The sequence below is a fragment of the Paenibacillus rhizosphaerae genome, assembly GCF_014192015.1.
Classification (GTDB): Bacteria; Bacillota; Bacilli; order Paenibacillales; family Paenibacillaceae; genus Paenibacillus_AQ; species Paenibacillus_AQ rhizosphaerae.
In genome coordinates this window covers 230,685-288,355 of sequence record NZ_JACHXJ010000007.1, presented here as the reverse complement: position 1 = coordinate 288,355, position 57,671 = coordinate 230,685, and the positions used below count along the sequence as shown (strand labels likewise).

Genomic DNA, 57,671 nt, shown 5'->3' with positions numbered 1-57,671 from the left:
TCCTCCACAAAAATCGTGATTGCCGAGCACCGCAAATTTGCCTAGAGGAGCTTCGATTGAAGCGAGCAGAGGAATATACTCGTTCATCGCTTCCGCACTCGAATCAATGATATCTCCGGTAAAGCAGATCAGCTCAGGAGCCTCCCTGCGAATGGCCGCGACCAGATGCTCGATGTGCTTCTTCCGGGTGTGAAACCCGAGATGCGCATCGCTGAAATGGACGACTTTCATGTTGTGAAAAGCCGCCGGCAGCCGCGGACATACGAGGGTCCGGTACACGGTATCCAGCTGCTGCGGCTCCCACAACCACGCGTAGGCCCCTGTCAGCAATCCCGCTCCGGCCGCTAGGGTGACGCCGCGCTTCAAAAATTGCCTGCGGGTGAGCCGGCTGCCGGGCAGCTCCGGCTGGGCTGCATCCTGCCGATTTCCCGTTTCCGGATGCGGCGTATTTTTCATGCAGGCGGCCTCCTGTATTGGAATAGAATAGGACTTTCCCCTATTATATCCTTCAAGCCGCTGGTCTTCCAGCCATACGGATCAGCCCGCCGGAGACGGCGCACCGGCCCGGGACAACGCTGCTGTTCAAAGGATATGCCGAACTGGCATCTGTGTAAGTCCGGGCATGGTTGCCGGAAAGGTTACACTTCCTCCTGACCTGCGCCCTCCGGGCCTTCCTTGAAAATTTTCCGGAACACGCTCAGCATCGACAGCGCATAGGCCACCGTAATAAAACTGAAGGCGATCTCCATCACGACGGCAACTCTGGAGGTGTTATCGATTGGCGTGATATCCCCGTAACCGACGGTCGCAAACGTTGCGACGCTAAAATACAGGAAGGAGATTAGCTGACTCAGCAGATCGTAGCCGATATTTTTGCCGTCGAAGCTGTTATGGCCAAAAAGCTTGTATATCGACGTGTAGATGACGGTAAAAAATAGGATGCAGGTCAAAGTGGCCATGCTAATCCGCGTAATGACGGTTTTGAGCTGCACTTCCTTTTTCAGCGCCGACTCCGCAATCCGGTTGAAAATATACAGCACGTAGAAGATAACCGAGCTCAGACAGAAGATCAGAATCAAGGCCCGCATCCCGCCTGGTCCCGGAACGACCCGGGAAAGGTCGATCCAGCCGACCAGATCCTCCAGGGAGACCAGAACGTAAATGAGGATTGGGCCGAGCAGAATCGCCTTGCTCGTCCATTTTTTCTCCAATCCGTAAAACACTGCAATCAGGACAATCAACCCGGCAATATTGAGCACCCACATCCACCAAGACATGAGTCATCCTCCTCCATTCTCCCTGCACGACTTCTGCCTGTAAAGTTTTAGAAGTAGTTATTGTTAGATTACCCCCGCCACAAGGCTTGGACGCATCCTCCCGCATACCAAAAATCCCCTTGCCGGCGAAAAGCTGTCCGCTGACAAGGGGATGATGGATTACTTTAATTTATACACCCAGCCACTGCTTGAACATGTGCTTGGTGGTTTGCTTGTTCATTTCCGCGATCGATGTGGTCAACGGAATGCCTTTCGGGCAGGAGCGCACGCAGTTCTGCGAGTTGCCGCAGCCTTCGATGCCGCCGTCCTGCATCAGCGCTTCCAGGCGTTCTTCCTTGTTCATTTCACCCGTTGGATGGGAGTTAAACAGGCGAACCTGGGAAATCGCCGCCGGCCCGATGAAGTCGGTTTTGTCGTTCACGTTCGGGCAGGACTCCAGGCAGACGCCGCAGGTCATGCACTTGGACAGCTCATAAGCCCACTGACGCTTCTTCTCCGCCATCCGCGGCCCTGGGCCGAGATCGTACGTACCGTCGATCGGAACCCAGGCTTTCACCCGCTTGAGCGCGGTAAACATCCGGCTGCGGTCGATGACGAGGTCGCGCACGACCGGGAATGTCTTCATCGGCTGAATCCGGATCGGCTGTTCCAGCTTATCGATCAGCGCCGCACACGCTTGGCGCGGCTTGCCGTTGATCACCATCGAGCACGCGCCGCACACCTCTTCCAGACAGTTGGATTCCCAACATACCGGGGCGATCTTTTCACCTTTGGCGTTGACCGGATTGCGCTGAATTTCCATCAGCGCGCTGATCACGTTCATTCCCGGGCGGTACGGAAGCTCGAACTCCTCGGTATAGGCAGCAGCGTCCGGGCCGTCCTGACGGGTAATCATAAACTTCACTTTTTTGGAAGATGCAGTTGCTTCCGCCATGTCAAATCCCCCTTCTTTACTTGTCTTTGGAGTAGTCACGGATCCGTGGAGGGATCAGCGATACATCCACTGCTTCATAAGAAATTTGCGGACCATCCGGTGTCCACGTCGCTTTGGTCGTCTTCAGGAACTCCTCGTCGTTGCGGTCCGGGAATTCCGGCTTGTAGTGGGCCCCGCGGCTCTCGTTGCGGAGCAGCGCCCCAAGCGTCATCGCCTCGGCCAGCTCCAGCATGTTCCACAGCTGGCGGGTAAACGAGGCGCCCGGATTGTTCCAGCGCGATGTGTCGTTAACGTTGATGTTCTTGTAACGCTGTTTCAGTTCCTTGATTTTGCCGATCGTTTCTTCCAGCTTCTTATTGTAACGGACCACCGTCATATTGGCTGTCATGATATCGCCGAGCTCTTTATGAAGCCCGTACGCATTCTCCGTGCCGTTCATTTTCAGGATGCCTTCGTATTTGTCCGTCTGCTGCTTCTTGTAGCGTTCGTATACGCTCGAAGGCACATCGGCTGCGGATTTCTTCATTCCCTTGATGTATTCCACGGCTTTCGGTCCGGCCACCATGCCGCCGAAGATCGCCGATACGAGCGAGTTGGCTCCGAGACGGTTGGCCCCATGGTATTGGTAATCGCATTCGCCGGCTGCAAACAGGCCCGGAATGTTGGTCATTTGGTTGTAATCGACCCACATACCGCCCATGGAATAGTGAACCGCCGGGAAGATCTTCATCGGAAGCTTGCGCGGATCGTCGCCGACGAATTTTTCATAGATTTCGATAATGCCGCCAAGCTTGACGTCCAGCTCCTTCGGATCTTTATGGGACAGGTCAAGGTAAACCATGTTCTCCCCGTTGACGCCGAGCCCCTGATTGACGCACACGTCGAAAATTTCGCGGGTCGCAATGTCACGCGGCACCAGGTTACCGTAGGCCGGATACTTCTCTTCAAGGAAGTACCAAGGCTTGCCGTCTTTGTACGTCCAGATCCGTCCGCCTTCACCGCGGGCCGATTCGGACATCAGGCGCAGCTTGTCGTCGCCCGGAATCGCTGTCGGGTGAATCTGGATGAATTCGCCGTTGGCGTAATGAACGCCCTGCTGGTACACGGCGCTGGCCGCGGTGCCGGTATTGATGACCGAGTTGGTCGTTTTGCCGAAAATGATCCCCGGTCCGCCGCTGGCGAGAATAACCGCGTCCGCCTGGAACGTATGAATCTCCATCGTGCGCAGATCCTGCGCGCAGATGCCGCGGCAGATGCCTTCGTCATCGATGACCGCCTGCAGGAATTCCCAGTGCTCATGCTTCGAGACGAGGCCTTCCGTTTCGTGGCGGCGCACCTGCTCGTCGAGTGCGTACAGCAGCTGCTGTCCGGTCGTTGCGCCGGCAAACGCCGTACGGTGATGCTTCGTTCCCCCGAAACGGCGGAAATCGAGCAGTCCTTCCGGCGTACGGTTGAACATCACGCCCATCCGGTCCATCAGGTGGATGATGCCAGGCGCTGCCTCGCACATCGCCTTGACCGGCGGCTGGTTGGCGAGGAAGTCCCCGCCGTACACGGTATCGTCAAAGTGAACCCATGGCGAGTCGCCCTCGCCCTTCGTATTGACGGCACCATTGATACCGCCCTGCGCGCACACGGAGTGCGATCTTTTGACCGGGACCAAAGAAAACAAGTGAACATGGACGCCTGCTTCCGCTGCCTTGATGGTGGCCATCAGACCTGCCAGACCGCCGCCCACGATAATAATATTAGATGTTGCCATGCCTGCTCACTCTCCTTAACTTAAAACTGACTTCACGGTATCAATCCATACCGATGCTTCCTGGAATTCCGCTCTGCGGAATGCGACCAGGGACAAAATAAACAGCAAAGCTACCACGACGAACAGCGTCATGCATACATACGAGGATACCCGCTGTGCGCGCGGCCCGACAGTGATTCCCCATGCGACCAGGAACGACCAGAGTCCGTTCGCAAAGTGGAAGGACGCGGATACGACGCCGATCAGATAGAGGATGAAGAATACCGGCTGTGTCACGATATCATGCATAAGAGAGCCAAGCTCCTCGTGCGTCACGTTGCCGAGAGTGATTTGAAACCGGGTTTCAAATACGTGCCAGATGATGTATACGAACGTAATGACGCCGGTAATCCGCTGCAATAGATAACGCCAGTTGCGTTCATAATTGAAGCGTCCGGTGTTCGGTTTCGCCTGATACGCGATATACAGCCCGTATACGCCGTGATAAATCAGCGGAAGATAAATCAGCACCCACTCCAGGACGAAAATAAGCGGAAGGTCATTCAGCAATTTAACGCCGGCGTTAAACCGCTCAGGCCCTCCCTCAAATGCGCCAAAATTCGTCAGGGCATGCTCGATGAAAAACAAGGCGAGCGGAATGACCCCAAGAAGCGAATGAAGCTTTCTGGCATAGTAACCTTTCATAAATTGACGTGCCCCTTTCTTCATAGTACAACGTTTTCATAATTCATTATTCGACATCATTTGCCACCCTTTTTCTAACCTGTGAACAACTTGTGGCACTTTTCATGTTACTCTTTTTTTTCTTATAATGGAATTGCAATATAATTATTAAACGTTATAATGTAAATGCATAACAAAAACATGTATCGACGTACATTCCAGGAAGCCAGACCGCGTTTAGCGGTAGTTTTTCTTGCGATATAAGGAAGCTCAGTCTCTGAAGCATATTCTTTCTTATATCTAAAGAAAACATTTATCGATGTACATCCATAGAAGACAGACCGCATCTATAACCATCTTACCCCAAGCAGCCGCAGTTCAAAAGTTTCATGGAGATGAATGACATGTTTGAAGATTTGGATGTATTCGCCACGGTGGTGGAGCAGTCGAGTCTGAACAAGGCCTCGAAGCTGCTGAATTTGTCCCAGCCCGCCCTCTCGCGCAAAATTACCAAGCTGGAGGACGAGCTCGGCGTGCAGCTGTTCAACCGCCGCGGCAAGCGCCTTGAACTGACGGCCTTCGGCCAGTCAGCCTATACCTTTGCCCTGGAGCAGCGGCAGCAGCAGCAGAAATTCATGCAGATGATCGCCAAGTACAAAGGGGACGATCAAATTTCAGTTACCCTCGGAGCCAGCCTGACCACGCTTCAGACGACGCTGCCGCCTTTGGTGAACGCGTTTATGGAGAAGCATCCTTCCGCTGAGCTGAAGCTGGTCACCGGGAAAACGCACGAAATCGTTTCGGCCGTCCGCGACAAGAAGCTGGATGCAGGCATCGTCGCCTCTTCGATCGAAGAGCCCGGCCTGCGCTGCACGCCGCTGTTCGACGACCATCTGGAGCTGGTGCTTCCCCGGAATCACAGGCTGTGCGGCCAGGACAACGTGAACATGGACATGCTTCACGGTCTGCCGATGATTATTTTCTCGACCGGAACGTGGTACCGGAAATTGACCGACGAATTGTTCCACCGGGCCGGCGTTGTGCCGGACATCCGGATGGAAATGGATTCGTTTGAAGCGATCGTCCGGCTCCTGCCCGCTTGCAGAGCGGCGGCGCTGCTGCCCAAGTCGTATTTGCGGAGCCAGCTGTTGGACGACAACGACCTGGCTATACTTCATATTCCCGATCTGCAGGAAACGCGGCGCACCACTTCGCTCGTTTACTCCGAAAACGGAGGACTGAGCGCCGGGGCACGCCGCTGGATCGAAGAAACGAAAAAGATTTTCGGCCGCACCCGGGATGAATGACGCGGTGCCGGTAAATGACGAGCCGTCAAGACGGGATTCCCCGCTCCTGACGGCTCGTATCATGTTCCAGGCGATTTCTGCCCCAGGGGCCTGGAAGCCGCCGGCTCCGCCTTCACCTCAAGGCCCAGCTTGCGGGCGACAAGCCCCGTGGTGCTGGCCTGCAGCAGAATCGTGAGCATGATCGCCATGAACGTCACGGCCGAGATGACATCGGCGTGGGCCACGCCCATCCCGGCGATCATGCCCGAGAGGGCGGCCGGAATGACGCCGGTCTCCCGGACCCACATCATGAACATCAGCTCGCGCCAGGACCATTTGACCTTGCGGTCGGGCAGGGCGCAGAGCAGAATCGTGATGGGCCGGGCGATGACCATCAGCACGAGGACGGCCGCCAGGCTTGGCCAGAAGTAATCGCCAAGCACCCGGAAGTTGACCTGGCTGCCGAGCAGGATGAAAATCAGCATCCGCATCATGACGCTCGTATTGTCCGCAAATGATGCGGTTTCCTCCAGCTTGTCGTCCATCGACAGACCGAATGTATCCGCGTTCCCCCAGATCAGCCCGGCCACGAAAGTCGCCATAAATCCGCTGACATGAATCAGGTCCCCTATTAAATAAGAAGAAAGTGCGACGACGATCATCGTAATCGTCGTGTAGTCCTTCAGGACGCCAAGCCGGAAATGGGCAACGAGATACGTAAGAATCACGGCTACGACGGCTCCGACGAGAATGCCGCCGATGGCGGTTTTCACAAAATCCCAGGCCATCGTCCCGATATGTAAGGAACCCCCGCCCGTCACCGCGGCCAGCAGCGCAAAGGTCAGAATCGAGCCGGTGGCGTCGTTAAAGGCCGACTCGCTTTCCACCGTCTCCCGGACCCTTTCCTTGATCTTCACCTGTTTGAACACAGGTATGATCGAAGCGGGGTCGGTCGAGGCGATGACGGCGGCGGCCAGGAAGGCTACGAGCCAGTCCAGGCCGAACAGGAAATGCACGGCAGCTCCGACGATCAAGGTCGTGACGATGACGCCGGGAACGCTCAGCATGGAGAGCGTGATCCATACCTTCCGCAGCCCGCTCAGCTTCAGGTTCCGTCCGCCGTCAAACAGGATGAGCGCCGAGCCGACGGTGAGAATCAGCTGGTTGATAAGGGAGCTGCTTGTTTCGTTGATCAGATGCAGCCCCTGCCCCAGCAGCATGCCGGCTACGATAAACACGGCAACGTCCGGAAGCCTGAGCCATGAGGCCAGTCTTCCGGACAGCATGCCGACGGTAATGATAAACAGCAGCAATATTAAGATGTGATGAATGATTTCGGTCGTCGGGGATTCCATTTCTGTCTCACTTCCGGATTTACGACTTGACGTTCACCGCTTCGCTCTCGAAGCGGTCGATATTGCTGTTGGAGCCGATGATGACCATGATGTCGCCCGCATGCAGTTGGTCCATCGCCGTCGGCGCGACGATGACTCCCTCGGAACGATGAAGCGCGACGATGCTGCATCCGTAACGTGCTCTCGTATTGACTTCGCTCAGCGTCTTTCCATTCAGGCATTGCGGTACCGTCATCTCCACGATGCTGTAATCTTTGGACAGCTCGATGTAATCCAGCAAATTCGGCGTCACGAGCTGGTGAGCCACCCGGATGCCCATATCCCGCTCCGGATAAATCACACGATCCACGCCCAGCTTGGACAAGGCTTTGCCGTGCAGCATGGAAATCGCCTTGGCCACCACGGTCTGAACGCCAAGCTCCTTCAGCAGGATCGCGGCCAGGATGCTCATCTGGATGTCATCTCCGATCGCCACGACACCGCAGTCAAAGTTGCGGATTCCGAGTGATTTGAGAACCTCCTCGTCGGTTGCATCCGCCACCACGGCGTAGGTCAAATGCTCGCTCATGTCATTGACCACTTCTTCATTAATATCCACCCCAAGCACCTCGTAACCCAAATCCATAAGCTCCATGGCCAGGCTTGAACCGAACCGCCCCAAACCGATGACGACAAACTGCTGTGTTTTCATTTCTCTCCAGATGCTCCTTATCCCTTAATGTTGATTTTATATATGATGACTTTGACAAGATGGAAACTTTGAATCATCCATGCCCGGTTACCCGATAATGATTTTGCCTTCGGGATGGCGGTACAGCTCCTTGCCCTTCTTCGGACCGAGCGCATAAGCGAAGGTCAATGGTCCAAGACGCCCGGCAAACATCGTCAGACAAATCAGGATCTTCCCGATCAAGGACAAATGAGGCGTCAGCCCGAGGCTTAATCCGACCGTGCCAAAAGCCGACGTCGTTTCGTACAGAATCATCAGGAAGCTGCTGTCTTCCGTCGTAGAGAGAACCATGGATACGCCGACAACCAGGAACAAGGCCAGGAAGGTAATGGTCAGCGCTTTGAAAATCCGCTCCTGTGCCAACCGGTAACGGTACAGGACGATATCGTCGCGGCCGCGGATCATCGCAATCACCGCACCGACGAGAATGGTGAACGTCGTGGTCTTGATCCCGCCCCCTGTGGAGCCCGGCGAAGCGCCGATAAACATCAGAATGATCGTAAAAAATTGCGACGCCTGGCGCATGCCTGCCAGGTCCAGCGTATTCGCTCCCGCCGTCCGCGGAGTAACCGACTGGAACAGCGAGGCGAGAATTTTGCCGCCCCAATTCAGTGAACCGAGCGTCTTGGGGTTCGTGAATTCAAAGATAAAGATGACGACCGCTCCGGTCACGATCAGGGCGCCGGTCATGGACAGCACCACTTTGGTGTGGAGCGACAGCTTCCGGTTAACCCGGTAATCTACCAGGTCGGACATGACGATAAAGCCGATGCCGCCGGAAACGATCAGAAACATCACGACAAAATTGACGAGCGGGTCGTATACAAATCCCGTCAGGCTGTTAAAATGGCCGAACAGGTCAAATCCTGCATTATTGAACATGGACACGCCATGAAATATTCCATAAAAAACCGCTTTTCCAAGAGGCATATCGAACGACCACCGGATGGCGAGGAGCAGCGCTCCGCAGCCTTCGATCGTTAACGAAAAAAATATCACTTTCCGAATCAGACGGACGATGCCTTCCATCGTGTTCTGATTCATGGCTTCCTGCAGCAGGAGCCGATCCCGGAGCGAAATCCGGCGCTTGAACGCCAGGGCGACCAGGGTGGCCATCGTCATAAAACCCAGTCCGCCGATTTGAATCAGCAGCATGATGACGACTTGGCCGAACGTGCTGAAGTACAGCCCCGTATCTTTGACAACCAAACCGGTCACGCAGGTCGCCGAGGTTGCCGTAAACAAAGCATCCATAAAATTCAGCGGCTTTCCCGTCGTGTTCGAAATCGGCAAGGTGAGCAGTATGGCTCCGATCAGAATTATGGCGGCAAAACCCAGGGCTAATATTTGCGGGGGCGCCAACCGGAACCACTTCCATTTACCAATCAATACATTCACCTCTTTAAAAAAGTCAAAAGAAAAAAAGCATCGGAAATCCAATGCCTTTCGGTTTGGCTCCTGCATGCACGACGCCTACGAGGTTAGCTGACGGATTCGGGCATGCACAGGTTGCCCTATTCGCGGGACGAAGCCTCCCAACGAAATTCACCCCAAAAAATTGGTTCCCCCGTTTTCACTTAGAAATTCGGCGTTCTTATTCATTTGCATCAAAATTATAATCTTTATTGTGGGACATCACAAAGGTCTTTTTCTGATGAATTGGATGGAAAACAGCCTGATTCGCAATGCAGATGGACACGGCCTGCCGTTATCTTCTCTTTTCGATAGCTTTCCTTCATTTTCATCGTTTTTTCACCACTATTTTCAGGGTATACTGGTTTTGGGCGAATCTTCTATGTTATGTTTACCGTACTGTATTGGGGGGAATGGTATCTTTATTACATTCAAGGGGGGGATTTCATGGACCGGTTAAACCAGCCGCTGGAAATCAGGGCCAATTATAAATGGCTGGTCATTTTGGGGGTTATCGGCCTTATTTTATTCTTTATTGTCCAAGTATTTCCGCAGACGAGCTCGGAGACGCTTGAGGGGCAAACGACCAAGGTGATCAGCAAATCGGAGGCGGAAGCTGCCGCCAAAGCGTTTGCCTCGGACCGGCTGAATATTCAAACAGGCATTGCGGCCGAACCGCTTGTCACGTACCAGTCGGAATCGGATCTTTACGGATATTTATCCAGAGAGAAGCTTCTCAACGAATATAACAAGAAATACGAGCCGAAGTATCCTTATGACGTGTTCCGGGTTCGGCTGCCGGAGGCAAGCGATCAGGGATACATCAATGTAGATGTACATATGAACTCGGGCAAGGTAGTCGGATTCTCCATCACGCCTCCGTATTCCAAGTATGCGGCCGCGATGGCTGAAACGAACGAAACCATGCGCAAGCAGAAGCTGAGAATTGTGGAAGGGAACATGACGCTGGAGGATAAAGAGGAAATCGCCTCGTCCTGGCTGCAGAAGCTGGGCTATAACACCAGCTCCTTGAAAGTATCGAGCGGTAAGGATGAGCCCGGCCTGATCTATACCGACTCCTCCTCGCAAATCGGGGAATCGCTGCTGGAATTCAAGTTTGCCTTTGAGGATGGGGAGCTTCACTCCTTCCTGCCTGGATTTTCGGTTCCATCCGCACATACCGCTTATGTAGAGAAGCAGACCAAAAGCGCTACGATGCTGACCATGGTGGGATACGGACTGTTTACGATCGTGCTTGGCATTCTCGCCATCATTTACAGTGCACTGACGCGGCGGTACACTTCCTTTGCCCGCGGGCTGTTTTTGTCCTTGTTTTATTTTGTGGTCTCTTTGCTGACGACTTATAACATGCTGCCGGTGCTGGAAGCGGAAGGCTTCTCCCAGTTCGGGCTGATCGCGGCCATGGTCGTTCAAGTCATTCTGAGCATCGCAATGACGGTGCTCCTGTACTTCTCCCTGGTCGGCGGAGACGGACTGTGGCGCAAAGCCGGTTACAATGCCTGGGCCCGCGCCAAAGAGCCTGGATACGGGCGTTACGTGCTCCACAGTATGATCACCGGATATTTGTGGGCGTTCATCCTGATGGGGGCGCAGTCGGTGATCTATCTTGTCCTAGACCGGACGATCCACAGCTGGTCCACGACGGACGCCTCGCAGTCCCCGTATAACATGCTGTACCCGTGGATGCTGCCGATCATGGCCTGGATGGCCGGCATCTCCGAGGAAGCCGTGTACCGCCTGTTCGGTATTCCGATGCTGAAGAAAATCGTAAGGAACACATTTGTCGCCTGCGTCATTCCGACGCTGATTTGGGCCTTCGGCCATACGCTGTACCCGATCTACCCGATATACACCCGACCGATCGAGCTTCTGTTCATCGGTCTCCTGTTCAGCTTGATCTTCCTGCGTCACGGCTACATCGCGGTCATGTTCGCCCACGTCGTGTTCGACAGCATCCTGATGAGCTTCAGCTTGTTCAGTATGGGGGATCTGACGAACATTCTGGCGGGCGTGGTCACCTGCATCATGCCGTTTATCGTGGCCTGGGTTATTTACCTGTTCTACGGCAAAAAGAAGGAGAAGCCGTATGCTACGACTCCTCCTCCTGAAGGGCTGCTATAATTTGGCCGGCGAGCTTGTCGCCGATCGAGAGAGGCCGGAAGTCTTCAATCCGGGCCTCTTTTATTTTTTTGAGCGAGCCAAAATGCTTCAGCAGCAGCTTGCGCCGCTTCTCACCGATGCCCGGGATGGCATCAAGCTTGGACGCCACCATCGACTTGCCGCGCTGCTCGCGGTGGAAGGTGATGGCGAACCGGTGCACCTCATCCTGGATGCGCTGGAGCAGGTAAAACTCCTGGCTGTCGCGCGGCAGCGAAATCGGCTCGGGCGGATCGCCCACCATCAGCTGCGCGGTCCGGTGCTTGACGTCCTTGACCAGACCGCATACCGGGATGAACAAGCCCAGCTCGTTCTGCAGCACGTCGATCGCGGCGGAGATCTGGCCTTTACCGCCGTCCACGACAATCAGGTCGGGCAGCTCCAGATTTTCCTTGAGCACGCGCTCGTACCGTCTGCGGACGACCTCCCGCATCGTATCGTAATCGTCCGGTCCCTGAACCGAACGGATTTTGTATTTCCGGTACTCCTTTTTGTCGGGCTTGCCGTCGATAAAAACGACCATCGCCGATACCGGATTCGTGCCCTGGATGTTGGAGTTGTCGAACGCTTCGATCCGGTGCAGCGACTCGATGCCGATATACTGGCCGAGGTTCGCGGCGGCCTTGGACGTCCGCTCCTCATCCCGTTCGATCAGGCGGAACTTCTCGTCCAGTGAGACCTTGGCATTCTCTTCGGCCATGGCCACGAGCTGGCGCTTCGTTCCCCGCTGGGGCACCAGCACCTTGATGCCAAGCCATTCCTGCAGGGAAGCGGCACCGCCCCCGGCATCGATCGATTCCGAGGCATCCTCTGGCCGGCTGCTGTCCTCCGCCTCTTCCCTTTTCGGCATGTCAGGCAGCAAAATCTCTTTTGGCAGCGCCGGATTGTCGCTGTAATACTGCGTCACGAAGGACATAAAATCGCTGTACGCCTCGCCATAGAACGGAAACACGGAGGCGTGGCGCTGAATCATTTTCCCCTGGCGCATATACAGAATCTGCACGCACATCCAGCCTTTATCCACGGCAAAGCCCAATACGTCACGGTCCTTCGTGTCCGTCGTCGTAATCTTCTGCTTCTCCATGATCGCTTCTATGTTCAGGATCTGATCGCGCAGTTCCTTCGCCCGTTCAAAATACAGGTCCTCCGCCGCCTCCTGCATCTTGCGCTGGAGCTCCTTCTTAATCTCCTCGTGCCCGCCGCTCAGAAAAGAAGTAATTTCCTGGGTAATACGGTCATACTCCTCCTGAGGGACTTCCTTCTCGCAGGGTGCCAGGCATTGGCCCATATGGTAGTACAGGCATACCTCCTTCGGCATGACCCCGCACTTGCGCAACGGATACATCCGGTCCAGCAGCTTTTTCGTCTGCTGGGCGGCATAAGCATTCGGATACGGGCCGAAATACTTGGCCTTGTCCTTGAGCACGCGTCTTGTCACCTCAAGGCGGGGATGCGGCTCGTTGGTAATTTTAATATAAGGAAACGTCTTATCGTCCTTCAGCAGGACGTTATATCGCGGCTGATGCGTTTTGATCAAATTACATTCAAGAATGAGTGCTTCAATGTTGCTTCCGGTCACGATATATTCAAAATCCCGGATATCCGCCACCAGACGCTGCGTCTTGCCGTCATGGCTGCCGCTAAAATAGGAGCGGACCCGGTTCTTCAGCACCTTGGCTTTACCCACATATATAATCTTGCCATCGGCATTCTTCATTAAATAACAACCGGGCAGATCGGGCAGCAAAGCCAGCTTGTTGCGGATCTTCTCCAGTGCTTTTTCCTGTTCCTGTAATTGCTTTGCAAAATCGTCCATGCCGTATCGGCTCACCTCCCGGTACTTCTATTATAGGAGAAAACGGCTGAATACAGCAATACAACCCGGCAAAAGTCGGGCTGCTACGGTGCCTGTATTGGTTGTTTGCGGTGACCCGGCTCGGTATACAGCATTTCAAAAAAACACCGTGGCGGGAATTCCTGCCCTGATCACGAATAAAGCGCCCCCGGAATCATCCGGAGGCGCCCGTCATCAGCCACGCACCAATTATTGGTGTTTAGCGATGATGTTTTTCAGGTTTTCTTTGGAGTTCAGGCCGACCACTTTATCAACCGGCTGACCGTCCTTGAAGAAAATCAGGGTCGGGATGCTCATCACGCCGAAACGGGATGCCGTTTCCGGATTGTCATCCACGTTCAGTTTGGCAATTTTCACGGAGTCTCCGAGCTCGTTAGCCAGGTCTTCCAGAATCGGAGCGATCATTTTGCAAGGGCCGCACCATGGTGCCCAAAAATCTACCAGAACCGTTCCTTGGCCTTCGATTTCAGCGTTAAAGGATTGGTCGGATACATTCACAATTGCCATAATAGGTTTCCTCCTTATAAGAAAAAATTCGGTGTATTCTGCTTCACAGAAGACAGACCATGTTTAGCGGCTGACTGTACGCAGGAGATGAAAAAACGGCTATGCCGCCTGGTATCCCCCGTTGATCGCAAGAGCGCAAATGGATGTCTAAACTGATATGTCTTTGTGGACAGTTTAAGTATAACACATTCCGTCAAGAAATGTGAAACCCTTAATTACAGATTAAACGAAATTCGGGCCCCCTAACCGCTCCGCTCCCGTTTCCCACCCCTATAAGTATTCACCATATATTCTTTACAAATTCTTTGAAGTTTGGGTATACTAATGTTAACTCGGGTTTCTCTGTTCATGAGAAGGCTCATTGACATCAGGCTGAAACCATGATGAGGAGGCATTTGTTCAAATGGATGCAAACGTGCACGCTAACGATCCGCGGAAACACGTGAACGAAGAGCCGCGCAATGATTTAATGGATCTAATGAATGGCTTTGGCGGAATGGCGCTGTTTATGACCGTTCTGTTTGCAGTCATGGTGATCATTAAATTTGTTATTTCCGGCTAATTAGCCTCAAGGGGCTTACAAGAAAACCTGGCTCTTCCTGTCTTTTGGACAGGTTGGCCAGGTTTTTTTGGCTTTTTTGGAATGATGAATTTTCGAATGATTGCAAAATGCCGCTTACCACAGGACCTTTGATACGGACTCTCTATCCCTGTCTGTGGCGCTGATTCTCCCCGTGCAAATGCACGACATCGACGAACGGCGCGATGCGGTCCATCAGCCGCTGCCCCTTATGCCCCTCTTCGCCGTCTTTGTTCGTGAAGCTCAGATGCTTTTCGAGGCCGTCCAGGGCATAGTTCGACGTATAGAAGGTCGGCTTGCGGTTCATCCGGTAATTCAGGATGGAGCCCAGCACGTGGTCGCGTACCCAGGGACTCAAATTTTCCGCTCCGATATCGTCAAAAATGAGCAGATCGCACGCCTTCATCAGCTCCACGGTCTCCTTCAGCTTCACGTTATCGCTAAGCATCCCCTTCAAATCCTCCACAAAATCAGGCATGTACACGATAACCCCGGTATGACCGGTAATCGCCAGCTCATGAAGGAGATAGCTCATCAGAAACGTTTTGCCGGTCCCGAACGATCCGTACAGATACAGTCCCTTGTTCGGCAGACCATTCTCGCGTACGTCCCGAATGTACCGGAATACCTGGTTCACCGCAGGAGCCCGGTTCCGGTCCTTGCCCATAATCTCGACCTCGTTATATCCTTCGCTTAATGCACGCTCGTCCACGTAAAAGCTGCGGATCCGCTTCTTGATCTGGTCCTCTTGCTGCTTCGCCGTCTGCAGGGCGCAGGGAACCTTGCGTTCCACCAGCTCTGTAATCCCGTTGACGACCTCCACTTCCAGTTTGCTGTAATGGCCCTGAAAGTCGTTCGGGCACCGCTCGAGCCCTGGGCAGCGCTCACAGTGCCGCCGGTCGGCGGCAAACTGGTACAGCCGGGTCACGTTCATCCGCAGCAACGATTCTTCCAGCTCGGGATGCTCCTGCCGCAGTCCCCGTACCGCCGGATCCCTCAGCAGTTCGTCCGCGATCTCCTGCGATCGCTGTATAAAGGAAGGCCCTCTCATCTGCTTCAGCAGCTGCCCCAATGAATCCATGACGGTTGTCCTCCTCTCTCTTCAGACGGTTCTATATACCGCCCTTTTTCTTGCTTGCCTGCATTTCAGCTGCCATACGCAGCATTTCCTCAAACTCTTCCTCGCTGACATCACCGCCCTGCCCGTCTTCCTGGGCTAACGGGATATCCGGCTTGATCTTCACTGTTTTGCCGCCGTATGTACGGGGTCTTGCGCTGCCGGCTGCTGCGGCCTGCTTTCCCTTGACCTTGGACTGGTCGCGGATGTACTCCACGGCTTTCTCGTAGGAATTGACCTGCTTCAGCAGCATGTTGGAGGCGATGGCCTCGACAAAATTGCGGTTGATCCGCTGGTCATTTCCGCCTTCGGTCAACAGGGACATCAAGTAGTGGATCAGCACATTGATGACTTCACCCGGCAGCTTGTAGCTGAGGTCGATCTTCTCGAATATATCGATAAAATTGTCCGGCACCGAGCCCGGAAAATAAGTCCTGAGCAGCTTCGTATACGGCTCATTCCGAAGCATCATATTATACTGGTGAATGTCGCATTTGGATTGAAATTGAACCGGAACGTCGACGTAATATTCCATCTGCACGGCATGCTCCAATGGAGCCTGCTCTTCTTCCGTTTCCGCCTGGCGGAAGGAAATGACCTTTCCCGCATACACATCCCGCTGCTCCTGGCGCCGCTTGTCCTGGCGGAATTGCAGGCTGGCCTTGTGCTGAAATTCGTCGAGCAGAATGTCGCCGTCGGGCCCGAAGATGCCGTCTTCGTCGAGCAGGCGGCAAATGTCCTGGACGCTGAGATCGTATTTGCGTCCGACAAAATTGATCACGCCCATCTGCTCGTGATTAAAGCGCAGCCCCTCCACGTGCCGGCGGTTGGCGGAATCCCGCGGGAAACGCAGGATGATATCGGAATAATTCAGCGCCCCCTCCTCATCGAGAACCCGAAGGCCGGGCTGCCTTGACGTGGATACCTCGGACAGCGCCTGTTCCAACTCGTAATCGATCACATGGGTGTTCAGTTCAAAAATATCGTAAAAGGCCAGCGAAATGTTTTCTTTATGGACGGAGGAGGATCCGGCATACTCTTCCGGTTCCTTCGACCACAGCTCCTCGCGCAGGGACAGGACGGCGAATTTGCCGATCTTATCGCGCAGGAGCAGCGTAAGGTGCTGTGTATTAAAGAACTCCGACGGCGAAAGCGGGGCCTGGAGCTCGTATTCGTACATGTAATCTTCCTGCTCGGGCACGTAGATCCGGCAGGATTGCAGCAGCCCCACCGCTTCCAGACGGGAAGCGTGCTCAATCAAATATTTGCGTCCCTTCTCGCTGGGCTCAAGCCCAAGCGACAGGAAAATGCGCCGTTGCTGTTCAACCCGGGAGTAGCCCAGCTTCTCTGCAGGGATGTGCTGAAACAGCAAATGATATAAGCTGATGGCAAATGCCCCGACCATGGGCTGATATACGGAGCTGAGCATTCGGTTGTCGAGGCTGCTTAAACCAAAATCGCGGAACACGCAGTACCGGTGGTTCTCGGTAAAATGCAGCAGGCTCTTCATATGCATAATCTATGCTCCCTCCCATCGATTCGTAGACTTTCTCTATTCTATCACAAAAGGGTCCGCTTCTTCTCCGTTTTTCGACAAGTCTTTCGTCCCCAAATGAATCCAGTTTGCGACATCGGTGATGACCTCCTCAGGCACATTGCCGGGCAGCTTGTACTCATCTCCGGTCGAGTTCTTACTATAATATATATACATATGATTGAGTCCCGGATATGACTTAAAGGTTACGTCTTTTCGTTGGCTAAGCGCACTTCTCCACACCTTTAGGCTCGTCGGAGGGACCTGCACGTCATTGTCCCCCTGGAGTATGTACATCGGAATGTTCTGATTTCTGGCGAGCAGCGGTCCGCTGTAATTTCTGAAATCGAACCACCAATACGCGTTCGGCAGCGGAAAATGGTCCGGCAAATGCTCCGTCGAATAACTCGGGTCCTTCAGCAGCGCAACGGCCTTTTCCCATGTGTCCACCTGATTTTGCAGACGGGCCAGCTTTTCAGCCGAAGCCCCCTCTTCTTCCGCCCGCCCTAATATTCCCCGATACTGCATCAGCATCAGGTCTTCCAACGGTCCGGACGGGGCGGACATCACGACCGCGCCGGCGATATGCTTGCCCGCATCCGATGCGATCATGCGCGGGACGAGCATCCCGCCTTGGCTGTGGCCTAGCACATAAATCTGCTGTGCATCAATCCTTGGATCGGCGGCCAGCAGGTTGACGGCGCTGACGGCATCGTCAACCGTCTCCTGCTGGACGGTAAAGAACGGGGTAGCGGAACGAAGCGGATACTCCCGCGTCCGCTTTTCATAACGGAGCACCGCAATCCCTTCGCTGGCCAGCCCCACCGCCAAGTCCCTGAACAGCTTCCCCCCGCCGGAAGACTCGTCCCGGTCATTGGGACCGGAGCCGTGAACGAGCACAAGCGCCGGAACCTTCTCCTGAACGTTCCGGGGGAGCGTCAGCGTTCCCGGTAAGAGCAGAGGGTTCTGGCCGACCTGCACTTCTTCCTCCGTGTAATTTTCCGGGTGGTCATAGGCGGGTGTCCGATAGCTGCTGGTCACATTTTCAATCCAGGCGACATCGTCTACCAGACCCTCCGGGCTGAACCGAAGCTCCATGCCGAACGTCTCTCCTTTGGGTGTCTGGTAGACCACACGGGCGTTGCTGCGTACGGAATCCGTATAGGCTTCGGCATGCAACAGGCTCCAGTCGAGGCCGTACAGCCTTTCCAGCCGTTCTTCGTACTTTGGAAGCGACGAAGGCGGATACGCTGCCGATAGAGACGCATCCATCATCTGCCCCGCCTCTTCCCATTTCCCGTGGCGAAGCAGGGTCATCCAGTAGACCGCCCGCCCCTTCCAGTCGTCCGGATCGAGGGACCAGCGATTGTCCGCCCAAGTTCCCCGGATGCCCAGAGCCCCGGTAAACGATTGGAGCGGAACGAGCAGCGTCCCTCCGCCGTCCGTCACCGCGGTACGCGCAAGCTCATACGGCGCTTGGTCCAATAAGGACTGCTTGCTGCCAGGTGTGATTTTCCAGCGGGTTTTGCCGAGCGAGACCTGAACCCGCTTGTCCGTCCCGTCCCACAGCACCTTGGCGCCCAGCGCCTCGGCCGCCGTCCGGAGCGGGACCATGCTGATCTGCTCTCCCGCGGACGCCGCCATCCCGTTTGGTAACGAACCGCCCGCCATCAGCCCGGCGGCTAGCACCAAACCCAATGCTTTTCTCCACATCCATCCGTCCCCCCCATCATTCAGCCCTGAAGCGCCGGGATAGCGCAAAACAGCCCCCCGGGTGGAGAGCTGTTTCGAAATGGCCGATTACCGGCCTAGAACATTTTAAATCCGCTTTTGCGAAGCTTCTGGATGGACCAGCCGCTGATGACCGCGCCTGCCAGTCCGGCTACTCCCGTTAAATAGTCGACTACGCGAAACGACTCCAAGTGACTGAGCAGCGACATTTGGCTGCGGTCCCATAAAGAGTATACGACCACCGGTAAAATAACGATGACAAACAAATAGCAGGGAAACCAGGTCGTTTTCATTAACATATTCAAAATAAAGCCGATGCCGAACATCATGACAAAAAATAACACCATCAGCACGAGAACGGGTATAAATTGCATCTCAGCCAAGTCACCTCTTCTTTTCTTTCGCCCCGCTAAACGGATACAAACAGGCCGTTCACAGTCTTGCCACGTTTTATGGACTAGTAGTTAGTTTACTAAAAAAACGGTCACGAATCAACGAACAATCGGTGAATAGATTGTGACTTCATTTGCTCTTGCACTTGCGGTTGAGCTACAATGAAGAAAAATGTCAACGACCCTGATACTCGGGTCCAGCAAGTAACCTTGGGATCCGCTTACAGGCAACTATTTATAGGAGTGATTCATTCATGAATGAAGCAGCATCAACTCTGGAGGGCTGGTATGCTCTCCACGATTTCCGTTCTATGAACTGGGCGGCATGGAAGTCCGCCGACGACGAAGACCGCGCCATGGCGCTGGACGAGCTCCAGGCCTTCCTGAACGAATGGTCCGAGGTGGAGTCCAGCAAGCAGGGCAGCACGGCGGTGTACAGCATCATCGGGCAGAAGGCCGATTTTGTCTTCATGCACCTGCGCGAAACGCTCGAAGATTTGAACGCTATCGAGACTGCGTTTAACAAAACGCTGTTTGCGCAATATACGACGAAGTCCTATTCCTACGTCAGCGTCGTCGAGCTCAGCAACTATCTTGCCGGTTCCGGCGAAGGCGACCCGATGGAAAATCCGCATGTCGTCGCCCGTCTGAAGCCGATACTGCCGAAGACGAAGTACATCTGCTTCTACCCGATGAACAAAAAGCGCGATCAGGCCGACAACTGGTACATGCTCGACATGGACGACCGCCGCAACATGATGCGCAGCCACGGGCTGATCGGCCGCAGCTATGCAGGCAAAGTGAAACAGATCATTACCGGCTCCATCGGATTCGACGATTGGGAATGGGGAGTGACCTTGTTCGCCGAGGACGCGCTTCAATTCAAGAAGCTGGTCTATGAAATGCGCTTTGATGAAGTCAGCGCCCGCTTTGCCGAATTCGGCGGCTTCTTCGTAGGAGCGATTCTGACGCCGGAATCTTTCGAGGACATGCTGAAAATTTAACAGACGCACCGCGCTGCGCGGAAGTCTATGCTGCGATATGAGGCAGCCGATCTCCGAATCTTCGCAATGAATGCTTTTTAACTATAAAAAAGGTTTGCCCCGATAAATTCAGGGCAAACCTTTTTGCTGTTTCCTTAATCCTCTTCCTGCTGCGATTTCATCGATTCCAAAAATTCGGCGGTCGCCCGGTCGCGGTCCCTGCCCTTTTCCTTCAGCCTTTCAATAGCCGGCAGGATGAGGATGTCCACTTCCTTTTGGACCGTGTACGACAGATCGTACCGGTTCTGATCCTCGAGGAAGGATCCCACTTCCATCAAGGCGTTATAACGGTCCAGTTCTTCCCGTGTCAACAACGCGCGGACTTGAACACTGCAGTGCCTCATTACAGGAACTTTCCTTTCTTCAATACCAGCGGAATGCCGCCGATAATAAATAGGTAGCGCATATCCACGATCTTCTTCAATTGGGCTGCCCGCCAGCCCTTCATATGCTTGTCGCCTACTACAGCGATACCTTCGCCTTTGCCCAGGGAAGCGACGGTTCCCTTGTTGCTGAACTCGAACTTCTTCGGCTGCTGGCCGCGGATCGCCGTGACGATGTTATGGGCGCAGCATACACCCTGCTGCATCGCGATCTGCGCCGTCGGCGGATAGGGACGCCCTTCCGGATTCATGATCAGAGCGTTATCCCCGATGACGTAGATGTGGTCGCTTCCAGGCGCCCGCAAGTACTCGTCAACCTTCACACGGCCTCTTGCCGTTTCAAAGCCGGCCGCTTCAATCATATGGTTGCCGCGGATTCCTCCGGTCCATACCACAGTAGCCGACTTGATCTCTTCACCGGTCGCAAGCACTACGCCGTCCGGCTTGCATTCTTTGATGGCTACGCCGATTTTGAAGGTTACGCCTTTCTTGCGGAGGACCTCCATGGCATATTCCACGAGCTCCGGAGCAAACCCCGGCAGCGCCGTCGGCGCCGCTTCCACATTGTAGACATTCACAAGATTCGGATCGACATCGTATTCCTTGCACAGCGCCGGAATGCGGTCAGCCAGCTCGGCAACAAACTCAATGCCGCTGAAGCCCGCTCCCCCGACGACGAAATTGATTCTTTCCTGCGGACTGCGTTCATTTTTATACAATGCGAATTGGTATTCGATATGCTTGCGGATCAGCCGCACCGAGTTGATGCTGCGAATCGTCATCGCATATTCGGCCATTCCCGGAATACCGAAAGTTTCGGATTCCCCGCCGAGGGCAATGACCAGAAAATCGTAGGAGAGCGTCCCATCCTCCAGGATGACCTTTTTCTCATGCGGGCGGATTTCCTGAACGGAGGATTTGACCAGATCGATCTTGAATTCGTCAATCAGCTTCGAAATCGGTACCCGTGTATTCTCAACGCTGTCCGTGCCGGCAGCGGGCATATGCAAATGGGTCGTAATATAGTGGTAATCGTGTCGATTAACAAGCGTGACGTCCGCTTCGTTATAATTCAATTCCTTTTGAAGGCGCTGTGCAGTCAGGATGCCGCCGTAACCCGCACCAAGGATTACTATCTTGGGAATGTTGCTCATCATCTTGCTCCTTCCAAAATGTCGGTCTCTATATATATTTGTGAACCATTACAAATGTTATTGTGAAATATTACACATTAGTTTGAACTTCAATGAATCCTTTTATCACAGGCAGCCTGTGTAAGAAAAAAAACAGCGGGAATTCTCACAAAACCTGCCCGCACATAACTAAAATGATAGCCACTTTCCCATAAAAGATCAAGTATTATTTGGCCTTCCAAGAGGGCCTCCAAGCCGTTTTCATATTCCTTTTCATTCCAATTTTCAATTATATTTATCCTCTTATTCCGGATGGTGATTTTGAAAATCGGATGTCAACTTTTCAGCCGAAGCCCGGATGTATTATAATGAGATGGAATTTGAGAATATACAGCGTGCTTAATTTCGCTAGCGTTCTTATTTATATTTGTTGGAGGTGCTTACACTAATGACATCGCAGCCGGCTGACATTACCGACCTGCTCATTATCGGAGGAGGTCCTGCAGGCATGTTCGCTTCATTCTATTGCGGGATGCGCCAGGCATCGGTCACACTCATTGAAAGTATGCCCCAGCTTGGCGGGCAGCTTGCGGCCTTATATCCCGAGAAATACATTTATGACGTGGCCGGATTCCCTAAAGTAACGGCACAGGAGCTGGTCGACAATCTGCAAAAGCAAATGGACCTGTTCCAGCAGAACGTCCGTCTGGAGGAAAAGGTCGTTTCCCTCATTAAGCAGGACGAGCGCCATTTTGTGGTGACGACGGATAAAGGCGAATACCACTCCAAAGCCGTCATCATTACGGCTGGGGTCGGAGCCTTTGAACCACGCAGACTGGAGCTTGAAGACGCCAGGAAATTTGAGAAAACCAATCTGCACTACTTTGTGAATGACCTGAGCCGCTTTAAGGGGAAAAAGGTGCTGATCAGCGGCGGCGGAGACTCCGCCGTGGACTGGGCGCTCATGCTGGAGCCGATCGCTGAGCAGGTGACGCTGATCCACCGCCGCGACAAGTTCCGTGCGCATGAGCACAGCGTCGAGAATTTGATGGCTTCCAAGGTTCAAGTCGTGACGCCGACGGAAATCACCGCCCTGCACGGGGAGGACACGATTACCAAGGTGACCCTGTCCCATGTGAAGACCAAAGAAACACAGGAAATCGAAGTCGACGACGTCATTGTGAACTTTGGCTTCGTATCTTCTCTGGGCCCGATCTCCGATTGGGGCATTCAGATCGAGAGCAACTCCATCGTAGTGGATTCCCGCATGGAAACGAACATTCCCGGGGTATTCGCCGCCGGAGACATCACTACGTATCCGGGCAAGCTGAAGCTCATCGCCGTGGGATTCGGCGAGGCCCCGACCGCAGTCAACAACGCGAAGGTTTACATTGATCCGGAAGCCAAACTGTCTCCTGGCCACAGCAGCAATATGAAACTCTAGCCCGAATAAACGCAATTGGGTCACAAAAAAAGGGTATCCTGATCTGATGGTCATGAAATCATGATTCAGACAGGATACCCTCATTTTGTTGCGATGCTGCCAATCTGGAAAATAGATGTTACACCTCCACACCTTCCATAACTTCCACGTCATATGCGGCTCTTAATACAACAGCATTTGTGGATGTGTACCGGGATGTGTCCTAATGAACTAAACTCTCTGATGAAGTCTCTAGATTCCTCTTGTGGATCTCGGCCAGGAGTAAAGCGATGAAATCATGATCAAGCATGAGTTCCACGGCCATATGATAAGAATCAAGCAGCAATTCATCCGACAACATAGCCATTATCTTCACATCCTTTCCTTAATTTTCCTCAAAACTATCATATCAGACATCGCATAAGAGAACAAGCGTTCGCTTTATCCACAACCCGTTGTGGAAATCCTGTGTATAATTTGTTAGCAAGTGTCGGAATACCAATAAAATTGCAGTGGATTTTGGGGATAAACGTTATACACAGGTGCTGTGCATACGATGGATGCAAAAAATATTTTTTCCATTTTTCATAGTCTTATATATTGATATTACCCTGCCTATAATCTCCTAAACGTTCCCAGTTTTATTTTATTGAGGGCGCGTATTGACTTCAAAAATCCAAATCCTTCCGCTGTTGTCCAAGCCATAATCGAAACCGAGCTCGCCGATGCCGGGAAAACGCCGTTCCAGAATTGCCGTACAGCGCCGGGTAAGGGAGCGCATCTCTTTAAGCTTGGCTTTAGAAGAGATCTGCGGCAGGGAACGGCTCAGGCCAACGCGGCCTCTCAGCAAATAGCCGCCTTTGCACAGATTGGTCACGAACAGCCCGCTTCGTGCAACCCGTCCCACCATTGCGGTAATGACCCACCGATTGTCCACTTTGACGTATTTGACGCGGTAATCGATGGGACGCCCTTCGACCTGGGCCAATTTAATCCCCTGCTGAATTAAATAGGTCCTTTTCACTTTTAGCTTCCGAAAACCGCTGTACATGCCGGAGAAGCTGTCAAAATAATAGGTTTGAGAGAAGCGGGTTATACTATAACCGCTGCCGGTACGGGATATTTTCATGACACCGTATCCGCCTCCGCCGACGACCGGTTTAACGACGACAAAGTCATACATCCCCAGCATTTGCTGGAGATTCTCCCGGCTCATGGACCGGGTCTGTGGAATATATGGGGCAACATCCGGATCCGTCAGCAGCGCTTCAGTCTTCAGCCATTTGCTTGCCAGCTGTCTTCCCCCCATGTTGTCGCCTCCTTTCTATGCTCCTATGTTATTAACATACTCGTATCTACGGGTTCTCTCCTGTATGTTTGTGCATAGAAAAGGATAAACGCGCAAAAAACGGGGGATAGCGGAGCCTTGGCGTGCCTGTCTAAATCGGATATAATAAAATGAAGTGTGTAAAATTGGAATATCCTGCGAAGGAGGATAACAGCTGTGGCTCAATTTTTCGGGGTATTATACTGGGTCGGCATGATCGGTATGTCACTCGCTCTGGTCGTGACAACCGTTTTAATCTTTGCTTTGGGCTTTAAATTTCTGAAAGACAGACGCAAAGGGCTAGGCACCTGCTGCATTGCCTTTTCTATCGTGGCGGCGGCCATGCTCATCATGATGCTAAACAAGACGTTTATCGTTCCCGGGCTCTCCTAACGCACAAAGGCTCACACCCTGCTTCTAGAAGAAGAGGTGTGAGCCTTTGTCATGTTCATCCAGCGGCGTACCGGTTAGCACTCCTCAGGAGCCGGTTTGCCTGCGTCCAGCGCTGTACGGAACGAAGCGCCGCATCCGCAAGTCGCTGTAGCGTTCGGGTTATTCATGGTGAATCCGCCGCTCATGCCGGACTCCTCAAAGTCGATTTCCAGCCCGTCAATCAGGCGGAGGCTGTCTTTATCCACGACAACCTTCAGGTCGTTGACGTCCATATATACATCATCTTCGGTTTCGGCATCGTCGAAGCCCATGGCGTAAGAAAATCCGCTGCATCCGCCGGCCTGTACCCCAAGACGCAGGAACATCCCCGGAATTTCCTGTTCGGCAAGCATTTCTTTCAGCTTATCGGAAGCGGAATCGCTAATGTTGATCATAGGTCACCCTCCTTGGTTAACTGATGTGAATTTATTCATTGCAGGTCTTTAAGCAGCACACCTTACCAGGCGGCAGAGCAAAGTCCCGCTCTGTGAGTGAATTGCACTTACCTTTAGTATACTCCACAACGTTGTTACCCTCAAGAGAGGTTCTGCCCGCATCAGCTCCCTTCGCCCCAGCTCCCATAATGTACCAGAAAGGCTGACGGAACGGCGTATTCGTGCCTCCAAAAGGGATAATCCGGGGTGATCCGGAGGATTTATGCCTTCATTTGTCTCTCAGCGGATCGTTTAAAAGGGTATGATTACCGCCCCTTCGCATGCTGATTCTGTATAACTGTATTGCGGACCCCGGATAGGCGGTTTATAATAGGTGGGTAATGAGGGAGCAAGTGTCGGTATTTTGTCATGGAAAAGACAACGGTCTGTCACTCAGGGTTGTAACTTTTTTCACATAAGAAAAACGCCTGTCGATGTAATTTCACAGAAGACAGACCGTGCTTAGCGAAGGTTTTTCTTGCGATTATAGAATCATTCAGCTTCGCTGAAAAAATATTATTTCTATAATCTAATAAAGGCAGACCCCTTCTTTTTCTTTACCGGCCAAAAGCCTCTCCGGAGTGCTTACCAAAGCGTCTGGCCCTGCGGCCTGGATGATCCGCTGTATACATATCCTATGCGGTACATGGAAGACGCTGACCGATAAAATTGGCAAATCGACTGGACGGGTTGAACGCCGGACTCCTTCCAGGCGCTGCGGGTTGACTCTTGCGTCCTGCAAAGGGCGTGTCTTCCGCACGACCAAAATGCGAACAGGAGGAATGGAAATGTCCACTATTGTAACATCGAACACCGAAAAACGCATGCAGGAAATCATCGAGAAGGTCCGCCACGGTGAGCGGCTGAACCTTGAAGATGGAGTATTTCTGTATGAAACCGATGATCTGCTGACGCTGGGGCAGCTGGCGAACGAAGCCAACCTGCGCAAGAATGGCAAAAAAGTATATTTCATCGAAAACATGAGCCTGTATTTTACCAATGTCTGCGAGGCGCACTGCGCGTTCTGTAACTTCCGTAAAGACCTTGGCGATGAAGGTTCCTATACGTATTCCGGTCCCGAAATGATCGAATACATCGAGCAGCACATTCACCCGGGCGTCCGGGAATTCCATATCGTTGGCGGACATAACCCGCACGTGCCTTTCCAATACTATGTGGATTCCCTGCAGGCGCTGACCGATCGCTTCCCGGACGTAACGCTAAAAGCCTATACGGCGGCCGAAATCGACTTCTTCACGCGCATCAGCGGCCTCAGCATTAAGGAAGTGCTGCAGGAGCTGCAAAAAGCGGGACTGAAATCGCTGACCGGCGGCGGTGCGGAAATTTTGTCCGACCAGTACCGCAAAAAAATGCGTGTGGAAAAGGCCAACGTCGAGCAGTACCTAGAGGTGCACCGGACGGCGCATAACCTCGGCATGAAGACGCATACTACCATGCTGTACGGATCGATCGAGTCCCATGAAGACCGGATTCGCCACATGATGCAGATTCGCGATCTTCAGGACGAAACGAACGGATTTATGGTATTTATTCCTCTTTCCATGCAGCCAAGAAACAAGAATGCCGGCATTATGCGCCGCAACTCGGCCTACGAGGATCTGAAGACCATTGCTATCAGCCGTCTGATGCTGGATAACATCGACCACGTGAAGGCTTACTTCATTAATATCGGGCCGCAGCTGACTCAGGTTGCCCTGAGCTTCGGCGCATCCGACGTGCATGGTACCATCCTCAAGGAACGCATCAGCCACGCCGCAGGCGCACTTACTCCGGAAGGCCTCACCCGCGATGAGCTGATCTGGCTTGTGAAAGGCGCCGGCCGCATTCCGGTGGAACGCGATACGTTTTATAATGAGATAAAAGTTTATGAATAAATAAGAGGAATTTTATACCTTCCTCAAAAGCCGACGTATGAGAAAGGAAAGACGGACATATGAGAAAATTCGTCATCCTGGGTGGAGGTTACGGAGGCCTGGCGCTCATCCAAGGTCTCCTGAACAACCACTTCCCCCAAGATATGGAGCTGATTTTGATTGACCGCATGCCTTTCCAAGGCATTAAAACCGAGTATTACGCTCTTGCGGCAGGGACGGCTAGCGACTATGACCTGCGTATACAGTTTCCGAACCATCCCCAGCTCACGAAAAAATACGGCGAGATCACGTCCATCGATCTGGACGGCAAGCGGGTTCACATTGAAGGCGACGACCCGATCGAATACGATTACCTGACGATCGCCCTGGGCTGTACCGACCGTTATCACGGCATACCGGGCGCGGATCAATTCACGAACAGCATCCAGACGTTCTCAAGCACACGCCAAACCTATCAGCGCCTGAACGATGTCAAGCCGTACGGAAACGTGCATATTATCGGCGGCGGCCTCAGCGGCGTTGAAACGGCCGCGGAACTGCGGGAGAGCCGTCCGGACCTCAACATCACGATTCTGGACCGCGGCAGCCGGGTGCTCTCCTCTTTCCCGCAGACGGTATCCTTGTACGTGGAGCAGTGGTTCATGGATCATGAAGTGAATACGCGCTCCCACATATCCGTATGCCGGGTGGAAGACGGTATCGTCTATAACGGAGATGAAGCGATCTATACCGACGCCGCAGTTTGGACGGGCGGCATTCAGCCGGTGAAGGTCGTTCAAGATTTGAACGTGCCGAAGGATCCGGGCGGCCGGGTCGTGGTCAACACGTATTCCCAAATTCCGGATTACCCGGAAGTGTATGTGGTGGGGGACTGCGCCAGCATTCCGTTCGCTCCCAGCGCCCAAGCGGCAGGAGCTCAGGCCAAACAAGTGGCCGACGTGATCCATGCGCTCTGGAAAGGCGAAACGCCGAAGATCCACAAGATCCACCTTCGTGGAACCCTGGGATCGCTTGGCAGCAAGGCGGGCTTTGGCCTGATGGGGAAAACTTCGGTAAAAGGAAGAGTACCCCGCCTGTTGAAAAGCGGGGTACTCTGGAAGTCCAGACGCCATTTCGGCTAATCCAGCTCGAGGCTGTCCCAAGCCTCGAGTTCTTTTATTTTGGCCATAATGGCCTCATACAGCTCATCCGCGCTGTCAGCATCTATAATCTCACCATTCACCATGGCGAAGGGCATCATGGCGCATTGGCCGCAATTGCTCAGGCATCCGTATTCGATGACGTCGTAATCCGGATTCTCCTCCAGCTTCTCCATGACTTCATCGGTTCCGAAGTGCATGTTGTTGGTGCAAAACTCGATGATGGGTCTCAATGATATCACCTGCTTTAGGTATTGATTCTTAGGTAGGACTTATCTTAGTTTACCGGGTGAGGCGGATAATATCAACGGCCTTGTCCGGTGCAGCATATATAGCCATTTTATTTTGTCTCGGTTTGTAATATAATAATGATTACAGGAAAGGAGTTGAAATCAATGAGCGAAAACGCACAGAGCACCATGTATGATGAGGTAGCGGAAGTGCTTGATAAGCTTCGCCCGTTCCTTCAACGCGATGGCGGCGACGTGGAATTGGTTGACGTGGAAGACGGCATCGTGAAGTTGAAACTGATGGGTGCCTGCGGCAGCTGCCCAAGCTCCACCATTACATTGAAAGCCGGGATCGAACGCGCCCTCGTCGAGGAAGTTGAAGGAATCAACGACGTTATTCAAGTATTCTAATCCCATTCAATAGCAAGAAGAGACCTGACTTCATCGAAGACGGGTCTCTTCTTTTTTTGTGCCCTGGGGCGCTATAGCCGACAGTCACATCCCGTGATCAGCCGGACCAATCCAGGGACGGATCGGGTCCAGCCCGCCGGAGATGTCCATAATGTTGCCGGTGATAAAATCCGAAGCGTCGCGGCACAGGTACTCGATCACGCGTGCGATATCCTCGCCGCTGCCGGGTCTGCCCCGCGGCGTCTCCCCGTCCTGCAATCCGGCGACCTCGGCGATGGTCTTCTCTTTGTTGTCCCCGCGGATATCCCCGGGGCATACCATATTCACCGTAATGCCGTACGGGGCCTCTTCAACCGCCAGCGTCTTTGTAAAAGAAACCAGTCCGGTCTTTGCGGCGGCATACACCGCCCGGTGCGGCCAGGCTCTCGATTCCGCCGCATGGCCGAAGCCGAAGTGAATGATCCTTCCCCAGCGCTTAGTCCGCATGGCAGGCAGCACCAAATGGTCCAGCAGCATCGTGCCGACCAGATTGCCTTGGATCAGCGATAAAATTTCCGCCTGGGTATAATCGGAAAACCGTTTTCGCTCCCGGATAAAAGGGCCTGCGTTGTTCACGACGATGTCCGGACTGCCGAGCTCCGATTCGACGCGAGCGGCCAAATGCTCCAGCTGGCCCGTGTCAGAGACATCGGCTTGAATCGCAATGCTGCGCACGCCCAATCCCTCGATCACCGCCCGCAGTTCCTCCGCTTCGCGGCGGCTGTGGACATAGTTAAGCGCAACGTCGCAGCCGGAACGTGCCAGCGTGAGCGCCGTCATTTTGCCTAGTCCCTTGGCACTGCCCGTGATCAGGGCAACCTTTCCTCTCAAGATGACATCCTCCTTCCTGCTTTCTGAACTTCCCATCCGTTTATCCATTCGATGACACATCATTCCTATTTAAAATATAAATGTATGCATGTACAAATCGCACGTATGAACATTCGATCCTGTATAGTATAAAAGATTTCACGGCCCCGCCGCAACTTGGAAGCCCGGTCAAGCCGGGCCACCAAGAAGCGGAACAAATAAAAAACGTCTGGCGACGCAGCTATTCAAATAAAAAAGCCGCAGGGGAAGAACCCTTGCGGCTGTGCTGCGCTCTTGCGCAGGCTTTAGAATGCCGGGATCACGGCACCTTTGTACGTATCTTCGATGAATTTTTTCACGTCGTCGGAAGTCAGGGCAGCAGCCAGCTTCTTGATGGCGTCGGAGTCCTTGTTATCCGGACGGGCCACCAGAATGTTGACATAAGGGCTGTCTTTGCCTTCGATGAAGAGCGCGTCCTTCGTTGGATCAAGGCTGGCTTCCAGCGCGTAGTTGGTGTTGATGACGGCCAGATCGAATTCGCTCAGCTGACGCGGCAGCATTGCAGCATCGACTTCCTTGATTTTCAGGTTTTTCGGATTCGCGGTAATGTCCTTCACCGTGGATTCGACTTTGTTCGGATCCTTCAAAGTAATCAAGCCTTGCTTCGCCAGCAGGCTGAGCGCGCGTCCGCCGTTTGTTGCATCGTTCGGAATGCCTACGGTTGCGCCGTCCGGAATTTCGTCAGCGCTCTTCACCTTCTTGGAATAAGCACCAAGCGGCTCCAAGTGTACGCCTACAACCGGAACGAGGTCCATCTTGCGCTGTTCGTTCTCATTGTCGAGATAAGGCTGATGCTGGAAGAAGTTAGCGTCGAGCTGTTTCTGGAACGTCTGCACGTTCGGCTGCACATAATCGGAAAACTCCTTGATGACCAGCTTCACGCCTTCCTTTTCAAGAGCAGGCTGGATATGCTTCAAAATTTCGGCATGAGGCTTGGCTGTTGCGCCAACCGTCAGTGTAACCGTTTCGCTTGCAGCCGGTTGGTCCGCGGATTCTCCCGCAGATTCGCTGCCGCTGTTATTCGGCTTACTGCCGCAAGCGGCGAGCACGACAACCAAGGCAAGAGTCAGAAAAGAAACGAGCCATTTTTTCATTTGATAAATCCCCCTTAAATTCATAAGAATAATATGATTTATATTAGAAAGGCAGTGCTTTGACGTTACCTGCCTTGCCTTTCCAGGTCAAATCCGGTCGTCCGGATGCATGACTGTGAGCCAAAAACTTTGTACGTCTTACTTTCTGGTAAAGTGACGCACCAGCCGGTCGCCCGCCATTTGCAGCAGCTGCACCAGCACGATCATGAAGATGACGGAAATAATCATGACGGTCGTTTCATAGCGGTAATAACCGTAGCGGATAGCCAAATCACCGAGTCCGCCTCCACCGACCATCCCCGACATCGCCGTATAGGATACGAGCGTTACGACGGTAATCGTAATCCCTGCCAGCAGGCCCGGTCTTGCTTCGGGCAGCAGCACCCGTGTGATGACCTGCCAGGTGGAAGCGCCCATCGAATGCGCCGCCTCGATCACGCCGCGGTCCACCTCGCGCAGCGACGTTTCCACCAGTCTGGCGAAGAACGGCGCAGCGCCGATCACCAGCGGCGGAATCGTCCCCAACACCCCGAAGGTGACGCCGACGATCGCTTTCGTGACAGGGATCAGGGCGACGATCAGGATGATGAATGGGACCGAACGAAGGATGTTCACGATAAAGGATATGACCGCATAAACGGCACGCACCCACCCTGTTGTCGAACGCGACGCCATAAACAGCACGACGCCGATCGGAAGACCGAGGATAAAGGTGAACAGCGCGGAAGCCCCGAGCATTTTCAGTGTATCCAAGGTCGCGACGCCGATCTCGTTCCAGTCGACCGTGGAAAAATCCAAACCCCACATCAGTTCATCACCTCCACGTCAAGCCCTTGCTCGCTCAGCTTGGCGAGCGTCGCATCGATCTGCTCGCGTCCGCCCTCAAAGCGGACGATCAGCTGCCCGTACGGGGTATCTTTAATGGTGGAAATGGTGCCCTGCAGGATGGCGAAATCCGCCCCCGTCTCGCGCACGGTCCGGGACAGGATGGACTCGTACGTTTTGCTGCCGAGAAACGTAATTTTCACGGCCTGCGCCGAACCCGTTCCGGAAGCCTGGGCAGCCAGCTCAAGCGGTTCGCCCTGGCTCTGCTCCCCGCGGACAAAATCCTTGGTCACGGGGTGCTGCGGCTTCAGGAATACGTCCGTGACTGCGCCTTCTTCAACGATGCCGCCTTGATGGATCACGGCCACCCGGTCGCAGATGCTCTGGATGACGTGCATCTCATGGGTGATCAGGACGATCGTCAGATTGAACCTTTGGTTAATGTCCAGCAGCAGCTTCAGGATCGAATCCGTCGTCTGCGGATCGAGCGCCGAAGTCGCTTCGTCGCACAGCAGCACCTGCGGATCGCTGGCCAGCGCGCGGGCGATGCCCACCCTCTGCTTCTGGCCTCCGGACAGCTGGGCTGGATATTTATTGCGGTGGGCTTCCAGCCCGACCAGCGCGATCAGCTCGTTGACCTTGGCTTCCACCTCGGCCTTGCCCTTACGGGCTAACCGGAGCGGAAAGGCGATGTTATCATACACCGTCGCCGAGCTCAGCAGATTGAAATGCTGAAAAATCATCCCGATCTTCCGCCGTTCGTTCTGCAGCCGCTGCCTGCTCAGGCTCGTCAGATGAACGCCGCCTACCCACACCTCCCCGGAGGTCGGGCGTTCCAGCAGGTTCATGCACCGGATCAAGGTGCTCTTCCCTGCACCCGAGTGGCCGATCACGCCGAAAATTTCTCCTTTATTGATGCTGAGGTTCAGCCCGGACAAAGCCTCCGTCGCCTTTGCCCCTAGACCGTACCTTTTCGTCAGCTGCTTCAGTTCGATCAACCGAAGGGCCCCCTCTCTTCCCCCTATCCTACCCGAATAGGGTTCGCATAATCTCTATCTGTATAGATTGAACTAAAGTTTGCATTGAATTTCCTGTTATAACGGCCCGATAGAGGCCCATGACATTCACTTCTTAATTTCATTCTATCTATATAGCCGATCTATTCTATCGAATCCAGGCAAAATAAAAAGCCCCTCTGACAGAATCAAAAAGGGGCTCCCTTACTTGTAAAAGTCGCTGCCTTCTCATCTGCCAACCTGCAGCTCAAGCTGCAGCTTGTAGGAATTAGCACCATGACATTCGAGTAACGGCGGATGCCGTGCTCAAATCGGTTGCCGGGCTTCATCGGGCCTGTCCCTCCGCCTCTCTCGATAAGAAAAGATTATGAAATTAATGATGACGTGTTTTCATTTTTACAGTATAGATATATTTGCGCACTTTGTCAAAAGGAAATTTGTTGTATCCCTTCAGGGATGCATGCCTTCCTTTTTCCACAGTTTGTTGGCGTAATGATAGGATGCCGAGAGCGATTTGCATACCATGTCCAGCCCCTGCTTCAGCTCGCTCAAATGCTGGTCCAGGTCCTCCAGCTCGACCTTATCCTTGAGACCCTGGTGCCGCTGCCACAAGTCATCCTGCATCTCGGAGTTCATGTAATGAACCTCCGCGTTCCGCCGTTTGCGCAGCACGTTCAGGGCGCTCTTGTATTCGTCCTTGATCTTCGACAGCTGCCCGGCCAAGTCCAAATGGGTTCTCATGTAATGGAACTGCCGGAGCACCGTAAAATAGGAAAAATGCGGTTTGGTCTTCTGCGTGTTCAGATCGAACAAGTCATTGAGCACCGTGCCCAGCTTGTCCAGAACGGAGAACACGCGGATAAAGCCGTTTTTATAGAAGTATACGTACCTGGCGTACTCGGCCTGCTCCTCAATCGTCATGTCATCCACATAACCGGCTTTGACCGATTGACGGAAAAAAGAAGCGGCATACCAGCTCTGTTCCAATTCATCCAGGGAAGACACCAAACCGCGTGTCCATATCTCCAGTTTGCGGTAATCATGGCTGGGATCCTCATTTTTTTCGATCTCGTTCTGGAGCAAATGGATCGTCTCCACCATCGTTTCGATGGCATCTTCGAGCAGCCCGTTATTTTGGCGGGGCATCTCTCCAAGCAGCGTTCGCAGCATCGGCATTCTCTCCCTGATCAGTATTTACGCAAAATAACTGTTCCAGCGTTCATCCACCTTCTTGACGATATCCTCCCGCGGAATCAGTTCGTCCGGATACCCGGTCTTCATGCGCGCATCCACCACGATCGGCAGGCGGTACAACAGGTGGTGATTCCGCACCTCGGCACCCGCATAGATGTCCGTCGCCGGGTTGAAGCGCGTAAACACCGTCCACAGGAAGGACGTCTGGTCAGCTGCCGTCTGGCGGGCATCGTCCACCAAAATGACAAGCGGCCATTCGGTCCCCTTCTCCTGCAGCCGCTGCAGCAGGCGCTCCGGCAGCTCCGGCTCGCCCTCGTACCCTGCGCCCGAGACAAGGAGGCAGCCTCCGCAGTATGGAACAATCTGTTCGATTTCCGCAATCGGCCCTTCCTCGTAAGCACGCGGCAGCTCGCGAACCGGCTCCCCGATCCCCATCAGCACGGCCTTGCTGCCGTGGTTGAGCTTGCGTCCTGTGTAATCGAGCGTATCGTGGGATGTCTTATTAAATATAAACAGATCGACCGCCGGGTTAAACCGCGCCAGCACCGTTTCCAGCAGCTCGCTGGCGTTCTCAAGGTCGACCGGCTGGTCGGTCAAGATAAGGAATTTGGTCAAAGACAGCTGACCTTCGCCCAGCATCCGGAAGGCGGATACGAGCGCCTCACGGGAATAGCTGACACGGACGATCGCAGAAGCCAGAGCATGGAATCCCGTCTCGGCATACGTCCACAGCGATTTGATCGACGGCATGACGAGCGGGAAGGCCGGCGACAGCAGACGCTGCAGAAATTCGCCCATGAAGTAGTCCTCCTGCCGCGGCTTGCCTACGATCGTCGCCGGATAGATGGCGTCCTTGCGGTGCCACATATGGTTGACGTGAAAGACCGGAAAGTCATGCATCAGCGAGTAGTACCCGTAATGGTCCCCGAACGGACCTTCCGGACGCCGTTCGAACGGCGGGACGAGACCGCTGATCGCAAACTCCGCTTCCGCCGGAATGCGGTGCCCGCCGAGCGGGTTTTCCACCATCGGCAGCTTTTCGCCGAGAATCATGGACGTGAGCAGCAGCTCGGGCAGCATTTCCGGTCCCGGTGCAATCGCCGATGCGATCAGGGCCGGCGGCCCGCCAAGGAACGTCGTCATACGCAGCGCTTCGCCGCGCTGCTCGGCCTCGTGATAATGGAAACCGCCGCCCTTATGGATCTGCCAGTGAATGCCGGTCGTCTGGTTGTCATAAATCTGCATGCGGTACATGCCCAGATTGTGGTCCTTGGGCCGCGATGGGCTCTCCGTATAAACAAGGGGCAGCGTAATGAACGGGCCGCCGTCTTCCTGCCAGCTAGTGACCCGCGGCAGGTCTTTCAGCGGCTGGTCGCTGCGGGAGACGCCGAGCACCGGGGCATCGCTCATCGGAACGGTTTTCATGCCTACCTTTAGAATGTCCTTGATCAGGCTTCGTTCATTCCACAGCGCCGACAGTGTCGGCGGAAGCATCGTATCGAGCGCCCCCACCAGGGACTTCATCAGCTCCTCCGGACGCGGTCCGAACGCCATATCTACGCGCCGGCTGGTACCGAACAGATTTGTAGCCACCGGAAACGGGGTCCCCTGTACATTCGTAAACAGCAGCGCCGGCCCCTGTTCGTCGATGACCCGGCGGTGGATCTCCGCCAGCTCCAGGTACGGATCCACGGGAGCCTCGATCACTTTCAGGTCATTTTCCTTGCGCAAGGCTTCGAGCCATTGGCGTAAATTTTGATAGCTCACACGATCATTCCTCTCCAAAATAAGCCAAAAAATAAAAAACAAACTTTACAAACAAAGCCCTCGAATCACTTCGCGGACTTTGGATGTACAGCGGTATTCAGTTCATCGTTTGCCGCCCTGCGGCTCAAAGCCGATTCCCCGGACGGCCGAAGCGGATTTCGGCTGCTGAAGCGTCGCCCTTCCGGTCTGCCAGACGCGGACGCTCAAATAACAGAGCACGCCGAACAGGGAGGAAATCAGAAGGTTGTGCAGCAGTGCGGAAAAGATGTATACTTCCGGCTTGTTCAGCGTCGACACGATCGCCGCCCCGCTGAAGACCTGCATCAGGCACAGCGTTACTGCGGCGATGCCTAGACCCTGCAGCTCCCGGTTCCCCCGGTTCAGCCGGTAGCCGCAGACGGCCAGTACGGCGATCGCGATCAGCAGCAGCAGTGCCGCGATCCGGTGAACAAACGCGATGGTCACCCCTCCGGACAGCTCGGGAATGAACTTCCCGTTGCACAGCGGCCATCCCAGGCAGCCTCCCGCCGAGTTGGTGTGGCTGACATATGCACCGATGTAGACGACGATATAGGAGTAGATGGTCACGGCCCATGTATAGCCGCGGAAGGCAGCGCTGACGCGAGCTTTGCCGCCGGACGGGTACGAAGCCTCGCCCAGTTTGTCCATTCTGCGGGCGCCCAGAGCCAGCATTAGCGAGCTGGCAAACGCGATCAGCGAGAAACCGAAATGGAAGGCAAGCACGGCTGAGGACTGGTCATACACGACGGCCATTGCCCCCATGACAGCCTGAACCAACACAAAGATAAGGGTCATCACCGAATACGTGCGCAGGTCCCGCCGATTCTTAGCGAACAGATGGAAGGCTACAACCACCGCTACCGCTGTAAGTCCTGCCAACCCGCTGATCAGCCGGTGGGAATATTCAATTAATGAGGCGATGGTATGCGCCGGAACGAACTCACCGTGACACAGCGGCCATTCATGCCCGCATCCGAGTCCGGAATCGGTCTTGGTGACCACGGTTCCGCCGAACGTCGCAAAAAACATCACGACAAACGTTAAATAACTAAGCCATTTCAATTGTCTGGTATTCAAAATTCTCTCACCTGCTGCTCATAATAAAAAGTTTACCACTGAAGACAGGTACCTCAATATTTTACCAATCTCATCTATTATACCTGATTCCTTGACATACATCACGGCCACTTTGTGACAAAATGTCGGATAAATGAAACAGCCCCACGAAGTGGGGCTTCCCTGCTGGCTCGGCCAAATAACGCCGCAACCCAAATACCTTCAGCCATCCCTTGAAGCTGTTCTGTAAAGAGAAAAGCACCGCCTCAAATGCCTCAGTGCGGCAAGAGCGGTGCAAATTAGCTTATTTATGAATCGTTCTGTATACGTCCAGCGCCGTATTCAGGAATCCCTCGATTTCTTCGCGCGATTTGCGAAGCTTGTTCACCAGCCGAACCAGCTCCCGGCCGTCCGAAAAGGCCACGAAGCTCGGTATGCCCAAAATGTTCAGCTCCTGGCTGAGGTCGCCGACCTGATCCACGTCCACTTCGACAAGCGTCAGATCGTTCGAAAACTTCTTCTCCACGTCCGGCATGAACGGGTCCATAAATTTGCAGTCCGAGCACCAGTCCGCTTTAAATACGGCAACAGTCAGTCTGGGAGACTGGATTGCGACTTGAAATTCGGCTTGAGAAGTAATTTTTTGCATGGATATCCGCCCTTTCTATCCCATATCTTGTCCAATTTTTGTCCATTTCTTCTCTAAGTGAATCAAAATACCGAGTGGAAGTCAAATTTTTTAGACATACTGAAGTAATGAGAGATTTACAAGAAAGGAGGTTGCGGACATGCCGGTAACATCTGCGCAGCGTACCCTCATACCCGCCTGGATCCGGATCATGTCGACCCTGCCGAAGACGGCCGCCGAGATCGCCCGCGGCAAAGCCGCCGGCTGGAAGGCCTCCCGGCAGCTGACCCGGCGCCGCCGGCCGCTCGACTGGAAGGAGACGTCGGCCCAGAGTATCCGTGACCAGCTGGACCGGATGGCCGGTGACATCGGCCGGATGCGGGAAATGCGCCACCACCTGGCTCATCCCCAGAATATGGCGGCCCGTTCCCAGGAAGAGCAGGACATTCTTCATACGATCCGGACCCGCACCCGGGAAGCCAACCGAAGCAACATTACGCGGACGAGGGCTTATTATGATTGCTACCGGGAGTATCCCGAGCTCCATTGGTCCTTTTTGGCCCACATGGTCTCGAGGAACGCCGGCTGGAATATGAGCGACCTGAAGGGCGGACTCATGTCGGATCTGATGGAGCCCTCCGCCCGGGAGGATCTATACCGGATGCTGGAGCGGTGCAACGCGCTTATTTTCCAGGACGCCTACCCGCAGCTTCTGCTGTACTGCCACAGCCGGCGCCTTGGAAGGAGCCTGTTTCACCTGCTTCCGAGCTTTGGCGTATCGGCGTTCATGAGCCCCTTCTGGGACCGCTTCTGGATTGAACGGGACAGCGCCCTGCTTGCCGTCGGGCTGATCATCAATGAACAAAATTATATTGAGGGCCGCGTCGTGCAGAACAGTTATTATCAAAGCCGTGTCCTTCGTAAAAAGGTATTTTCCCTGCACAGCAAATTTCAGATGAATCAAGTCGTCTTCCCGATGCTGCCGCAAATACCGGAGCTCGAAGCCGACGTGTTCCATACTCCCGAGGAAAAGTCCCGGATCCGCGAGTCGGCCGGCTACGCCGCCAATTCCATGGTCGGACTCATTCTGGAGCATTTCTCCAGCCTGAATGAGAGGATCGCCTTCGGCAAAGCGCTGTACGCCGCCTTGTTCGGTTACGAGGACGTATTGTCCGGCGTGCACTCGTTCGCATCGGTCGTCGATCACCGCGGTTCACGGAGCGAATATTGGCCGCAGCTGTTTACCCATGACAAGAAAAAAGCGCTGAACTCCCCGCTGGAAAGTATCGAGCTGGTGAAGCAGGAATGGCTTCCCGGCGGTCGGCGCCTGTACAGCCCACTCCTGCATGACGTGTGGCATGACCTGTACTGCGAATCGATCCCGCGTTATGACTGGTTCAAAAACGAAGATGCGATTCATCACGTAAGCCGGCCGAGACGGCCCTTCATGATCGAAATGACGCATGCCCACCGGTCCGCGCTGCAAAAAACAGCCCTCACGCATGATGTCGGGAGGGCTGTGACTTCAACCTATTAGCTTGTCTGTAAAATGAGGCATGGACCGTTCTAACCCCGTCCCTGTGATTTCAACCGGGACGGCTGCAGGCGCATCAGCGGACGCAGCGCCTTCTGCAGGATGCGCGGATAGCTGGACAGCTCCTGCTGGCGCAGCACGCCGAGCATGACCAGCAGTGCCAGATACAGCACCACGACCACGACGCCGACCACCAGGCAGGTGATCAGGAAGGCCAGCCTGTCCGGCAAAATGTGGACGAGCTGGTCGCCCGCGGCGTTAAGCCCGTATCCAACGGCAGCGGTGACGATCACGGTAATGAGAAAACCACGCCAGCGTTTCCCCAGAATGGAGAACGGCACGATTTTTTTCATGACGCGCAGGTTCAGCCACGTTATGACCAGGAAGCAGAGTCCCGTCGCGGCGATAATACCGTAAATGCCAAGCCACGGAGCGAGAATAAGGCTTCCGAGGAGCTTGACGATAATGCCCATTATCACGCTGATGACCGTCAGGTACGCTTTGCCGACGCCCAGCAGGATCGAGTTGGTCGTCATCATCGTAATCTGGAAGATCGTGCCGAACGTCAGCAGCATGATCAGTCCGCTGCCGTCCAGGCTGCTGAACAGCAGGCCGTTGATCGAATACGACGCCACGCAAAGGGCGATAACGATCGGCATGCCGGTCAGGATCGAGATGCGCAGCGCGAGCGTGATCTGCTGCTTCAGATGCGCTTCGTCCTTCCGGGCGAAGGCGGCCGAAATGACCGGAATCAGCGAGGTGCTGAGCGCGATGGCCAGAATCGGCGGAATGCCGGCCACGCTCTGCGCGCGCTGTCCGAGAATCCCTAGCAGCTGCGTCGCTTTCGCTTCGCCGATCCGGCCGATCAGGAGCGGATTGACGATCGACGAGTCGATAAAGTTGACCACCGGCACAGTCATCGATGACAGCACGATCGGAATGGAGATCGTAAAGATATCCTTGTATATCTGTCCCATCGGCAGATGTGAATCCGGACCGGCTTCCAGCATCAGCGCGCGGTCCTGCTTGCGAATTTTAACGGTGTAATACAGCATGACGGCAAACGCGCCGATGCTGCCGAGCACGCCCCCGAAAGAAGCGCCGGCCGCCACCCAGCTGTCCTCATATCCGCTCTTCAGCAGAATATAAGCCAGCAGGATCGCGGTGCCGACCCGGGCGAACTGCTCGACGATTTGCGAGATGCCGCCCGCGGTCATGTTGCCGCGGCCCTGGAAGTATCCGCGCATCATCGCGATCGCCGGAAACAGCAGGAGCGCCGGTGCCAGCGCACGGATGGCGAGCGACGCTTCCGGCACTTTGGAAACGTAGGTCGCATAATACGGTGCGAGCACGTACAGCAGAATGGTGATGATGACGCCCGCCGCCGCGGCGAAAATAAGCGCTGCGTGGTACACGCGCTGCGCTTCCGCCGGCTTCTTCAGCGCATAACGCTCGGATACCATTTTACTCAGCGTACTCGGAATGCCTGCCGTTGCCACGGTCAGCAGCAGCAAATAGACGTTGTTCGAAATCGTAAACGAAGCCTTGCCTATGTCATTAAACAGATGATCCAGCGGAACCCGCTGTACCAGTCCGAGCACGCGCGCCACCAGCGCAGCGGCCGCCAGAATGAGCGTGCCTCTAATAAATGATTCTTTCTTCGCCAAACCCTATTCCCTTCTTTCCCCAGCAAGCACAACCCCGGACGGGTGACCGCCCATGCGTTATCTTATCATTAGAAAAACACGATCCATACGAAAAATACGATGATCATGACGATTTGCAGGATCACTTTCATCACCATGCTGCTAAATAATCCCACAAGCGTCCCGAAGCCCACTTTCGCCGCCTTGGACGGCGACGATCCGTTGATGAGTTCTCCCACAAACGCGCCCACAAACGGTCCGATCACAAGTCCGAAAGCCGGAATGACGAATGGCCCGATTATCGCCCCGATGGTGCTCAGAATGACCGACAGCCTGGAGCCGCCGAATTTCTTCGTTCCCCAGGCGCCGACGGCATAATCGGCTACGAACAGCACCACGATGATAAGGCCCTGGATGATCCAGAACCAGGCGTTGAAATGGGAAAACGTAAAGAACCAGCCATACACAAAAAAGGCAAAAAAGATAGCCAGCGCCCCCGGCAGTATCGGGTACACGGCGCCGGCCAAGCCGATTGCGAACAGCGCAATGACCAATATCCAGCCAAGCACAGCCATCGCTTATGCTCACTCCTCGTCAAAAATGAATTTTTGGATAACCTCAGCAATTCCGTCATCGTTGTTGCTTGACGTAATATAATCGGCCGTATCTTTCACGACCTGCTGCGCGTTGCCCATGGCTACGCCGAGTCCGGCCTGCTGGATCGCCGCCAGATCGTTCATGCTGTCCCCGACCGCAATGACTTCAGACATCGTCAAGTCCAGCAGCTTGCACACTTCCGCAATGCCCGCAGCCTTGTTCACGCCCTCCGGGTTGATCTCCAGATTAAATGGCGAGGAGTTGGTAATTTCAAGGCCGCCCATATCCTGCAGCTTCATGAGTATACGGTGTCTCGCTTCGTCATCCTCTGTATGGTAGCCGAATTTGAGCCATTCCTTGCCTTCAACGTCATCCGTCCAATGATCCTTATTGTACAGCTGCTCAACGGAATAGGCCCAGTACCAGCAGTCCTCTTCCACCGCGATGTCGTGCATCGCTTTCACCAGCTCCACATCCATCAGCGAACGCAGGTGAAGCTCATGCGGGGCACGCCATACCTCGCTGCCGTTTACCGTAATCATAGGCGTGTTCAGCCCCAGCTCTTCCCCATAAGGCAGGGCGCTCATAAATGCCCGTCCTGTCGACAGGCACACATGCACGCCGTGCTTCGATGCCTTGCGGATCCACTGCGCCGTCTCCTTCGAAATGTTCTGCTCATCGGTCAGCAGCGTTCCGTCCATATCCAGTGCGAGTAACTTATAATTCGTACTCATGCCGTTTCCCCCTGTCCTTGTTCCAGCGCTTTTCTTTCCGTTTTGACACAGACATACGGACATTTTACCACAAGGACCGGAACCTCACAAAAGGGATTTGCCGCGGCACTCCCCCGGCTGGGCGGGCCCTATCATTAAAAAAAGCAGGCAGCTGGGGATAGCCCCTGTTCACTGCCTGCCTGCGATCAGCCCGTTTACCGCGAACACGGATGGAATCCACTGCTTTGCGGGCACTGCCTGACTTTTTTAAGGGTTGCTTTGACCGTCGGTCGTCTCCTTTTTGCCTTTCGGAACGCCGTCCAGCCCGTACACCTCGTCGTATGCGTCGAAAATTTTACGCGCGATCGGCGCGGCGCTCTGCGAGCCGAATCCCCCTTCCGGGATCATCACCGCAATGGCCAGAACCGGATTTTCCTTCGGAGCAAAAGCGATAAATACCCCGTTATCGATCAGCTTGCCGCCGACGCTCTGGGTCGATGTCCCCGTCTTCCGGGCAAAGCTGTAAGGGAACCCTTCAAAGGAAGAAACGTCACTCTTCATCCCGCGCTTGATCTCATCCCAGTATGACTGGTTGAAATTGACGGTGTTCAGCACTTCCGGCTTGAACGTCTTGAGGATGTTGCCCTTGTCGTCGGTAATCTTGCTGACGAGCTGCGGCTTCAGCCGCTTGCCTTCGTTAGCCAACATGGCGGCGTATTGGGCAAGCTGCAGCGTCGTGTATTTCCCTTGCTGCCCGAAGGAAGCGTAGGCCATGGCCGCCTGGGTGGAACCTGCCGCTTTAATATCGAGATATTCCTTACGGCCTTCCCATTCCCCCGGCAGACCGCTGCCGGTGCTTACGCCAAGTCCAAATGTGGTCATATAGCTGTCCCATACCTCAATCGCTTTGGAGCCGTATTTCTCATACAGCTTTTTCCCGATCTCGTCGACCATAAACGCGTTGGACGATTTCTCGATCGCACGCGCCGGGTCCATCCCGCCGTAGACGTGGCCTTGGGAGTTCTGTACGCGGGTCTGGTGGCCTTCCTTACCGAAGTAGGCCGCACCCGTATCGTTATAGTAGGTGTTTGTTCGAATCAAGCCTTCCTTTAGTCCGATCAGGACGCTGAGCGGCTTCATCGTGGAACCGAGCAGCACGACCGATTCCGGATGGCTGCCGGATTTACCCGGGTTAAAGGAACGGATCGTGCCGTTCTGGTAAATGTTCTGGATCTTGTCCCAGTTATCCGGCGAGATGCTGCCCGACTGCCACACATTCGTATCGTAGTCCGGCATGCTGGCCATGGCGACGATGTTGCCCGTCTTCACTTCCATCGCGACGGCGAATCCCGTCGTGGCGTTCGGATGCAGCTTTCCCGAAACCGGATGCGTATGGAGCCAGCTCAGCTGGTCGGTAATCGCCTGCTCCGTCTGCAGCTGAATCTCCTTGTTGATCGTGCTGTAGATGTTGTGCCCTTTCTCCGGGGGCACGATCTCCTCTACACCCTCCGGCATGTTGCGGGGGTCGATCGGCACCTTCTTGTACCCGTTCTTGCCGCGCAGATCGTCCTGATACATCAGCTCCAGACCGTCGTAACCGACAAACTCGGGTTCGGTATAGATCAGCCCCGGATCGGCCTGCACATCGCCGCTGCGCTGCTTCTCGTCGATGGTCTTGTACTTGGTCAAACTTTTGGATCCCTTAAAGGTTCGGATGTACCCGATCGTCTGCACCGCCACGGTGTCGGGGTCATAATGCCGGATGCTCTCCTCTTCAATCGCGATGCCCGGAAAATCGGACTTGTGCTCCGAGAAATAGGCAATCTCCTTGTCCGACAAATCCATCTTGATCCGACGCGGTGAATAACCCGAATACTTCTTGTAATCCAGATCCATTGCATCTATGATATCCTGCTTGGTCATTTTCTCGCCCTTCGGATCGCCGTATTCATTGAACACTTCCAACAGGTCTTCCGCCATTTTCTCGGCCTCCGGACGGTTCTTCTTCCCGTTCTTCTCGCTGTAATCCTTCATCAACGTAAGGTACAGCGACTGGGTCGGCGTGGAATAGGCCAGCTTCACGCCCGAAGCGTCGTAGATCGTTCCCCGGACCGGAGGCAGCGGCACGTCCTTGACGATGTTGCTGGACTCCTTCTCCGTCAGCGTCGGCCCCTCCACAAACTGCAGAATGGCGAGCCGGATAATGATGACACAGAAAATGATAAACGTACTGAAAAAGAACAGGTTAATCCGCAGGTTAAAGCTGTTTTTCCCTTTCTTCGGACCTTCCTGCGCATGGTCCGTCGTGTAGTCGCTCACCAGCATTCCTCCTTCCTGTCTGACCTATGTAAAACGACTTTTATTATTCTAGCATAAAAGGCATGCGTTCGACATCTTTCGCTCTTCCCCCGGGTTGGGGCTTAGAGAAGCCGTTACCTTTTAATAAGAACAACAGAAAAAGACCGCCCGGAAAATCGGGTCGGTCTTTATCCAATATATACATATGAAAGCATTGTTCTATCGGAGCGGACATCAGTGAAGCTGCTAAGCCGAATGGCCGTTGTTTTCGAACGGTCTTAGGGGTTCACAGCCTGCTTGTTTTTCTTGGGCACCCCATCCAGCCCGTATTCCTGGTCATACGCATCGAAAATTTTACGGGCGATGGGAGCCGCACTGTAAGCGCCGAAGCCTCCTTCCGGAATGACGACGGCGACGGCCAGCTTCGGGTTGTTCCGCGGGGCATAGGCGATAAAGACGCCGTTATCCCGGTTGACCCCATCCGATGACTCCTGCTGCGATGTACCGGTCTTTCTGGCAAAATCATATGGGAAGCCGGCGAACGCCGATTTTACGTCGGTGTTCATCCCCCTCCGCACAAGGCTCCAGTAAGACTTGTCAAAATCGTCGGTCTTGTTCAGTACTTCGCGCTTGAACGTTTTGACGACCTTGCCGTTCTGATCGGTAATCTTGCTGACGATCTGCGGCTTAATCCGTTCCCCTTCATTCGCCAGCGTAGTAGCGTATTGGGCTAGCTGGAGGGTCGTATATCTTCCTTCCTGGCCGAAGGAAGCATAGACGAGAGAGCCTTGGGCGCTGCCTGTTTGCGGAAATTTCCCGTTTTTATCAGGCATATACTCCCTTCTGCCCAGGAATTCATTAGGGAGATCGATTCCCGTCGATACCCCTAGACCGAACTGCTTCATATATTTATCCCAGACGTCGACGCCCTTGTTATAGTCACCGCCCGCGTTAATATACTTTTTATACAACTTGTCGCCGACCATATCCACCATAAAGGCGTTTGACGAATGCTCGATGGCCTCTGCCGGGGTGCGGAGATACCCGTAAGCATGGTTCTGCGAGTTCCGTACAGCCTTCTTCTCTTTGCCGAAATACGCAATGCCGACATCGTTATAAGGTGTGGTCGTCGAGAACAAATGCTCCTTCAGGCCAATCAGCACGCTCAGCGGCTTCATCGTGGATCCGAGCAGCAGCGTGGACTCCATGTTGTGGCCTGATTTACCTGAGGAAATGGGGGTAATGGTCCCATTTTGGTAATTGGCCTTGATCTTTTCATAATCCTTATTGGAGATCCCCCCATCTCCCCATACATTCGTGTCATAATCCGGCATGCTCGCCATGGCCACGATCTTGCCGGTTTCCACCTCCATGGCAACGGCGTAACCCGTCAGCGCATTGGGATGCGTCTCACCCGATACGGGATTGTGATGCACCCAGTCCAGCTGGTCCATGATCGCCTGCTCCGCCGTCTGCTGCACCTGCTTGTTGATCGTCAGCCAGACGTCGTTCCCCTTCTCGGGCGGGACGATCTCCTCGACACCGTCAACGATGTTGCCCGGCGTTACCGAGACCACTTTATACCCGTTTTTACCCCGCAACTCTTTTTGAAAGGACATCTCGACGCCGTCAACTCCGACCAGCTCATCCGGCGTATAGACGAGTCCGGGATCCTTCTGTTCCTTGCGCGCCTCATCATACTCTTTTAACGACTCCGTATGCTTGAAGCTCTTAATATATCCGACCGTTTGGACCGCGATCGTATTCGGGTTATAAGTCCGCTTCGATTCCTCAATAATTTCGATCCCCGGAAATTCGGATTTCCGCTCCATGAAATAGGCGATCTCCCGCTGCGATAAATCCATCTTGATCCGGCGCGGATAGTAGCCGTGCTCTTTCTTGGAGTCCAGGTCCATCGCTTCGATGATGTCCTCCTTCTTGATCGGATCGCCCATTCCGTTAAATACATCCGCTATTTTCTGGGCCAACTGCATCGCTTCCGCGCGGTTCTTCCTGCTTTTTTCCGTCGCATTGCTGTAATCCTTCTGGAGCGTTATGTACAGCGACTGCACCGGCGTAGAAAAAGCCAGCTTGGTGCCGGTCGCATCCAAAATATCTCCACGGGCAGGGGGGAGCGGAATATTTTTCGTGTTTTGCCCTGTTTCCTTCTCCGTCAGCGTGTCCGCTTCGACGAATTGGATGACGGCCAGCCGGATAATAATGACGCAAAATATGATGAAGGTGCTGAAAAAAAACAAATTCACCCGTAAGTTAAGCCCGGACTTGGGCTCATTGTCCTTGTCGCCTTTGACGTTCCTTCCCCAAAAATTGTTCACCGATCTCCCCACTTCCTTGCGCTCATCTCAAACTGGAAAACATCCCCCATTATTTTAACATATCTTGACAGTAAGGAGAATGACAGGAAAATGATAAATATACGATTTCCCGGGTATATCGTTATGACTCAAGCTAAGTCGGCCGTTCATCGTTTGGATTCTCGAATGAGGCGGGATATCATACCTGAAGTCGCTGAGTAGGGGAGGAGTTGAAAAAACAGGGCCAGCATCCATCAGGCAGGGGATGCCAACTGTTGGCATTTCCCTGTTGCAGGGTGAGCAATAAACCGCGGGGATCCTCTATCATTTGTATAAAGCAAGCCATTTGCGCAAATTTCGTTTCATCATCTCCCTGTAAAATACGGGCTCCATGATTTCGGCTTCCGCCCCATACTGGGACAGCCAGCTTATAAATTCAACCACGTTGGTTACACGTAACTCCACAATCAGACTGCCGTCCCGGCTCTCCGCCATTCGCATCGGGGGAATAAACGCCTCAGTTCTGAACAAATTCGCCATCCGAGGGGAGATCCTGATTTTAAACTGTATTTGATCTTGCTCGTGCGGCTCATGATAAGGATCCAACAACTCTTGCTGAACATGCATATGTACTTTGACGAATACGTCATCTAAAACTTCTACCTGCTGAAAATTGCTAAGAAGGTAAATTTGGATATTCCCTTCCGAATGGCTCCGGCCGACCAGATAAAAGCGCTGCTTCCAGGGTACGAGCCAGTAAGGATCGATTCTTCCGGACTTTCGCTCCCGGCGGTCAGCAAGAACGTATTCCGCCTGGATCGTATGCTGGGACAAGGTGGCCATGAGGATCGGGATGAGAAACGGCGGCTGATCCCTTATCGCTGCCGCAGACTTGTCCGCCGATGTGACTGCTTCTTGCTGTTCTGTTACCGCGGAATCTGCTCTTCGCTTATGGTTCGCCGCCATGACTTTCTCATATGCACTTTCAAACGCCGCGGGCAGGATCGGTTTAATCTGATTCATGATGGAAGGAAGCGCCGCGAACGCGGACGTTTCCTCTTCCGTCCAATCCAGCGGATACAAGGCAAAATCTCCGATGAACCTGTACCCCTTTCCATGCCCCTGATGGGTAACCGGAATATGCATGGCGCTCAGGGCATCCATATCGCGATATATCGTCCGCTCGCTGGTGCCGCATCGCTCCGCAAGCTCCCTGGCCAGAATGCCGGGCTTGGCCTGAACCAGAGTGATAATGCGCATTAGTCGGATCAGTCTGTCTGTCATGTGGATTCTCCTAGCTCATATAGTAAATTAGACTCATATCCCAACTTTAGAAGTAGTCCATTCGACTTGTAGCAAAGCGAATCCTGCTTTCATGCTCCAAAGACCATCCCCTTCGTTTTTGCTATTATTTCTTAAAAAATATGTACTTGTTACGGCAGGGTATCCATGCGACTCCTTACCCGTTTCTGACCAAAGTGGCATTCCTATTCATGTAAGTTCCTACATAGTGCTCGCTGAGCTGGTACAGCATGTCGGCCTCGGCCAGCAAACGGCCGTCCGCGTTCCGGGCCGCACTGATCAGCAGCTCGTCCCCCTTACGGCGGAGCACCCATTCCCCATGCTCAATATCGCCGAATTCGAACAGCCTGATGGCTTCCTTGACTACTCCCGGTGTTTCCAGAAGTTTCACATGCTTATGGACGTGAAAGTCCTCCGGCTGACGCAAAAGCCCCATGTGATACGTGTAATTCATATAAAGTTCTTTGACGGGGAGCTCCTTGATTCGCTCCTTGTTCCGCTCCTTGTATCGCCACTGGGCCGAGATAACGCCATGAAGACCTGGACTTTGCGGCTCAAGGGCAAGCTCAATCGCAAAGAACTGCTGGACTCCGTCCTGCAGATGCCCCAGCGGCACGATCAATGAATGATTCAGTCCTCTTCTTGCCTTTGCCCCGTAAATACGCAGCAAGGTCACATGCGGTTCCAGCCACAAGTGCAGCTCCACATCCCGGGCGATGAGCTTAGGGGAGGTTCGCCTCCGGGCAGGACGCAGCGTTCCTCCGTACCACTCGACTAGTAGAATAGCCTTATTCATTCCGCTGGCAAAAATATGATTGCGGTTCCATGTAAAATGATCCTGTATACCTGACTGCATGGATGTTCACCCCTATCTTAATTCATCGTCTTTATATCGTACCAACATTGGCTGACAGCATCTTGTCATGGAACATATGTTCGTATTCATATATTTGTAAATATTATCACAACATTCCACTATTTCCTACCGGATTCTTCCTTTTTTTCGAGTAAACCACTCCTTACATCTGGGCTTTTTCATTTCAATGCATACTTATGTAAAAAGTCCTACGATTTGCTCTAAACTAGTATAAAAGAACGAGATTGAAATAAATGTCGAAACGTGTAGTATAGATTCGACGCGGCTAACTTTTTTTATCGGAATAAATTTCGCCCATGCGAAAAAAGACCCAGAATCTCGAAGGATTCCAGGTCTTTTGCGTTTTGAAATATGGTATTATTTAGACATTAACTGACAATCGCATTGATTTTGGTTTCGGTTGGACCGGCCGTTTCGCGGATTTGGACAGGCGCATACGTAACTTTGTCAATCCACAGCTCCTTGCCCAAAGGCTCGCCGTTAACGGTAATCATAATCTTTTTATATTGTTGTTCTGTTTCACGCATCATTCATTGCTCCTTTTCATGTTATATCTATTCGTATATTTGAGAGGGGTTCTTCTATTCCTGAGACTGGCTCTTCTGTGCGCCTTTGCGGTACCTGATCCGGCTTCCTTTTTCATTTACCCGCTTTGGGAGCCATTTGAAACCGGTCCGACAAAAGTGGTCGAAAATGGAACTTATCCGCTTATTTTCGAGTATATTCTATAGATGGCCCCGGCCTGTCCTGCGAGATGGACAACCCTCACTTTCTATAACTTTATGCAGGAGGTTGTTGCTTTATGAACCGGAACTTACCGCTGATCCGTTTTTTATGCGCGGTGATGATTGTCATATGCGGCACGATGCTGTTCAAGACTTCCGCCAAAGCGAACTATTTCGACGATTTTTATAAAGGGGTGGAGACCTTCTCCGGCCTTCCCAGCGAAGTCAACCGGCTGAAGGAGAGCTACCGGGAAACTCTGGACGATCTCGACCGGGCTCAAGCCGACGCGAAGCAGTACCAGCAGCAGAACGCCCAGCTGATGGCTCAGAACAAGGAGCTGTCCGAAACCGTTCAAGCGCTGCAGGAAACCAATCAGGCTAGGGCAGCCAGGGAAAATAAGCTGAAAGTCATGCTGGTCACTGTGGTTGCTCTTGCCGCCGGGTATTTTGTTTTGATCCGCATTATGCGGTACTTTATGCGCAGAGCGAACCGGATTTAGCGACAGTCCCGGAGCCCCGAGTAGGAGGAATTGCCATTGAATCTGTCCATACAGGAATATGCAAGCCCGGACAGCGGACAAGCCGTGACCTTCCAGCTGGAACAAGGGGAAGAAATGCACTTTCTGCATCCGGAGCAGATCATCGCCTACAGGGGTCCGTCCGACGGGCGGAGCGACCGGCTGATGAACATCAAGGGGATGTACCGGAAGAAGAAGCTGATCCAGGCGGATATGCGGGGGAGCTGCAATTTTACCGCCGCGCTTCCTCCCGGCTACAGCGTTAAGCCAATTGAGCTTGCCGGCGGCAGCGATTTGCTGTACGACCTGCGGCATTTATTTTTTTACAGCTCCGGCATCACCATGAAAACGCGGATTCTGAGCGCGAAGAATATGCTGATTAGCCGTGACGCCGTCAAGGTGAAATTTGCCGGGACAGGCACGATCGGCGTCCTGACCGAAGGCATGGTCCTGGAAGCGGAGCTTCATCCGGACGAGCCGCTGTACGTTGACGCGGGAAGCGTGGTTGCTTACCCCGAGAATGCCAAGCTGGACCTGACGGTTTATGGCAATACGCTGGCCAGTCAGCATATGAATTATCATTTTAAAATGACGGGAGTGGGAACGGTGCTGTTTCAGGCCGGACACCGGAGCAGCCACCTGGAGAAGGACCTGAACAACGACGGGCTGATCAAGCGGGTGCTGCGGGAGATCATTCCGTTCGGGGGAGTTTTTATCAAGTAAGGGGTATACGGTTTGCCTGAATCTGACATATAATCTCCTTAAACATTCCGAACGAAAGAGGACCTGACGTGTATATAAGCCGATCCGTCTTGAGTTCAATCACAAGGAGGTAACATGTCCGTTCAAACGATGACCAAGACTTCGCCGCCAAGCGGACAGCAGCCGCTGACGCAGCCGGATATGTCGGCCACGGTATACCGGATTCTCATCGCCATCAGCCTCGTGCATCTGTTTAATGACTCGATTCAATCGGTCATCCCGGCGATCTTCCCGATTCTGAAATCGTCGATGCACCTGACTTATACGCAGATCGGGATCATATCCTTTGCCATCAACTTTACGTCCTCCATCATGCAGCCGGTGGTCGGATGGTTCGCCGACCGCAAGCCGACGCCCGCGCTGCTCCCGATCGGGATGGGCTTCACCTTTACAGGGATGCTGCTGATGGCCTTCGCGACTACCTATCCGGCCGTACTGCTGGCCGTCGTGTTCGTGGGCCTGGGCTCGGCGGCATTTCATCCGGAAGGCTCGAGGGTATCCCATATGGCCTCAGGAACGCGCCGCGGGCTGGCCCAGTCGATCTTCCAGGTCGGCGGCAACGCCGGACAGTCCCTGGCTCCCGTGCTGACGATGTGGATTTTCATCCCGCTCGGCCTGTTCGGCTCGATCTGGTTTACCGTCGTCGCCGCGGCCGGCATTGCGGTTCAAATCTTTATCGCCAGATGGTACGGCAACCGCCTGCGCACCGGGGCATACCAGAAGAAGAAAACGCAGGTGCGCCAGCTGCGGCCCGAAGTGCGCTCCCGCGTCCGCTTTGCGATCGTGCTGCTGGTGCTGCTCGTGTTCGTCCGTTCCTGGTACAGCTCGTCCATCAGCACGTTCTTTTCGTTTTATCTCATGGAGAATTTCAACCTTTCGGTGAGCGACGCGCAGGTGTACATTTTCCTGTTCCTTGCGGCCGGCGCGGTTGGCACGTTCTTCGGCGGCCCGCTGGCCGACCGGTTCGGCAAACGGAACATGATCTTCTGTTCGATGATCCTGGCTGCTCCGCTGGCCATCCTTCTGCCTTATGCGAACCTGTTCTGGTCCGGCGTGCTGCTGGCATTCATCGGCCTGATCGTTTTCTCCAGCTTCTCGGTGACGGTCGTGTATGCCCAGATGCTGTTCCCCGGCAAAATCGGAACCGTCTCCGGCCTGATTACCGGACTGGCTTTCGGCATGGGGGGCCTTGGCGCACTCGTGCTGGGCAAATGGACCGATATCGTTGACATTACGACCGTCATGCAGATATGCAGCTTCCTGCCGCTGCTTGGCATTCTGACTTATCTGCTCCCGTCCGATAAGCTGCTGAACCATTGGTCCGAGGGAACGGAAGCCTGATTAACGCTATTGTCGTCAACACGCTCGATCCGCAAAAAAAGGACTGCCCCGGGCTTTGGAATAAAGCCTGGAGGCGGTCCTTTTATGTGGTCGGCGCCTGCGGCGAGCAGGCTGCCGTCATCTTTCACCATGACCCAGGGATATATAAACCATCCGCGGCCAGATCCAAGGGACGCCGGCCCCCTGCGAGCCCTGGCCCGCCTTACCGGACTATGCCTCACCGTCCGGGTGCTCCGAGCGCAGCCGGGTCACAATCCGGCGCTTCCTGTACAGCATCTTTCCGGCTTCGGCCACATCCTCAATCGTGCCTTTGTTGCTGATGGAGCCGAAGAGAATCCCGGCAATCGGGACGAGCTGGAACAGCTTTTTCCATCCGAAGCTGTCGCGGTACGTCTGCACCACTTCCCGCCAGCCCTGAATCTGCGACATGACCTGAGCCGGCGCGTGGTCTCCGTCAAACTGCCCAAGCTCGTCCAGCACCGCCTTTTTGCCGACGATGTCGGCCGAAGCGAACTGCAGGCACTTGACGATAAACAGGCGCTCTTTCTCATCCCTCGGGTCGTATCCGTAGCAAACGGCGATCTCCTGCAGCACCTTCAAGGAGAGGCCCAGCACCGCGGGGATATCGATGGCCAGCGTCAATACGCCGCCGATGCCTGTTGTCGCCCCTTGGGCGGCGGCAAGCTTGGCGCGGCTCGCGGCGAGCTCGTCCGCCACGCGGTCCATGACCGCAAGCGGCAGATTCGCCGCCTCATCGAGCATCAGTCCGGCTCCATCCCCGCCGTCATGCCCATCGGCCGGTTCCGGCGTCACCCTTCCCTCCGAACCGCTACTCATAAGCGAATACGTCCGCTCAAGCCGTTTGAGAATAGATCTTCGCTGCACCAAATATTGCCCCCCGGTCTGCAGAAACCGTCCGACCTCGCCAAGCCCCTCGGCCAGCTTGTCCTGAATCACTTTCGGCGTCAGCCGGTCCAGCAGCATAAACGGCAGCCGGCTCCACTTTTCCCAAAACCACGCGCTTTTCTGATCCTTCTCCCATGTTTCAATCCGCCTTAATTCCTGCTCCAGCTGCGCTTTGGTCTCCAACTGTCCAGGCACCTCCCAAAATTGGTTATTCACGTGACACGGCCCCGATACGCCTTCCGCACCATCCGGTTATCCGGATACCCAGATAGGCATGATAACGAGAGGACCGCATAGATACAGCCGCATGATGGACACTTAAATCTGTATGCCTTCCCGCTCTTTGAACCGGCGGATCAGAAATTCGCTGTGCACGTTTGTGATGCCCTCCACCGTCTGAAGCTTCCGCAAATATTTCTCCACATGCTCCTGGTCATCCATCAGCGCATGGACATGCAGGTGCGGGCCGCCGCTCATTTGGTATACGCTCGTGATTTCATCGTCCGCCAGCAGCGTTTCGGCAACGGTCTCAAGCAGGTTCCACTCCACTTCGATCAAGAAGTACACCGACATGCTTTTTCCGGCCTTCAGCGGGTTGACAATCACCGTAAATTTATCGATGATTCCCTGCTCCATGAGGCCATTGACCCGTTCCCGCACGGCTGCCCGCGTCAGGTTCACAAAACGGCCGAGCTCGGCATGGCTGAGCCTGCCGTTATCAAGCAGATGATCCAGAATCATATTGTCTTTTTCGTCCAAGTGTTTGAATTTCATGGCTTTCTTCCTCTCCCGGCATAAGCTTCATTGCTTCGTTGTATTTTACATTGTAAAAATAACATGCGGAAATATATTCCGTTTGTATGGTTAATATTATACAAACGGTGTATAATGAATCCGTTCCACGGCCTCCGGATGCGATAAGCCCCGTGTTTTTAGTGTACAGGGACACGGCGGAAAAGCGCAATCCGGACTCTTATTTTCTGACACAGGCAGGTGTACTCATGTGATTACGCTATCTTTGGAAATTTTGCTCATCTCCATTCTCGCCGGCATCGTCGGTTCGGTGCTCGGGCTCGGAGGCGGCATTATCGTCACACCGGCGCTGACGCTCCTTTTCGGCGTCAGCATCGAGCATGCCATCGGCGCCAGCATCATATCCGTCATCGCCACATCCAGTGGCTCCGCCATCGCCTATATCCGCGACCGGATTACCAATCTGAGGGTCGGCATGTTCCTGGAAATTGCCACCACCATCGGGGCGATTACCGGTGCGTTTATCGGCGGCATCATCGCCCCTGATTTGCTCTACATCATCTTCGGGCTGCTGCTTGTCTACTCCGCGTTTAACATGATCAAGAACAAGAGCGGCGGTGCCGCTGGTGAGGTCAGCATGAGCCCGGCCGCCAAGAAGCTCCGGCTTGAAGGAAGCTATTATGATAAAGCCATCAAGCAGGACGTCCCTTATCATGCCGGAAACGTCTACGGAGGCTCCTCCGTCATGTACGGCGCGGGAATCGTATCCGGCCTGCTCGGCATCGGCAGCGGCAGCTTCAAAGTGCTGGCCATGGACGTGTTCATGAAGCTTCCTTTGAAGGTATCGACCGCGACCAGCAACTTCATGATGGGCGTGACCGGGGCGGCCAGCGCGGGAGTTTACCTGTTGCGCGGGGATATCGATCCGCATATTGCCGGACCGGTGGCTCTCGGTGTTCTGGCCGGAGCGACCCTCGGTGCGCAAATAATGCAGCGCCTGAAGAGCAAGACGATCCGCCTGCTGTTCATACCGGTGCTCGTGTACGTAGCCGTGCAGATGATTTTGGAAGGAGTGGGACTGACGAAATGAGCGAACCGAAAGAGCAACGGCGAGAGCGTCAAGAGAAAGATATTTTGGAAGTGGAGCTGGCCGTCAGCCGCTGGCTCCGGGTCGGCGTCGTGCTGAGCGCAGCCGTCATCATCGCGGGATTGGTGCTCTTCTTTATTCAGGGAAGCAGCGGATACCCCGGCAGCTCTTACCCGCACAACCTCCCCGATATTATGAGCGGAATCGCATCATTCAAGCCTTACGCCGTCATCACAGCCGGGTTGATCCTTCTCATCCTGACCCCCGTACTTCGCGTCGCCATCTCCATCTGGGTATTTGTACGCGAAGGCGATAAGCTGTATACAGGGATTACCACCCTGGTCCTCCTGATTCTGATCATCAGCTTCATCCTGGGAAAAGCCTAAACTGCGGCATTCCAAAAAGCCCTGCTTCTTTGCAAAGAAGGCAGGGCTTTCTTGTTAAGTTTCCTGTTCCGGAGGGTCGCCCGGATTCTTAGGCGGTATGATATTCGTGGCCTCTTCGGGCTTCTGCTTCTCCTCGTTGAGATGAACCACCGGAAGCGCCGGCGAGGTCAGAATCGCCTTCACCTGTTTCCGTTTCGCCTTCGGGCTCAGCACATACACCGTATCGCCCGACTCGATCCTCGTGTTTCCTCGAGGGGCGATGATTTGTTCGTTGCGGATGATCGCCGTAAACAAGATGTCCTCCGGCAGGTCGAGCTCGGAAATTTCCTTGCCGGCAATCGCCATCGTCTCGTTGACGTCCACGTGGTTGATTTCCGATTTGGCCTTGCCCAAAGCCGTCAGCTCCAGGAGCGAAGGATTGGACGGTTTCATTTCTCCCGCCAGCCCCAGCATCCCGGCAAACGGGGAAATCGTTGCGCCCTGGATAATGGCCGAGGTCAGCACGACGAAAAACACCACGTTAAAAAATAACCGCCCGTGCTCCATTTCCGCCAGCATCGGATAAGTCGCCAGCACGATCGGTACGGCTCCGCGCAGGCCGGCCCAGGAAATGAGCAGCTTTTCCCGGAAGGAGTACTTCATCCCGAGCGTGCTGAGGAAGACGCCCACGGGCCTTGCAATCAGCATCAGGATCAGGGAGAGCAGCAGACCTTCCCCGACGATGCCCGGCAGTTCGGTCGGAAAGACCAGCAGGCCGAGCAGCACGAACATGACGATCTGCATCATCCAGCCGAACCCTTGGTTAAAATGCATGATCGAGCGCCCATAGGCCAAGTCGGAATTACCCATCACGATGGCCGTCACGTAAACGGCGAGGAGCCCGCTCCCGTGGATCACCGAAGTGGCACTGTACGCCAGAATGGCGAAGCCAAGCGCCATGACGGGATACAGGCCGGACGAATCGAAATTGATCTTGTTGATGACGTAGACGGCCAGCCTGCCGATGAGCAGACCCATGACCAGGCCGATTCCCATCTCCCAGAAAAACGACAGGATCATTTGGAAGATTTCCGCCTCGGGATGCTGATGGTATTCGATCAGGGAGACGGTCAGGAAGACGGCCATCGGGTCGTTGCTGCCCGATTCGGCCTCCAGGGTGGAGGTCAGGCGCTTTTTTATATTTTTCCCTCCAAGCACCGAGAACACCGCGGCCGCATCCGTCGATCCGACGATGGCACCGAAGAGAAAGCCTTCCACCCAGGACACGCCCAAAATATACTTGGCGCAGACGCCCACAATAAAGGTCGTGAGAAGTACCCCCACCGTCGCCAGCGACAGGGCCGGCTTGATGACTGGCTTAATATCGGCAAACTTCGTCTGCATGCCCCCTTCGAACAAAATGACGATCAAGGCTAAAATCCCGACGATCTGGGTAATGAGGACGTTGTCGAAATACACGAACCGCGTAATCAGCATACCGACGACGATAAACAGCACAAGAGCCGGCATGCCGAATCTCGATGAAAATTTGGTGGTCAGCACGCCGACGAGCAGCAGGCTGGCCATTAAAAGCACAAGTGAATTAACCAAAGTTGTGGAATCCAAACAGCCTCGCCTCTTTAAAATGGAATGTAAATACACCTGAAATTCGGTTGCGAACAAGAAAATTGCCCTAGTTATATATAAACCAAGCGCATATCGTTACAAACAAATGCAGACCTCCTTTTGGGCGTCACTTCGGCGATCAGAACGGCCCGGTAAAAAGGGGAACATGGGTCTACACTTTCCAAATAAAGGCGGGTTTATGCGGTTGTTTAACCTGAAGGCTTCAGGTGAAATGAAAAAAAGGGAGCGCCGCTGTTGTCGCGGTGCCCCCCTGCCTTTTTTAATCGTCCACATCTGTTACGGCTCCTTTGGATGCCGAGGATACGAGCCGCGCATACTTCCGCAGCACGGCGGCGGAATGCTTCCGCTGCGGTGGGAACCACTGCTTCGCTCTTTCCTCCAGCTTCTCGGAGCTGACCTGCATATTGATTTCCTGGGTTTCGCTGTCGATCGTAATGATATCCCCCTCGCGAAGAAGGGCGATCGGACCGCCGACTTGAGCTTCCGGAGCCACGTGTCCCACCACAAAACCATGCGAGCCGCCGGAGAACCGGCCGTCGGTTAGAAGCGCCACATCGCCTCCCAGGCCTTTGCCCACAATCATGGCGGTGACGGACAGCATTTCCGGCATG

At 54.1% G+C, this 57,671-nt stretch carries 55 protein-coding genes and 2 riboswitches (2 of these 57 cut by a window edge); of the genes, 15 read left to right on the top strand and 40 right to left on the bottom strand.

The window, feature by feature from the left end:
- The 5 genes from FHS19_RS31430 to FHS19_RS31410 all read right to left on the bottom strand — a co-directional run.
- On the bottom strand, window positions 1-456 hold the beginning of the coding sequence (locus FHS19_RS31430; protein WP_183586887.1) for a metallophosphoesterase. 459 nt of this gene lie to the left of the window's left edge; the window shows 456 of its 915 coding nt (coding positions 1-456); it begins with the start codon at window positions 454-456; its stop codon lies beyond the left edge, outside the window.
- Between the two features lie 182 nt (window positions 457-638).
- The gene (locus FHS19_RS31425) at window positions 639-1,277 is read right to left on the bottom strand and encodes a potassium channel family protein (protein ID WP_183586885.1); all 639 of its coding nucleotides are present in this window, start codon (window positions 1,275-1,277) and stop codon (window positions 639-641) included.
- A gap of 169 nt (window positions 1,278-1,446) precedes the next feature.
- Window positions 1,447-2,211, bottom strand: a complete 765-nt coding sequence (sdhB, locus tag FHS19_RS31420; protein ID WP_183586883.1) for a succinate dehydrogenase iron-sulfur subunit — start codon at window positions 2,209-2,211, stop codon at window positions 1,447-1,449.
- A gap of 16 nt (window positions 2,212-2,227) precedes the next feature.
- A complete protein-coding gene (gene sdhA, locus FHS19_RS31415; protein WP_183586881.1) occupies window positions 2,228-3,973 on the bottom strand; it encodes a succinate dehydrogenase flavoprotein subunit in 1,746 nt (581 codons plus the stop codon).
- 15 nt (window positions 3,974-3,988) lie between these two features.
- Window positions 3,989-4,657: a succinate dehydrogenase cytochrome b558 subunit gene (locus tag FHS19_RS31410; protein WP_183586879.1), complete on the bottom strand. Its 669-nt coding sequence runs from the start codon at window positions 4,655-4,657 to the stop codon at window positions 3,989-3,991.
- Window positions 4,658-5,040: 383 nt separating this feature from the next.
- On the opposite strand from FHS19_RS31410, the gene FHS19_RS31405 reads away from it, so the two are divergent.
- Entirely contained in the window at window positions 5,041-5,943 is a 903-nt protein-coding gene (locus FHS19_RS31405) for a LysR family transcriptional regulator (protein WP_145141826.1), read from the top strand.
- Window positions 5,944-6,002: 59 nt separating this feature from the next.
- Here the strand turns inward: FHS19_RS31405 and FHS19_RS31400 are convergent, their stop codons facing one another.
- From FHS19_RS31400 to FHS19_RS31390, 3 genes are all read right to left on the bottom strand, one after another.
- Entirely contained in the window at window positions 6,003-7,277 is a 1,275-nt protein-coding gene (locus FHS19_RS31400; protein WP_183586876.1) for a cation:proton antiporter, read from the bottom strand.
- Window positions 7,278-7,296: 19 nt separating this feature from the next.
- Window positions 7,297-7,968, bottom strand: coding sequence for a potassium channel family protein (locus FHS19_RS31395; RefSeq protein WP_183586868.1), 672 nt, complete (start codon window positions 7,966-7,968; stop codon window positions 7,297-7,299).
- An 87-nt stretch (window positions 7,969-8,055) separates the two neighbouring features.
- Complete coding sequence (locus FHS19_RS31390; protein ID WP_246426918.1) at window positions 8,056-9,396, bottom strand: TrkH family potassium uptake protein; 1,341 nt, start codon at window positions 9,394-9,396, stop codon at window positions 8,056-8,058.
- A gap of 67 nt (window positions 9,397-9,463) precedes the next feature.
- A riboswitch (cyclic di-AMP (ydaO/yuaA leader) is annotated at window positions 9,464-9,608 on the bottom strand.
- 259 nt (window positions 9,609-9,867) lie between these two features.
- Between FHS19_RS31390 and FHS19_RS31385 the strand changes: the two genes are divergently transcribed.
- Complete coding sequence (locus tag FHS19_RS31385; RefSeq protein WP_183586864.1) at window positions 9,868-11,562, top strand: CPBP family intramembrane glutamic endopeptidase; 1,695 nt, start codon at window positions 9,868-9,870, stop codon at window positions 11,560-11,562.
- Here FHS19_RS31385 and uvrC read toward each other — a convergent pair.
- Together uvrC and trxA are read right to left on the bottom strand one after the other, a co-directional pair.
- Complete coding sequence (gene uvrC / locus FHS19_RS31380; protein ID WP_183586862.1) at window positions 11,531-13,414, bottom strand: excinuclease ABC subunit UvrC; 1,884 nt, start codon at window positions 13,412-13,414, stop codon at window positions 11,531-11,533. The two genes, FHS19_RS31385 and uvrC, sit on opposite strands and share 32 nt — an antisense overlap.
- 228 nt (window positions 13,415-13,642) lie before the next feature.
- Window positions 13,643-13,960 (bottom strand): thioredoxin, encoded by a 318-nt coding sequence (gene trxA, locus FHS19_RS31375; RefSeq protein ID WP_076174051.1) that lies wholly within the window; start codon window positions 13,958-13,960, stop codon window positions 13,643-13,645.
- Window positions 13,961-14,363: 403 nt separating this feature from the next.
- On the opposite strand from trxA, the gene FHS19_RS31370 reads away from it, so the two are divergent.
- Window positions 14,364-14,522, top strand: a complete 159-nt coding sequence (locus tag FHS19_RS31370; RefSeq protein ID WP_089548459.1) for a YqzM family protein — start codon at window positions 14,364-14,366, stop codon at window positions 14,520-14,522.
- A 142-nt stretch (window positions 14,523-14,664) separates the two neighbouring features.
- Here the strand turns inward: FHS19_RS31370 and dnaI are convergent, their stop codons facing one another.
- The 4 genes from dnaI to FHS19_RS31350 all read right to left on the bottom strand — a co-directional run bounded on the left by dnaI (window position 14,665) and on the right by FHS19_RS31350 (window position 19,296).
- Window positions 14,665-15,621 (bottom strand): primosomal protein DnaI, encoded by a 957-nt coding sequence (gene dnaI, locus FHS19_RS31365; RefSeq protein ID WP_183586860.1) that lies wholly within the window; start codon window positions 15,619-15,621, stop codon window positions 14,665-14,667.
- Between the two features lie 31 nt (window positions 15,622-15,652).
- Entirely contained in the window at window positions 15,653-17,173 is a 1,521-nt protein-coding gene (locus tag FHS19_RS31360) for a replication initiation and membrane attachment family protein (protein ID WP_183586852.1), read from the bottom strand.
- Window positions 17,174-17,209: 36 nt separating this feature from the next.
- Entirely contained in the window at window positions 17,210-18,904 is a 1,695-nt protein-coding gene (locus tag FHS19_RS31355; protein WP_183586850.1) for an alpha/beta hydrolase family protein, read from the bottom strand.
- A 95-nt stretch (window positions 18,905-18,999) separates the two neighbouring features.
- Complete coding sequence (locus FHS19_RS31350) at window positions 19,000-19,296, bottom strand: YuiB family protein (RefSeq protein ID WP_094599267.1); 297 nt, start codon at window positions 19,294-19,296, stop codon at window positions 19,000-19,002.
- 272 nt (window positions 19,297-19,568) lie between these two features.
- Between FHS19_RS31350 and hemQ the strand changes: the two genes are divergently transcribed.
- Entirely contained in the window at window positions 19,569-20,318 is a 750-nt protein-coding gene (gene hemQ, locus FHS19_RS31345; protein WP_183586848.1) for a hydrogen peroxide-dependent heme synthase, read from the top strand.
- A 134-nt stretch (window positions 20,319-20,452) separates the two neighbouring features.
- On the opposite strand, the gene FHS19_RS31340 is transcribed toward hemQ, so the two are convergent.
- Together FHS19_RS31340 and FHS19_RS31335 are read right to left on the bottom strand one after the other, a co-directional pair.
- Window positions 20,453-20,701, bottom strand: a complete 249-nt coding sequence (locus FHS19_RS31340) for a hypothetical protein (RefSeq protein ID WP_183586846.1) — start codon at window positions 20,699-20,701, stop codon at window positions 20,453-20,455.
- Complete coding sequence (locus FHS19_RS31335) at window positions 20,701-21,894, bottom strand: NAD(P)/FAD-dependent oxidoreductase (RefSeq protein WP_183587047.1); 1,194 nt, start codon at window positions 21,892-21,894, stop codon at window positions 20,701-20,703. The genes FHS19_RS31340 and FHS19_RS31335 overlap by 1 nt, the downstream gene beginning before the upstream one ends.
- 427 nt (window positions 21,895-22,321) lie before the next feature.
- Here FHS19_RS31335 and FHS19_RS31330 point away from each other — a divergent pair, with 427 nt between their 5' ends.
- Window positions 22,322-23,317, top strand: coding sequence for an NAD(P)/FAD-dependent oxidoreductase (locus FHS19_RS31330; protein ID WP_183586844.1), 996 nt, complete (start codon window positions 22,322-22,324; stop codon window positions 23,315-23,317).
- Window positions 23,318-23,519: 202 nt separating this feature from the next.
- On the opposite strand, the gene FHS19_RS31325 is transcribed toward FHS19_RS31330, so the two are convergent.
- Window positions 23,520-23,663 (bottom strand): sporulation histidine kinase inhibitor Sda, encoded by a 144-nt coding sequence (locus tag FHS19_RS31325; protein ID WP_089548462.1) that lies wholly within the window; start codon window positions 23,661-23,663, stop codon window positions 23,520-23,522.
- A 279-nt stretch (window positions 23,664-23,942) separates the two neighbouring features.
- Window positions 23,943-24,605 (bottom strand): YheC/YheD family protein, encoded by a 663-nt coding sequence (locus FHS19_RS31320; protein ID WP_183586842.1) that lies wholly within the window; start codon window positions 24,603-24,605, stop codon window positions 23,943-23,945.
- Between the two features lie 195 nt (window positions 24,606-24,800).
- Here FHS19_RS31320 and FHS19_RS31315 point away from each other — a divergent pair, with 195 nt between their 5' ends.
- Window positions 24,801-25,016, top strand: coding sequence for a hypothetical protein (locus FHS19_RS31315; protein ID WP_183586840.1), 216 nt, complete (start codon window positions 24,801-24,803; stop codon window positions 25,014-25,016).
- A 74-nt stretch (window positions 25,017-25,090) separates the two neighbouring features.
- Here FHS19_RS31315 and FHS19_RS31310 read toward each other — a convergent pair whose 3' ends face one another.
- Window positions 25,091-25,450: a HesB/IscA family protein gene (locus FHS19_RS31310; protein WP_183586838.1), complete on the bottom strand. Its 360-nt coding sequence runs from the start codon at window positions 25,448-25,450 to the stop codon at window positions 25,091-25,093.
- Between the two features lie 827 nt (window positions 25,451-26,277).
- On the opposite strand from FHS19_RS31310, the gene mqnE reads away from it, so the two are divergent.
- Window positions 26,278-27,384 (top strand): aminofutalosine synthase MqnE, encoded by a 1,107-nt coding sequence (mqnE, locus tag FHS19_RS31305; RefSeq protein WP_183586836.1) that lies wholly within the window; start codon window positions 26,278-26,280, stop codon window positions 27,382-27,384.
- A 59-nt stretch (window positions 27,385-27,443) separates the two neighbouring features.
- Complete coding sequence (locus tag FHS19_RS31300) at window positions 27,444-28,505, top strand: NAD(P)/FAD-dependent oxidoreductase (RefSeq protein ID WP_183586834.1); 1,062 nt, start codon at window positions 27,444-27,446, stop codon at window positions 28,503-28,505.
- On the opposite strand, the gene FHS19_RS31295 is transcribed toward FHS19_RS31300, so the two are convergent.
- Window positions 28,502-28,756, bottom strand: a complete 255-nt coding sequence (locus FHS19_RS31295) for a YuzB family protein (protein ID WP_076173719.1) — start codon at window positions 28,754-28,756, stop codon at window positions 28,502-28,504. The genes FHS19_RS31300 and FHS19_RS31295 overlap by 4 nt on opposite strands.
- A 162-nt stretch (window positions 28,757-28,918) precedes the next feature.
- On the opposite strand from FHS19_RS31295, the gene FHS19_RS31290 reads away from it, so the two are divergent.
- The gene (locus FHS19_RS31290) at window positions 28,919-29,164 is read left to right on the top strand and encodes a NifU family protein (RefSeq protein WP_076173718.1); all 246 of its coding nucleotides are present in this window, start codon (window positions 28,919-28,921) and stop codon (window positions 29,162-29,164) included.
- Between the two features lie 84 nt (window positions 29,165-29,248).
- On the opposite strand, the gene FHS19_RS31285 is transcribed toward FHS19_RS31290, so the two are convergent.
- The 8 genes from FHS19_RS31285 to FHS19_RS31250 all read right to left on the bottom strand — a co-directional run bounded on the left by FHS19_RS31285 (window position 29,249) and on the right by FHS19_RS31250 (window position 37,695).
- Window positions 29,249-30,034 (bottom strand): SDR family oxidoreductase, encoded by a 786-nt coding sequence (locus tag FHS19_RS31285; RefSeq protein ID WP_183586832.1) that lies wholly within the window; start codon window positions 30,032-30,034, stop codon window positions 29,249-29,251.
- Window positions 30,035-30,318: 284 nt separating this feature from the next.
- On the bottom strand, window positions 30,319-31,167 hold the full coding sequence (locus FHS19_RS31280; protein WP_183586830.1) for a MetQ/NlpA family ABC transporter substrate-binding protein: 849 nt from the start codon (window positions 31,165-31,167) through the stop codon (window positions 30,319-30,321).
- Between the two features lie 138 nt (window positions 31,168-31,305).
- Window positions 31,306-31,974, bottom strand: a complete 669-nt coding sequence (locus FHS19_RS31275) for a methionine ABC transporter permease (protein ID WP_183586828.1) — start codon at window positions 31,972-31,974, stop codon at window positions 31,306-31,308.
- The gene (locus FHS19_RS31270) at window positions 31,974-32,990 is read right to left on the bottom strand and encodes a methionine ABC transporter ATP-binding protein (RefSeq protein ID WP_183586826.1); all 1,017 of its coding nucleotides are present in this window, start codon (window positions 32,988-32,990) and stop codon (window positions 31,974-31,976) included. Before FHS19_RS31270 ends, FHS19_RS31275 begins: the two co-directional genes overlap by 1 nt.
- 243 nt (window positions 32,991-33,233) lie before the next feature.
- A riboswitch (SAM riboswitch) is annotated at window positions 33,234-33,369 on the bottom strand.
- Window positions 33,370-33,458: 89 nt separating this feature from the next.
- Window positions 33,459-34,178: a Cthe_2314 family HEPN domain-containing protein gene (locus FHS19_RS31265; RefSeq protein WP_183586824.1), complete on the bottom strand. Its 720-nt coding sequence runs from the start codon at window positions 34,176-34,178 to the stop codon at window positions 33,459-33,461.
- Between the two features lie 24 nt (window positions 34,179-34,202).
- Window positions 34,203-35,969 carry a UbiD family decarboxylase gene (locus FHS19_RS31260; RefSeq protein ID WP_183586822.1) on the bottom strand — a complete coding sequence of 589 codons (1,767 nt, stop codon included), beginning with the start codon at window positions 35,967-35,969 and terminating at the stop codon, window positions 34,203-34,205.
- Window positions 35,970-36,071: 102 nt separating this feature from the next.
- The gene (locus FHS19_RS31255) at window positions 36,072-37,067 is read right to left on the bottom strand and encodes a COX15/CtaA family protein (protein WP_183586814.1); all 996 of its coding nucleotides are present in this window, start codon (window positions 37,065-37,067) and stop codon (window positions 36,072-36,074) included.
- A gap of 283 nt (window positions 37,068-37,350) precedes the next feature.
- Window positions 37,351-37,695 carry a thioredoxin family protein gene (locus FHS19_RS31250; protein WP_183586812.1) on the bottom strand — a complete coding sequence of 115 codons (345 nt, stop codon included), beginning with the start codon at window positions 37,693-37,695 and terminating at the stop codon, window positions 37,351-37,353.
- A 139-nt stretch (window positions 37,696-37,834) separates the two neighbouring features.
- Here FHS19_RS31250 and FHS19_RS31245 point away from each other — a divergent pair, with 139 nt between their 5' ends.
- Complete coding sequence (locus tag FHS19_RS31245) at window positions 37,835-39,211, top strand: DUF2515 family protein (protein WP_183586810.1); 1,377 nt, start codon at window positions 37,835-37,837, stop codon at window positions 39,209-39,211.
- Between the two features lie 29 nt (window positions 39,212-39,240).
- Here the strand turns inward: FHS19_RS31245 and FHS19_RS31240 are convergent, their stop codons facing one another.
- The 8 genes from FHS19_RS31240 to FHS19_RS31205 form a co-directional block, all read right to left on the bottom strand.
- A complete protein-coding gene (locus tag FHS19_RS31240) occupies window positions 39,241-40,875 on the bottom strand; it encodes a putative polysaccharide biosynthesis protein (protein WP_183586808.1) in 1,635 nt (544 codons plus the stop codon).
- 68 nt (window positions 40,876-40,943) lie between these two features.
- On the bottom strand, window positions 40,944-41,429 hold the full coding sequence (locus FHS19_RS31235; RefSeq protein WP_183586806.1) for a DUF456 domain-containing protein: 486 nt from the start codon (window positions 41,427-41,429) through the stop codon (window positions 40,944-40,946).
- A 9-nt stretch (window positions 41,430-41,438) separates the two neighbouring features.
- Window positions 41,439-42,185 (bottom strand): Cof-type HAD-IIB family hydrolase, encoded by a 747-nt coding sequence (locus FHS19_RS31230; RefSeq protein WP_183586804.1) that lies wholly within the window; start codon window positions 42,183-42,185, stop codon window positions 41,439-41,441.
- Window positions 42,186-42,431: 246 nt separating this feature from the next.
- Entirely contained in the window at window positions 42,432-44,483 is a 2,052-nt protein-coding gene (locus tag FHS19_RS31225) for a peptidoglycan D,D-transpeptidase FtsI family protein (RefSeq protein WP_312887387.1), read from the bottom strand.
- Between the two features lie 257 nt (window positions 44,484-44,740).
- Window positions 44,741-46,798 carry a peptidoglycan D,D-transpeptidase FtsI family protein gene (locus FHS19_RS31220; RefSeq protein WP_183586800.1) on the bottom strand — a complete coding sequence of 686 codons (2,058 nt, stop codon included), beginning with the start codon at window positions 46,796-46,798 and terminating at the stop codon, window positions 44,741-44,743.
- Window positions 46,799-47,101: 303 nt separating this feature from the next.
- Window positions 47,102-48,061 carry a helix-turn-helix transcriptional regulator gene (locus FHS19_RS31215; RefSeq protein ID WP_183586798.1) on the bottom strand — a complete coding sequence of 320 codons (960 nt, stop codon included), beginning with the start codon at window positions 48,059-48,061 and terminating at the stop codon, window positions 47,102-47,104.
- 175 nt (window positions 48,062-48,236) lie between these two features.
- Entirely contained in the window at window positions 48,237-48,935 is a 699-nt protein-coding gene (locus tag FHS19_RS31210; RefSeq protein ID WP_183586790.1) for a hypothetical protein, read from the bottom strand.
- Between the two features lie 389 nt (window positions 48,936-49,324).
- Window positions 49,325-49,486 (bottom strand): hypothetical protein, encoded by a 162-nt coding sequence (locus tag FHS19_RS31205; RefSeq protein ID WP_183587061.1) that lies wholly within the window; start codon window positions 49,484-49,486, stop codon window positions 49,325-49,327.
- A 272-nt stretch (window positions 49,487-49,758) separates the two neighbouring features.
- Between FHS19_RS31205 and FHS19_RS31200 the strand changes: the two genes are divergently transcribed.
- The 3 genes from FHS19_RS31200 to FHS19_RS31190 all read left to right on the top strand — a co-directional run bounded on the left by FHS19_RS31200 (window position 49,759) and on the right by FHS19_RS31190 (window position 52,302).
- Window positions 49,759-50,181, top strand: a complete 423-nt coding sequence (locus FHS19_RS31200) for an HlyD family secretion protein (RefSeq protein WP_183586788.1) — start codon at window positions 49,759-49,761, stop codon at window positions 50,179-50,181.
- A 36-nt stretch (window positions 50,182-50,217) separates the two neighbouring features.
- Window positions 50,218-50,922, top strand: coding sequence for an AIM24 family protein (locus FHS19_RS31195; protein WP_183586786.1), 705 nt, complete (start codon window positions 50,218-50,220; stop codon window positions 50,920-50,922).
- A 114-nt stretch (window positions 50,923-51,036) separates the two neighbouring features.
- A complete protein-coding gene (locus FHS19_RS31190) occupies window positions 51,037-52,302 on the top strand; it encodes an MFS transporter (RefSeq protein ID WP_183586777.1) in 1,266 nt (421 codons plus the stop codon).
- 210 nt (window positions 52,303-52,512) lie between these two features.
- Here the strand turns inward: FHS19_RS31190 and FHS19_RS31185 are convergent, their stop codons facing one another.
- Together FHS19_RS31185 and FHS19_RS31180 are read right to left on the bottom strand one after the other, a co-directional pair.
- Window positions 52,513-53,424 carry an EcsC family protein gene (locus tag FHS19_RS31185; protein WP_312887386.1) on the bottom strand — a complete coding sequence of 304 codons (912 nt, stop codon included), beginning with the start codon at window positions 53,422-53,424 and terminating at the stop codon, window positions 52,513-52,515.
- Window positions 53,425-53,526: 102 nt separating this feature from the next.
- Entirely contained in the window at window positions 53,527-53,982 is a 456-nt protein-coding gene (locus FHS19_RS31180; RefSeq protein ID WP_089548473.1) for an Lrp/AsnC family transcriptional regulator, read from the bottom strand.
- Window positions 53,983-54,211: 229 nt separating this feature from the next.
- Between FHS19_RS31180 and FHS19_RS31175 the strand changes: the two genes are divergently transcribed.
- Entirely contained in the window at window positions 54,212-55,051 is an 840-nt protein-coding gene (locus FHS19_RS31175; protein ID WP_183586775.1) for a sulfite exporter TauE/SafE family protein, read from the top strand.
- Complete coding sequence (locus FHS19_RS31170) at window positions 55,048-55,434, top strand: DUF1634 domain-containing protein (protein ID WP_183586773.1); 387 nt, start codon at window positions 55,048-55,050, stop codon at window positions 55,432-55,434. The genes FHS19_RS31175 and FHS19_RS31170 overlap by 4 nt, the downstream gene beginning before the upstream one ends.
- Window positions 55,435-55,488: 54 nt before the next feature.
- On the opposite strand, the gene FHS19_RS31165 is transcribed toward FHS19_RS31170, so the two are convergent.
- Both FHS19_RS31165 and ilvD read right to left on the bottom strand, forming a co-directional pair.
- Window positions 55,489-57,039 carry a potassium/proton antiporter gene (locus tag FHS19_RS31165; protein ID WP_183586771.1) on the bottom strand — a complete coding sequence of 517 codons (1,551 nt, stop codon included), beginning with the start codon at window positions 57,037-57,039 and terminating at the stop codon, window positions 55,489-55,491.
- Window positions 57,040-57,319: 280 nt separating this feature from the next.
- A protein-coding gene (gene ilvD, locus FHS19_RS31160) for a dihydroxy-acid dehydratase (protein ID WP_183586769.1) crosses the window boundary here: on the bottom strand, window positions 57,320-57,671 show its 3' end. 1,346 nt of this gene lie beyond the right edge of the window; only the last 352 of its 1,698 coding nucleotides appear in the window; its start codon lies off the right edge, out of view — the gene reads right to left on this strand; it ends in the stop codon at window positions 57,320-57,322.

Bases quoted from the DNA above. Each gene is read 5' to 3' on its own strand.
- FHS19_RS31425 (WP_183586885.1), bottom strand. From the start codon at position 1,277: ATGTCTTGGTGGATGTGGGTGCTCAATATTGCCGGGTTGATTGTCCTG.
- sdhB (WP_183586883.1), bottom strand. From the start codon at position 2,211: ATGGCGGAAGCAACTGCATCTTCCAAAAAAGTGAAGTTTATGATTACC.
- sdhA (WP_183586881.1), bottom strand. From the start codon at position 3,973: ATGGCAACATCTAATATTATTATCGTGGGCGGCGGTCTGGCAGGTCTG.
- FHS19_RS31410 (WP_183586879.1), bottom strand. From the start codon at position 4,657: ATGAAAGGTTACTATGCCAGAAAGCTTCATTCGCTTCTTGGGGTCATT.
- FHS19_RS31405 (WP_145141826.1), top strand. From the start codon at position 5,041: ATGTTTGAAGATTTGGATGTATTCGCCACGGTGGTGGAGCAGTCGAGT.
- FHS19_RS31400 (WP_183586876.1), bottom strand. From the start codon at position 7,277: ATGGAATCCCCGACGACCGAAATCATTCATCACATCTTAATATTGCTG.
- FHS19_RS31395 (WP_183586868.1), bottom strand. From the start codon at position 7,968: ATGAAAACACAGCAGTTTGTCGTCATCGGTTTGGGGCGGTTCGGTTCA.
- FHS19_RS31385 (WP_183586864.1), top strand. From the start codon at position 9,868: ATGGACCGGTTAAACCAGCCGCTGGAAATCAGGGCCAATTATAAATGG.
- uvrC (WP_183586862.1), bottom strand. From the start codon at position 13,414: ATGGACGATTTTGCAAAGCAATTACAGGAACAGGAAAAAGCACTGGAG.
- trxA (WP_076174051.1), bottom strand. From the start codon at position 13,960: ATGGCAATTGTGAATGTATCCGACCAATCCTTTAACGCTGAAATCGAA.
- FHS19_RS31370 (WP_089548459.1), top strand. From the start codon at position 14,364: ATGGATGCAAACGTGCACGCTAACGATCCGCGGAAACACGTGAACGAA.
- dnaI (WP_183586860.1), bottom strand. From the start codon at position 15,621: ATGGATTCATTGGGGCAGCTGCTGAAGCAGATGAGAGGGCCTTCCTTT.
- FHS19_RS31360 (WP_183586852.1), bottom strand. From the start codon at position 17,173: ATGCATATGAAGAGCCTGCTGCATTTTACCGAGAACCACCGGTACTGC.
- FHS19_RS31355 (WP_183586850.1), bottom strand. From the start codon at position 18,904: ATGTGGAGAAAAGCATTGGGTTTGGTGCTAGCCGCCGGGCTGATGGCG.
- FHS19_RS31350 (WP_094599267.1), bottom strand. From the start codon at position 19,296: ATGCAATTTATACCCGTTCTCGTGCTGATGGTGTTATTTTTTGTCATG.
- hemQ (WP_183586848.1), top strand. From the start codon at position 19,569: ATGAATGAAGCAGCATCAACTCTGGAGGGCTGGTATGCTCTCCACGAT.
- FHS19_RS31340 (WP_183586846.1), bottom strand. From the start codon at position 20,701: ATGAGGCACTGCAGTGTTCAAGTCCGCGCGTTGTTGACACGGGAAGAA.
- FHS19_RS31335 (WP_183587047.1), bottom strand. From the start codon at position 21,894: ATGAGCAACATTCCCAAGATAGTAATCCTTGGTGCGGGTTACGGCGGC.
- FHS19_RS31330 (WP_183586844.1), top strand. From the start codon at position 22,322: ATGACATCGCAGCCGGCTGACATTACCGACCTGCTCATTATCGGAGGA.
- FHS19_RS31325 (WP_089548462.1), bottom strand. From the start codon at position 23,663: ATGGCTATGTTGTCGGATGAATTGCTGCTTGATTCTTATCATATGGCC.
- FHS19_RS31320 (WP_183586842.1), bottom strand. From the start codon at position 24,605: ATGGGGGGAAGACAGCTGGCAAGCAAATGGCTGAAGACTGAAGCGCTG.
- FHS19_RS31310 (WP_183586838.1), bottom strand. From the start codon at position 25,450: ATGATCAACATTAGCGATTCCGCTTCCGATAAGCTGAAAGAAATGCTT.
- mqnE (WP_183586836.1), top strand. From the start codon at position 26,278: ATGTCCACTATTGTAACATCGAACACCGAAAAACGCATGCAGGAAATC.
- FHS19_RS31300 (WP_183586834.1), top strand. From the start codon at position 27,444: ATGAGAAAATTCGTCATCCTGGGTGGAGGTTACGGAGGCCTGGCGCTC.
- FHS19_RS31290 (WP_076173718.1), top strand. From the start codon at position 28,919: ATGAGCGAAAACGCACAGAGCACCATGTATGATGAGGTAGCGGAAGTG.
- FHS19_RS31280 (WP_183586830.1), bottom strand. From the start codon at position 31,167: ATGAAAAAATGGCTCGTTTCTTTTCTGACTCTTGCCTTGGTTGTCGTG.
- FHS19_RS31275 (WP_183586828.1), bottom strand. From the start codon at position 31,974: ATGTGGGGTTTGGATTTTTCCACGGTCGACTGGAACGAGATCGGCGTC.
- FHS19_RS31265 (WP_183586824.1), bottom strand. From the start codon at position 34,178: ATGCTGCGAACGCTGCTTGGAGAGATGCCCCGCCAAAATAACGGGCTG.
- FHS19_RS31250 (WP_183586812.1), bottom strand. From the start codon at position 37,695: ATGCAAAAAATTACTTCTCAAGCCGAATTTCAAGTCGCAATCCAGTCT.
- FHS19_RS31245 (WP_183586810.1), top strand. From the start codon at position 37,835: ATGCCGGTAACATCTGCGCAGCGTACCCTCATACCCGCCTGGATCCGG.
- FHS19_RS31235 (WP_183586806.1), bottom strand. From the start codon at position 41,429: ATGGCTGTGCTTGGCTGGATATTGGTCATTGCGCTGTTCGCAATCGGC.
- FHS19_RS31230 (WP_183586804.1), bottom strand. From the start codon at position 42,185: ATGAGTACGAATTATAAGTTACTCGCACTGGATATGGACGGAACGCTG.
- FHS19_RS31215 (WP_183586798.1), bottom strand. From the start codon at position 48,061: ATGACAGACAGACTGATCCGACTAATGCGCATTATCACTCTGGTTCAG.
- FHS19_RS31210 (WP_183586790.1), bottom strand. From the start codon at position 48,935: ATGCAGTCAGGTATACAGGATCATTTTACATGGAACCGCAATCATATT.
- FHS19_RS31205 (WP_183587061.1), bottom strand. From the start codon at position 49,486: ATGATGCGTGAAACAGAACAACAATATAAAAAGATTATGATTACCGTT.
- FHS19_RS31200 (WP_183586788.1), top strand. From the start codon at position 49,759: ATGAACCGGAACTTACCGCTGATCCGTTTTTTATGCGCGGTGATGATT.
- FHS19_RS31190 (WP_183586777.1), top strand. From the start codon at position 51,037: ATGTCCGTTCAAACGATGACCAAGACTTCGCCGCCAAGCGGACAGCAG.
- FHS19_RS31180 (WP_089548473.1), bottom strand. From the start codon at position 53,982: ATGAAATTCAAACACTTGGACGAAAAAGACAATATGATTCTGGATCAT.
- FHS19_RS31170 (WP_183586773.1), top strand. From the start codon at position 55,048: ATGAGCGAACCGAAAGAGCAACGGCGAGAGCGTCAAGAGAAAGATATT.